General features: G+C 71.0%; 51 protein-coding genes and 8 pseudogenes (1 of these 59 running past the window's edge). 36 read left to right on the top strand and 23 right to left on the bottom strand.

Annotation, left to right across the window (positions count from 1 at the left end; all coding sequences use genetic code 11):
* From ACFYZB_RS38865 to ACFYZB_RS38840, 6 genes are all read right to left on the bottom strand, one after another.
* Window positions 1-600 carry the 5' portion of a hypothetical protein gene (locus ACFYZB_RS38865; protein WP_388766492.1) on the bottom strand. Its footprint begins 51 nt before the window's first position, so only the first 600 of its 651 coding nucleotides appear in the window; the start codon lies at window positions 598-600; the stop codon falls past the left edge of the window.
* A 218-nt stretch (window positions 601-818) separates the two neighbouring features.
* Window positions 819-1340, bottom strand: a complete 522-nt coding sequence (locus ACFYZB_RS38860) for a copper chaperone PCu(A)C (RefSeq protein WP_388766490.1) — start codon at window positions 1338-1340, stop codon at window positions 819-821.
* Window positions 1337-3592: a heavy metal translocating P-type ATPase gene (locus ACFYZB_RS38855; RefSeq protein WP_388766488.1), complete on the bottom strand. Its 2256-nt coding sequence runs from the start codon at window positions 3590-3592 to the stop codon at window positions 1337-1339. The genes ACFYZB_RS38860 and ACFYZB_RS38855 overlap by 4 nt, the downstream gene beginning before the upstream one ends.
* The gene (locus tag ACFYZB_RS38850; protein ID WP_388766486.1) at window positions 3592-3834 is read right to left on the bottom strand and encodes a hypothetical protein; all 243 of its coding nucleotides are present in this window, start codon (window positions 3832-3834) and stop codon (window positions 3592-3594) included. Before ACFYZB_RS38850 ends, ACFYZB_RS38855 begins: the two co-directional genes overlap by 1 nt.
* A gap of 203 nt (window positions 3835-4037) precedes the next feature.
* Entirely contained in the window at window positions 4038-4778 is a 741-nt protein-coding gene (locus tag ACFYZB_RS38845; RefSeq protein WP_388766484.1) for a YcnI family protein, read from the bottom strand.
* A 38-nt stretch (window positions 4779-4816) separates the two neighbouring features.
* Entirely contained in the window at window positions 4817-5416 is a 600-nt protein-coding gene (locus tag ACFYZB_RS38840; RefSeq protein ID WP_388766483.1) for a hypothetical protein, read from the bottom strand.
* 338 nt (window positions 5417-5754) lie between these two features.
* Here ACFYZB_RS38840 and ACFYZB_RS38835 point away from each other — a divergent pair, with 338 nt between their 5' ends.
* Together ACFYZB_RS38835 and ACFYZB_RS38830 are read left to right on the top strand one after the other, a co-directional pair.
* The gene (locus ACFYZB_RS38835) at window positions 5755-5964 is read left to right on the top strand and encodes a hypothetical protein (protein WP_388766481.1); all 210 of its coding nucleotides are present in this window, start codon (window positions 5755-5757) and stop codon (window positions 5962-5964) included.
* A gap of 596 nt (window positions 5965-6560) precedes the next feature.
* Entirely contained in the window at window positions 6561-7619 is a 1059-nt protein-coding gene (locus tag ACFYZB_RS38830) for a zinc-dependent alcohol dehydrogenase family protein (protein ID WP_388766480.1), read from the top strand.
* Between the two features lie 342 nt (window positions 7620-7961).
* Here ACFYZB_RS38830 and ACFYZB_RS38825 read toward each other — a convergent pair whose 3' ends face one another.
* Complete coding sequence (locus ACFYZB_RS38825; protein WP_388766479.1) at window positions 7962-8666, bottom strand: transposase; 705 nt, start codon at window positions 8664-8666, stop codon at window positions 7962-7964.
* 195 nt (window positions 8667-8861) lie between these two features.
* Between ACFYZB_RS38825 and ACFYZB_RS38820 the strand changes: the two genes are divergently transcribed.
* The 7 genes and pseudogenes from ACFYZB_RS38820 (at window position 8862) to ACFYZB_RS38790 (ending at window position 17080) form a co-directional block, all read left to right on the top strand.
* Window positions 8862-9494, top strand: coding sequence for an MBL fold metallo-hydrolase (locus ACFYZB_RS38820; RefSeq protein ID WP_388766478.1), 633 nt, complete (start codon window positions 8862-8864; stop codon window positions 9492-9494).
* Between the two features lie 83 nt (window positions 9495-9577).
* Window positions 9578-10908 (top strand): annotated as a pseudogene (locus ACFYZB_RS38815) (IS1182 family transposase); the annotation flags it as partial.
* Window positions 10909-10963: 55 nt separating this feature from the next.
* The gene (locus tag ACFYZB_RS38810) at window positions 10964-12334 is read left to right on the top strand and encodes an IS4 family transposase (RefSeq protein ID WP_388766569.1); all 1371 of its coding nucleotides are present in this window, start codon (window positions 10964-10966) and stop codon (window positions 12332-12334) included.
* Between the two features lie 13 nt (window positions 12335-12347).
* Window positions 12348-12590, top strand: a pseudogene (locus ACFYZB_RS38805) (transposase); the annotation flags it as partial.
* A gap of 372 nt (window positions 12591-12962) precedes the next feature.
* Window positions 12963-15653, top strand: a complete 2691-nt coding sequence (locus ACFYZB_RS38800; protein ID WP_388766477.1) for a SpoIIE family protein phosphatase — start codon at window positions 12963-12965, stop codon at window positions 15651-15653.
* A gap of 35 nt (window positions 15654-15688) precedes the next feature.
* Window positions 15689-16689 (top strand): annotated as a pseudogene (locus ACFYZB_RS38795) (IS3 family transposase); the annotation flags it as partial.
* Window positions 16685-17080: an Hsp20/alpha crystallin family protein gene (locus ACFYZB_RS38790; RefSeq protein WP_388766476.1), complete on the top strand. Its 396-nt coding sequence runs from the start codon at window positions 16685-16687 to the stop codon at window positions 17078-17080. The pseudogene ACFYZB_RS38795 and the gene ACFYZB_RS38790, both read left to right, overlap by 5 nt.
* 152 nt (window positions 17081-17232) lie before the next feature.
* Here ACFYZB_RS38790 and ACFYZB_RS38785 read toward each other — a convergent pair whose 3' ends face one another.
* The 5 genes from ACFYZB_RS38785 to ACFYZB_RS38765 form a co-directional block, all read right to left on the bottom strand.
* Entirely contained in the window at window positions 17233-18132 is a 900-nt protein-coding gene (locus tag ACFYZB_RS38785; RefSeq protein ID WP_388766474.1) for a YihY/virulence factor BrkB family protein, read from the bottom strand.
* 150 nt (window positions 18133-18282) lie between these two features.
* Window positions 18283-18468, bottom strand: coding sequence for a CsbD family protein (locus tag ACFYZB_RS38780; protein WP_388766473.1), 186 nt, complete (start codon window positions 18466-18468; stop codon window positions 18283-18285).
* A gap of 179 nt (window positions 18469-18647) precedes the next feature.
* The gene (locus ACFYZB_RS38775; protein WP_388766472.1) at window positions 18648-20375 is read right to left on the bottom strand and encodes a thiamine pyrophosphate-dependent enzyme; all 1728 of its coding nucleotides are present in this window, start codon (window positions 20373-20375) and stop codon (window positions 18648-18650) included.
* A 19-nt stretch (window positions 20376-20394) separates the two neighbouring features.
* Window positions 20395-21915, bottom strand: coding sequence for an FMN-binding glutamate synthase family protein (locus ACFYZB_RS38770; protein WP_388766566.1), 1521 nt, complete (start codon window positions 21913-21915; stop codon window positions 20395-20397).
* A 200-nt stretch (window positions 21916-22115) separates the two neighbouring features.
* Entirely contained in the window at window positions 22116-22664 is a 549-nt protein-coding gene (locus ACFYZB_RS38765) for a bacterioferritin (protein WP_388766470.1), read from the bottom strand.
* A 264-nt stretch (window positions 22665-22928) separates the two neighbouring features.
* Here ACFYZB_RS38765 and ACFYZB_RS38760 point away from each other — a divergent pair.
* A pseudogene (locus ACFYZB_RS38760) lies at window positions 22929-23132 on the top strand (alkyl hydroperoxide reductase); the annotation flags it as partial.
* Between the two features lie 31 nt (window positions 23133-23163).
* Here the strand turns inward: ACFYZB_RS38760 and ACFYZB_RS38755 are convergent.
* Window positions 23164-23418, bottom strand: a complete 255-nt coding sequence (locus ACFYZB_RS38755; RefSeq protein ID WP_375988175.1) for a DUF6458 family protein — start codon at window positions 23416-23418, stop codon at window positions 23164-23166.
* 67 nt (window positions 23419-23485) lie between these two features.
* Window positions 23486-23686, bottom strand: a pseudogene (locus ACFYZB_RS38750) (M18 family aminopeptidase); the annotation flags it as partial.
* Window positions 23687-24113: 427 nt separating this feature from the next.
* Between ACFYZB_RS38750 and ACFYZB_RS38745 the strand changes: the two are divergent.
* From ACFYZB_RS38745 to ACFYZB_RS38735, 3 genes and pseudogenes are all read left to right on the top strand, one after another.
* Window positions 24114-24257: a hypothetical protein gene (locus ACFYZB_RS38745; RefSeq protein ID WP_388766468.1), complete on the top strand. Its 144-nt coding sequence runs from the start codon at window positions 24114-24116 to the stop codon at window positions 24255-24257.
* 167 nt (window positions 24258-24424) lie between these two features.
* Window positions 24425-24898 (top strand): ATP-binding protein, encoded by a 474-nt coding sequence (locus ACFYZB_RS38740; RefSeq protein WP_388766466.1) that lies wholly within the window; start codon window positions 24425-24427, stop codon window positions 24896-24898.
* A gap of 232 nt (window positions 24899-25130) precedes the next feature.
* A pseudogene (locus tag ACFYZB_RS38735) lies at window positions 25131-25470 on the top strand (ATP-binding protein); the annotation flags it as partial.
* A 165-nt stretch (window positions 25471-25635) separates the two neighbouring features.
* Here ACFYZB_RS38735 and ACFYZB_RS38730 read toward each other — a convergent pair.
* From ACFYZB_RS38730 to ACFYZB_RS38715, 4 genes and pseudogenes are all read right to left on the bottom strand, one after another.
* Window positions 25636-25710, bottom strand: a pseudogene (locus tag ACFYZB_RS38730) (hydrophobic protein); the annotation flags it as partial.
* Between the two features lie 74 nt (window positions 25711-25784).
* Window positions 25785-26096, bottom strand: a complete 312-nt coding sequence (locus ACFYZB_RS38725) for a DUF3224 domain-containing protein (RefSeq protein ID WP_388766464.1) — start codon at window positions 26094-26096, stop codon at window positions 25785-25787.
* 182 nt (window positions 26097-26278) lie between these two features.
* The gene (locus ACFYZB_RS38720) at window positions 26279-27256 is read right to left on the bottom strand and encodes a JmjC domain-containing protein (RefSeq protein WP_388766462.1); all 978 of its coding nucleotides are present in this window, start codon (window positions 27254-27256) and stop codon (window positions 26279-26281) included.
* A 113-nt stretch (window positions 27257-27369) separates the two neighbouring features.
* Complete coding sequence (locus tag ACFYZB_RS38715) at window positions 27370-28416, bottom strand: hypothetical protein (RefSeq protein WP_388766460.1); 1047 nt, start codon at window positions 28414-28416, stop codon at window positions 27370-27372.
* A gap of 364 nt (window positions 28417-28780) precedes the next feature.
* Between ACFYZB_RS38715 and ACFYZB_RS38710 the strand changes: the two genes are divergently transcribed.
* Genes ACFYZB_RS38710 through ACFYZB_RS38690 form a run of 5 tightly spaced genes read left to right on the top strand, consistent with a single transcriptional unit; the run spans window position 28781 to window position 33378 of the window.
* Window positions 28781-29998 carry a M16 family metallopeptidase gene (locus ACFYZB_RS38710; RefSeq protein WP_388766458.1) on the top strand — a complete coding sequence of 406 codons (1218 nt, stop codon included), beginning with the start codon at window positions 28781-28783 and terminating at the stop codon, window positions 29996-29998.
* Window positions 29995-30783 (top strand): hypothetical protein, encoded by a 789-nt coding sequence (locus ACFYZB_RS38705; protein WP_388766457.1) that lies wholly within the window; start codon window positions 29995-29997, stop codon window positions 30781-30783. Before ACFYZB_RS38710 ends, ACFYZB_RS38705 begins: the two co-directional genes overlap by 4 nt.
* Window positions 30777-31802, top strand: coding sequence for an ABC transporter ATP-binding protein (locus tag ACFYZB_RS38700; protein ID WP_388766455.1), 1026 nt, complete (start codon window positions 30777-30779; stop codon window positions 31800-31802). The genes ACFYZB_RS38705 and ACFYZB_RS38700 overlap by 7 nt, the downstream gene beginning before the upstream one ends.
* Window positions 31802-32569: an ABC transporter permease gene (locus tag ACFYZB_RS38695; RefSeq protein ID WP_388766454.1), complete on the top strand. Its 768-nt coding sequence runs from the start codon at window positions 31802-31804 to the stop codon at window positions 32567-32569. The genes ACFYZB_RS38700 and ACFYZB_RS38695 overlap by 1 nt, the downstream gene beginning before the upstream one ends.
* 8 nt (window positions 32570-32577) lie before the next feature.
* Entirely contained in the window at window positions 32578-33378 is an 801-nt protein-coding gene (locus ACFYZB_RS38690; RefSeq protein ID WP_388766453.1) for an ABC transporter permease, read from the top strand.
* On the opposite strand, the gene ACFYZB_RS38685 is transcribed toward ACFYZB_RS38690, so the two are convergent.
* Entirely contained in the window at window positions 33372-34037 is a 666-nt protein-coding gene (locus ACFYZB_RS38685) for a hypothetical protein (RefSeq protein WP_388766452.1), read from the bottom strand. The two genes, ACFYZB_RS38690 and ACFYZB_RS38685, sit on opposite strands and share 7 nt — an antisense overlap.
* A gap of 287 nt (window positions 34038-34324) precedes the next feature.
* Here ACFYZB_RS38685 and ACFYZB_RS38680 point away from each other — a divergent pair, with 287 nt between their 5' ends.
* The 12 genes from ACFYZB_RS38680 to ACFYZB_RS38625 all read left to right on the top strand — a co-directional run bounded on the left by ACFYZB_RS38680 (window position 34325) and on the right by ACFYZB_RS38625 (window position 46655).
* Window positions 34325-35584: a nucleotide sugar dehydrogenase gene (locus ACFYZB_RS38680; protein ID WP_388766451.1), complete on the top strand. Its 1260-nt coding sequence runs from the start codon at window positions 34325-34327 to the stop codon at window positions 35582-35584.
* 192 nt (window positions 35585-35776) lie between these two features.
* Window positions 35777-35932 (top strand): hypothetical protein, encoded by a 156-nt coding sequence (locus ACFYZB_RS38675; protein ID WP_159765597.1) that lies wholly within the window; start codon window positions 35777-35779, stop codon window positions 35930-35932.
* A gap of 113 nt (window positions 35933-36045) precedes the next feature.
* Window positions 36046-37410: a protoporphyrinogen/coproporphyrinogen oxidase gene (locus ACFYZB_RS38670; RefSeq protein ID WP_388766449.1), complete on the top strand. Its 1365-nt coding sequence runs from the start codon at window positions 36046-36048 to the stop codon at window positions 37408-37410.
* Between the two features lie 26 nt (window positions 37411-37436).
* A complete protein-coding gene (locus tag ACFYZB_RS38665; RefSeq protein ID WP_388766448.1) occupies window positions 37437-38105 on the top strand; it encodes an AAA family ATPase in 669 nt (222 codons plus the stop codon).
* Window positions 38102-38986 carry a glycosyltransferase family 2 protein gene (locus tag ACFYZB_RS38660; RefSeq protein ID WP_388766447.1) on the top strand — a complete coding sequence of 295 codons (885 nt, stop codon included), beginning with the start codon at window positions 38102-38104 and terminating at the stop codon, window positions 38984-38986. Before ACFYZB_RS38665 ends, ACFYZB_RS38660 begins: the two co-directional genes overlap by 4 nt.
* Entirely contained in the window at window positions 38983-40137 is a 1155-nt protein-coding gene (locus ACFYZB_RS38655) for a hypothetical protein (protein ID WP_388766446.1), read from the top strand. Before ACFYZB_RS38660 ends, ACFYZB_RS38655 begins: the two co-directional genes overlap by 4 nt.
* Window positions 40115-41143 (top strand): phosphotransferase family protein, encoded by a 1029-nt coding sequence (locus ACFYZB_RS38650; protein WP_388766445.1) that lies wholly within the window; start codon window positions 40115-40117, stop codon window positions 41141-41143. The genes ACFYZB_RS38655 and ACFYZB_RS38650 overlap by 23 nt, the downstream gene beginning before the upstream one ends.
* A gap of 100 nt (window positions 41144-41243) precedes the next feature.
* Window positions 41244-42239, top strand: a complete 996-nt coding sequence (locus ACFYZB_RS38645; RefSeq protein ID WP_388766444.1) for an NAD-dependent epimerase/dehydratase family protein — start codon at window positions 41244-41246, stop codon at window positions 42237-42239.
* Window positions 42240-42408: 169 nt separating this feature from the next.
* Window positions 42409-43500 (top strand): radical SAM protein, encoded by a 1092-nt coding sequence (locus tag ACFYZB_RS38640; protein ID WP_388766443.1) that lies wholly within the window; start codon window positions 42409-42411, stop codon window positions 43498-43500.
* A gap of 13 nt (window positions 43501-43513) precedes the next feature.
* On the top strand, window positions 43514-44467 hold the full coding sequence (locus tag ACFYZB_RS38635; RefSeq protein WP_388766441.1) for a hypothetical protein: 954 nt from the start codon (window positions 43514-43516) through the stop codon (window positions 44465-44467).
* 29 nt (window positions 44468-44496) lie between these two features.
* A complete protein-coding gene (locus tag ACFYZB_RS38630; RefSeq protein ID WP_388766439.1) occupies window positions 44497-45477 on the top strand; it encodes an aKG-HExxH-type peptide beta-hydroxylase in 981 nt (326 codons plus the stop codon).
* Between the two features lie 44 nt (window positions 45478-45521).
* Window positions 45522-46655 (top strand): phosphotransferase, encoded by a 1134-nt coding sequence (locus ACFYZB_RS38625; protein WP_388766437.1) that lies wholly within the window; start codon window positions 45522-45524, stop codon window positions 46653-46655.
* Window positions 46656-46777: 122 nt separating this feature from the next.
* Here ACFYZB_RS38625 and ACFYZB_RS38620 read toward each other — a convergent pair whose 3' ends face one another.
* Window positions 46778-47341, bottom strand: a complete 564-nt coding sequence (locus ACFYZB_RS38620; RefSeq protein WP_388766434.1) for a histidine phosphatase family protein — start codon at window positions 47339-47341, stop codon at window positions 46778-46780.
* A 143-nt stretch (window positions 47342-47484) separates the two neighbouring features.
* Here ACFYZB_RS38620 and ACFYZB_RS38615 point away from each other — a divergent pair, with 143 nt between their 5' ends.
* The 4 genes from ACFYZB_RS38615 to ACFYZB_RS38600 are packed head-to-tail and all read left to right on the top strand — an operon-like array spanning window position 47485 to window position 51740.
* On the top strand, window positions 47485-48459 hold the full coding sequence (locus tag ACFYZB_RS38615; RefSeq protein WP_388766432.1) for a class I SAM-dependent methyltransferase: 975 nt from the start codon (window positions 47485-47487) through the stop codon (window positions 48457-48459).
* A complete protein-coding gene (locus tag ACFYZB_RS38610; RefSeq protein ID WP_388766431.1) occupies window positions 48456-50081 on the top strand; it encodes an MBL fold metallo-hydrolase in 1626 nt (541 codons plus the stop codon). The genes ACFYZB_RS38615 and ACFYZB_RS38610 overlap by 4 nt, the downstream gene beginning before the upstream one ends.
* Complete coding sequence (locus ACFYZB_RS38605) at window positions 50078-50725, top strand: 2OG-Fe(II) oxygenase (RefSeq protein ID WP_388766429.1); 648 nt, start codon at window positions 50078-50080, stop codon at window positions 50723-50725. The genes ACFYZB_RS38610 and ACFYZB_RS38605 overlap by 4 nt, the downstream gene beginning before the upstream one ends.
* A gap of 13 nt (window positions 50726-50738) precedes the next feature.
* Window positions 50739-51740, top strand: coding sequence for an aldo/keto reductase family protein (locus ACFYZB_RS38600; RefSeq protein WP_388766428.1), 1002 nt, complete (start codon window positions 50739-50741; stop codon window positions 51738-51740).
* Between the two features lie 127 nt (window positions 51741-51867).
* On the opposite strand, the gene ACFYZB_RS38595 is transcribed toward ACFYZB_RS38600, so the two are convergent.
* On the bottom strand, window positions 51868-53196 hold the full coding sequence (locus tag ACFYZB_RS38595; RefSeq protein WP_388766426.1) for a hypothetical protein: 1329 nt from the start codon (window positions 53194-53196) through the stop codon (window positions 51868-51870).
* 352 nt (window positions 53197-53548) lie between these two features.
* On the opposite strand from ACFYZB_RS38595, the gene ACFYZB_RS38590 reads away from it, so the two are divergent.
* Entirely contained in the window at window positions 53549-53734 is a 186-nt protein-coding gene (locus ACFYZB_RS38590; protein ID WP_388766425.1) for a hypothetical protein, read from the top strand.
* 85 nt (window positions 53735-53819) lie between these two features.
* Here the strand turns inward: ACFYZB_RS38590 and ACFYZB_RS38585 are convergent, their stop codons facing one another.
* Window positions 53820-55157, bottom strand: a complete 1338-nt coding sequence (locus ACFYZB_RS38585) for a helix-turn-helix domain-containing protein (RefSeq protein ID WP_388766423.1) — start codon at window positions 55155-55157, stop codon at window positions 53820-53822.
* Between the two features lie 354 nt (window positions 55158-55511).
* Here ACFYZB_RS38585 and ACFYZB_RS38580 point away from each other — a divergent pair, with 354 nt between their 5' ends.
* Complete coding sequence (locus ACFYZB_RS38580) at window positions 55512-55919, top strand: helix-turn-helix transcriptional regulator (protein ID WP_388766421.1); 408 nt, start codon at window positions 55512-55514, stop codon at window positions 55917-55919.
* 667 nt (window positions 55920-56586) lie between these two features.
* On the opposite strand, the pseudogene ACFYZB_RS38575 reads toward ACFYZB_RS38580, so the two are convergent.
* A pseudogene (locus ACFYZB_RS38575) lies at window positions 56587-56900 on the bottom strand (hypothetical protein); the annotation flags it as partial.

Genomic DNA, 56900 nt, shown 5'->3' with positions numbered 1-56900 from the left:
GAGAAGGAGGAGACGCGGCGCCCGGTCCGAGCGTCGGCGCGGCAGGCGGACGCGCGGGCGGTCCGGGGTGAGGGGCGAGGCGAACAGGAGCCTCAGCGGTGCCGCCAGCCATCCGGCCACCGCCCGCAGGATCCGGAAGGTGGCCCTCTCGCCGTAAGCCAGCCACAGCCCGCACAGCAGCGCGGCGAGCAGGTGAGCGGCGAGCATGCCGAACGACGACGAGCCGCCGCCCATGGAGTGCCCCATGTGCCCCATCTGGCTCATGTGGTCCATGTGACTCATGTCCATGTGCCCCATGTCCATGGAGCCCATGCCGCTCATGTCCACGGAGGCCGAACCTCCGGATGCCGATTGCGCGTAGGAGAACGCCTCGTGCAGCACGGCTTGGGCGGCAACCACGGCCGTCACGATCAACGGCAGGCCACGTTCACGCCCCGCCAGACACCAGCCGACGGCACCGGTCACGGCCCCGCCGGCGGCCATCGCCCACGCGGGTACGTCGCTCCCGGACATCAGGACGTGGCCCAGGGCGGCGAGCAGCACACAGGCGGCCGCGAACACCGCGGCCCGTATCGTGCGAGCACACCACCCTGCTGTCATGGCGCCTCATCCTCGCATCCGGGCTTCGGCCGTCATGCGTGGGTACGGAAATCCACCGGGCACCACACTCAATACCCAGCCTGTGATCCATACCACGACGCCACGCCGGAACTGGCGAGGGTTCCTACCCGACTTCTCCTCGGGAAGCACTTCCCGGGCGAAGGTTTTCGGCGACAGTGACCCCGTCGAGGCCGAGTTGCCCCCGGAGGGGCTGCTGATCAGGAGGCTCCGTCGGCGGAGCGGATCACCACTGCGATCGACTTGACCGGCGCGCTGCGCTCGAAGTGCAGTGTGAACGACACCAGGTCACCCTCCTGCCACCCAGTGCGCGCCCGCAGGGTCAGGTCCACGCCGTGCGGGGACATGGACAGCTCGCCACCGGCAGGGACGGTGACAGAGTTCACGTCGGCCTTGTACGCGGCCCCGCCGGCGGTGGTGCGGTGACGGCTGAGGGTGATCTCTCCGCGCGTGTCGGTGGACGTCACCTTCACCAGCCGGTCGTCCGCGCCGCCGAGGTTGGAAACGTCGAAGAACGCGGCGGTCTCCGTGTTGTCGCCGTAGGGCAGGAAGACCCGCCCGGACGTGACGGCGATCCGTGCCGGGCTGCCCGCCTTCCCGGCCCCGACCCAGGTGGTCAGGCCACCCAGGGCGAGGCTGCACGCGGCCACGGGCACGGCCGCGGCGAGCAGTGTGTCGGTCAGCCGGCGGCGCGACGGCCGCCAGGGGTTCTGCTCGGTCACCGGGTACGCCTCCGGGCGGACGAGGGCTGCCAGGCGCGCAGTCGCAGGCTGTTGCCGACGACCAGCAGCGAGCTGGCCGACATCGCGGCCGCGGCGAACATCGGGTTGAGCAGGCCGACCATGGCGAGCGGCACGGTGACGACGTTGTAGCCGAACGCCCACACGAGGTTGGCGCGGATGGTGCCGAGCGTGCGTCGGGCCAGCCGGACCGCGTCCGCGAGGGCCTCGATGTCGCCGCGCACCAGCGTCACGTCGGCCGCTCCGATGGCCACGTCGGTGCCGCTGCCCATGGCGATGCCGAGGTCGGCGCCGGCGAGGGCGGCGGCGTCGTTGACGCCGTCGCCGATGACCGCGACCCGGTATCCCTGCCCCTGCAGGTCCCGTACGAGGTCGGCCTTGCCCTCGGGGGTGCAGCGGGCGTGCACCTCGTCGACACCCAGAGCCGACGCCACGGCCTGCGCGGGCGCTTCCCGGTCACCTGTGGCGAGCACCGGGCGGACGCCGAGCCGCCGCAGGCGGTTCACGGCACGGTAGCTTCCGGGGCGTACGACGTCCCCTACCTCGATCAGGGCCTCGGCCACACCGTCGACGCGGACCAGAACGGGTGTGTGGGCGGCGGCCTCGGCCCTGGACATGGCGTCCTCGAGGACCGTGGGCAAGTCATCGTCCGGCACGAGGACTTCGACCAGGCGGCCTTCGACCCGTCCGCGCACCCCCTGCCCCGGTGTGGCGCCGAACTCGGTCACGTCCGGCGTCGCCTGTCCCTGCGCGGCCCGCCCGGCATACGCGGCGATGGCCCGGCCCAGCGGGTGCTCCGAGCCCTGCTCTACCGCGCCCGCCAGCCGCAGCACCGCCTCCTTCCCGAGCCCGCCGGGCACAGCGGTCACCCGGGCGACACTCATGTGGCCGGAGGTGAGGGTGCCGGTCTTGTCCAGCACGACCGCATCGATGTGCTGCAGCCCCTCCAGAGCCTGCGGTCCACTGACCAGAACGCCCAACTGGGCGCCCCGGCCGGTCGCGGCCATCAGCGCCGTCGGGGTCGCCAGGCCGAGTGCGCAGGGACAGGCGACGACGAGGACCGCCACGCACGCGGTGACGGCCGCCTGAGGATCGGCTCCCGCACCGAGCCAGAAGCCGAGCGCCGTGACGGCCAGCGCCAGCACGACGGGTACGAAGACACCGGCCACCGAGTCGGCCAGCCGCTGCGCCCGCGCCTTGCCCGCCTGCGCCTCGGTGACCAGGCGGGTGATCCGGGCGAGCTGGGTGTCGGTGCCGACGGCGGTGGCCCGTACGAGCAACAGGCCGCCGGCGTTGACGGCCCCGCCGACCACGGCCGAACCCGCACCCACTTCAACCGGCTCGCTCTCACCGGTGACCAGGGACAGGTCCACGGCCGAGGCGCCCTCCACGACCTCGCCGTCGGTGGCGACCCGCTCTCCGGGCCGTACGACGAAGACCTGTCCGGCACCCAACTGCTCGATCGGAACCAGCCGTTCGGTGCCGTCCTCGCGTACCGAGACCTCCTTGGCAGCGAGCTGGGCGAGCGACCTCAGCGCCGCCCCCGTCCCGCGCCGGGCACGCGCCTCCAGGAAACGGCCGGCCAGAACGAACAGCGGCACGCCCACAGCCGCTTCCAGGTAGATGTGCGCGGCGCCCTCCGAGGCCGAGGGCACGAGGGTGAACGGCATCCGCATCCCTGGCCCACCGGCACCGCCGAGAAAGAGCGCGTACACCGACCAGGAGAAAGAGGCCACCACACCCAGCGACACCAGGGTGTCCATTGTCGCCGCCGCGTGCCGCAGCCCGCGCACCGCCCGCACATGGAACGGCCAGGCTCCCCACACCGCGACGGGCGCCGCGAGCATGAAGCACATCCACTGCCAGTTCCGGAACTGAAGGCCGGACACCATCGACAGCACCAGCACCGGCAGCGCGAGCAGCGCGACGATCACCAGCCGGTCGCGCTCCTGCCGGGCGCCCTCGCCCTCGGCGTCGTCCTCGCGCTTCTGCTTCTTGGGCGGCTCGGGCAGGGCAGCCGTATAGCCCGCCTTCTCGACGGCCGCGACGAGGTCCGCAGGACTGATCTCCGCCGGATGACTCACCCGGGCCCGCCCGGTGGCCAGATTGACGGTCGCCGTAACCCCGTCCAGCTTGCCGAGCTTCTTCTCGACCCGCCTCACGCAGGCCGCGCAGGTCATGCCGCCGACGGTCAGGTCGGTCGTGACGAGGGTGCCCACGGGTTCCGCTCCCATCAGTGGCCTCCCCCGTGCATGTCGCCCATGTCGTCGACGCCTCCGCCTGCGCTGCCGTCGCCGCCCGGCCGTGCGCCGGTGCCGTGCATACCGGGGGCGACGGGTCCGGCGGCGGCACCGACGGCGTACGACGCCGCGAAGATCAGCGCCAGCAGGAGAAGGAACCCGCACAGGGCAGGCGGTGGGACCAGCTTCCGCAGTACCGCACCCGCGTCGGAGGAGGATTGCCGGGATTCGTCCATCAACCGCGTCTCCAGATCACGTCGTACGGCGCCGGTCGGATCGAGCCGTACCGCTTCAGGAGTCGGGCCGCCGGACGCCCGAGTTCCGGAGCACACCTATGACACACGTCACATAACGAACAACCGTGCTCTGGCGTCGCGCGTCGAGGAACGGGTGCCCTGCCGACGGTTTCCGGGTTCCGGCTGTCGGCAGGGCACCTGCGCTATTCGGCCCGGGATCCCGTGGAGCGGCCGCGCAGGACGGCGAACACGGCCGCTGCCAGGCCCAGCACGCCCACGACAAGCCCGGCGATGCCGAGGCCACGGGCGGTCGAGTCGCTGCTCGAAGCGGTCGACTTGGCGCTCGCGGAGCTCTTCGAGTTCGCCGGCGAGCCGGTCGAGGTGCTGCCGCTCTCGTCCGCGCCCTTGGCGGTGAGCTTGAGGACAGGAGCCGGGTTCTCCGGCTCCTGTCCGCCGGAGGGCGTCTCGATCCAGCGGACGGTCTTGCCGTCGGAGTACGTCTGGAGGGCCTTGAAGGTCAGCTGGTCGGTGTCGTCGGGCAGCTGCCCGAAGGCGACGTTGAAGTCCTCGTACTGGCCCGGCGCGATCTTGCCGCCGGTGAAGGTGATCTCGGAGACGGCGTCGGTGATGGTGCCGTCGTCCGTCTTGAGGGGCGTCTTGAGCTTGGTGTTGGTGACCTGGGCGCTCCAGCCGTCCTGCGGGTGGACCAGCACCCCGAGGACGGGGTGGTCGGTGGGCAGGAAGACCTGGACCTTGGTGGTGGAGGCCGTGTCCTCCTCGTTGGGGACACGGAAGGTCAGCACGCCGTCGGTGGCGCCCTTGGCGTAGCTGTCGGGGTGGACGGTGACGTGCGCCGAGGCCACGCCCGCGGCAGCGAGAAGTCCGGCGGCGGTCAGGGCCGTGACGGCGCCGGCGCGGCGCAGGGTGGTGCGGGTCCTGGACATGAGGTGAGGGATCTCCGTACGGAAGAAGGGATGTCGGTTCAGATCGCGTACGACAGCGCGTACGACATCCCGGGCGGCGGCCCCCGCCGGTGAACGGCGTACCTCAGCCGCACCTGCCGCACCGCCCACGGCTCACCGGCAGCCCGACGCACCAGCTCCGGCTCGGCCGGTGCGCGCCACGCCCCGCCGGCCACCTGCCACCAGGCGGCAAGCCCCGGCACGAACGCGACCGCCCACCGCAGCAGCGACCACAGTGCCGCCTCACCGCGCCGCAGCCACCAGGTCAGCAGCAGGGCCGCCCCGGCATGCGCGGCGGTGGCGTGCGGTGTCACCGCATGGGGCGCCTGGACCATCCGCATGCCGTGCATGACCATCACGGCGTGATCGGGCTCGGCGACGTGGAAGACAAGGTGCAACCCGCCCTGGGCGGCCAGGGTCCCCGCGCCGATGGCGGCCAGAGACCGCTCACGGCCACCCAGCAGACAGCCCGCGGCGAAGACCGGCACGAACCCAGCAGCCTGCACCCACACCGTCGGCGCCATGCCCGTGGCCATGGCATGCCCTCCGGCAGCGAGCAGCACGCACAGCACGGCGAACACCGCCGCGCGCACGCTCCGCACCGCCAGGGACACACTCACGGCACCTGATGCTGCCACGCGTCCAAAGGATCTCTCCCCCGGCCCAGGCACACGCATCACCGCCCACGGACTCGTACCTGGTGGACCTGCCTCCTCCTTACGAGTCGGACGCGGGTGCCGTTCAGTTCCCAGCCACCTTGGCGAAATCGAAGCATCGGTAGCACTCCAAGGAGCACGGGCGCACACCCGCCACCTCCGCGCTCCCTGCACCCGACGGGGTGGCGCGTCCGCCGCATCCACACCGGGTATCCCCGGGGCAGTCCCCCGCGGCCACCCACCGGTCCGTTCCGTCCTGACACCGGAGTGCCACAAACCCCATCCCACGGAGGTGGATCAGCATGACCGACACCAGCGGGCTGGAACCCGTCGCCACGTTCTGCGGCAACTGCAACTGCGGCTGCCCCCAGCTGTTCGTCGACCCGGCCGCCCCCACCGACCGCCGCATCATCCTGACCGACGACTTCGGCCAGCAGGTCCAGATGAGCGCCGACCAGTTCTCCTCGATCGTCGCCGACGCCAAGGCAGGCAAGCTGGACGGTATCGCCTGACCAACCACCGCAGGACACCGCGAAGGCGGCCCGCACGGGCGACTCCCTGCTCCAAGTCGCCGCACGACGCCGGGCCGCCCCACCCTCCCGACCGGCCGACTGATGGCCTAGTCGTTCAGCCACCAGCCGGACTTCATTCAGCCCGACGACCCGTTCTGGACCGCGCTCACCGCGATCGTGGCGGCTGCCGGGGGACGGCTCCCCTCCGGGCGGCAGGAGACCGGGAGATCCGCCTGATGACGGCGACGCCGACACAAGCGGCTGATGCCGAGTCCCGAATCGGCGCAGCGGGCGTTCTCTCCCTGGTCATGGTCCACCGCCGAGAACCTTCCCGGAGCTGGGCGTAGCGTGAAGTGACGGGTGCCTGTCCGGACTCGTACTGCAGCGAGCGGATCCGGGGCACGGGTCTCGGCAAACCGGTGAGCCCAGAGCCCTTGCATAATCACCTCGGGTGAGCCGGTTAAGGGTCTGGAAGAGTCCAATGCCGATCACAGCCTCGGCACCGGCCTGGGCGCCCACCCCAGCATCGCTCTGCCTGGAGCGTCCGCCAGGTTCCTCGTGGACCGGGAGACGAAAGGCCACTCATGCCTCGATCCATGCGCGCGCTCGTAGCCGTAGCGGCCGGCGAGCCCACCGATGTCCTGCGGCTGGAATCCCGGCCTGTTCCCACGCCGGACGCCGGTCAGGCGTTGATCCGTGTGAAGGCGACCCCGGTTCACGCGAGTGATCTGCACGTGCTGCGCGGCCGCTACGGCTTCTCGCCGGAATTTCCCGCTGTCGGGGGCTACATGGAGTGCGTGGGCCGCATCGCTGACCTGGGCCCGCAGACCGAGGGGCTGAAGGTCGGTGAGCGCGTCGTGGCCGCCGTGATCCCGGCCGTACCCGGGCCCCCGGTGGCAGGCACCTGGCAGGAATACCTCGTCGCCGACTCACACAGGCTGCTGCCGGTTCCCGACCAGCTGAGCGACTCCAGCGCCTGCCAGCTCGCCGTCAATCCATTGACCGCGCTGCTCCTCGTCACGCGCGAACTCGACGTGCAGCCGGACGAGTGGCTGTTGCAGACCGCCGCGGGCTCCACCGTCGGCCGGCTCGTGATCCAGCTGTCCCGGCATCTGGGGATTCGCACGATCAATGTCGTGCGCCGACGTGCTGCTGTCGAGGAGATCACAGCGCTCGGTGGAGACGAGGTCATCTGCACAGAGGACGAGGACTTGGTGCAGCGCGTCGCTGAGATCGCGGGACCGGCTGGCGTGCGGAAGGCCATCGACTGTGTCGCAGGCCCCGTCGGCGCCCAAGTGTCCCAGGCACTGGCTCCGCGTGGAGAGCTGCTGGTGTACGGCGCGCTCTCCACCCACCGACAGACCGACCCAGCGGCGCTGACTATTCCGCTCCAGGCCCGCTCGGTCATCTACGAGACCAAAACACTCCGTGGGTTCTGGCTGAACCGCTGGCTCGGCAGTGCCTCGTCGGAGGACACGCTGGACGCGCTGGCCCAGGTGCGCGGTCTCGTTGCCGATAGGGTGCTGAGCATCCCCCCGGGCCAGCCGTTCCCGCTCGAAGCCTTCGCAGAAGCCGTCGCGCTCGCCGAAGCACCCGCACACGGCACCAAGCCGCTGTTCGTCTTCGACGAAAGGCGGGACGAAGGTGACGGGTAAGAAGCCGCCCTGCTGGTGCGCTGGCGGTGCGGCCACCTCGTGCCGGCCGCCAGATGAAGCCTCTGCTGCTCAAGCGGGCCAGCCCCTGCGTCAGTGTTCTTCCGGGGAGTCATGGGCGTTCGACTTTGCAGAGGCGAAGTCTATGACCTGTTGCTCGCCAAGGGCCCCAGGCTGCATCTACCGCAGACATGTGTCATCACTGCGCCCTCGCGTCGAGTGCTCGGTGGAACAGAACCCGAGGGATACGGCGCCACCGCCAGACACTGCAGCACACCCGCTCGAAAGCCCCCGCCGGCCACGTCTGCAGGGGCTTGCCGTCGAACGCCTCTCTCACAGGCGCTGTCACAAGCCCCTATGAGCGGGGTCCTGGCGGTAACTGTCTGACCAGGTGGAAGACCTCCCGGGCCGCGTAACGTTTGAGGCATCGGACGATTTCGCGCCGGGTCTTGTGCCCTCCTTGATCCGGCGCTCGTAATAGTCCTGGGTGCGCGGGTCGACCCGCAGACGGGTGAACCCGATGCGGTGGAGCGCGGCATTTGCCTGACGGTCGCCACCACGGTTGAGGCGACGGAACTGCCGGCGTCCCGAGGAACGCTCGACAGGACTGACCTCGCACAGCGCAGCGAAGGACGCCTCACTGTCCAGGCGTTCCGGGTTGTCCCCCACCGTGATCAGCAACGTAACCGCCGTGTCCGGACCGATCCCCACCACGTCGAGCAACTGCGGGGCATGGCACTCCACGAGCCGCGCAAGACGAGCCTCCACGTCCCGGATCTCCTCGGAGAGCTGACCGATCCGGTGAGCCAGCAGACCCAGCGTGATCCGGGCGGCTTGCACCACCGACTCCGCGCCGACCTCCTCGCCACCACGCGCATGAGTGAACTGTGCGCAAGTACGGAAGGGTTCGGCATTGCCCAGTCCGGCCAATTCCTCCCGCAAGACGGGGTCCGCAGTGACGAGTACGGCCTTGAGTTGATTGATGGCCTGGGTGCGGGCTTTGACGGCCGACGCCTTCGTGAGTTTGTACATTCTCGCGATCTGCGGCACGCCGTTGTTGGCTAGGAGCGTGTCTCAGTAACCGGCAACCCGCGTGTGTCTTGTGATCATTCATGCAGGGAGATCCCGATATGCGTGATGGGACGGGCCGTTCGAGCTGGTTGTCACGCTGTGGAACAGCCTGATCTCCGACACAGCCTGATCGAACAGGACCCCGCCTTTGACCGTCCCCGCCATAGTGGGCACATGCATTTGATCAAATATGGCCACGCCTGTGTGCGCCTGGAAGCGGACGACCGGGTGCTGGTGATCGACCCGGGGACGTTCTCGGAGGCCGAAGCGCTCGACGGGGTCGACGAGGTGCTGGTGACGCACGAGCACCCCGACCACCTCGACATCGCCAAGCTCGTGGCGGCGAGTCAGAGCAACTCCGCGTTCCGGGTGTACCTGCCGTCGGCAGCGGTCGAGTCGGCCCCCGAGCTGGGCGGCGCGGCAGTCGCCGTCGACGCAGGGCAGCGGTTCACGGCGGCCGGGTTCGCCGTCGACGTCGTGGGCGGGGCACACGCCGAGATCTACGACGGCCTGCCCGGCTGCGCCAACGTCGGTTTCGTCGTCGACGGCACGGTCTACCATCCGGGCGACTCGCTGTACGTCCCGCCGTCGCCGGTGGAGACGCTGCTCGTGCCGGCTGCCGCACCCTGGCTCAAGCTCTCCGAGACGCTGGACTTCGTGCGGGCGGTGCGGCCGAAGCGGGCGTTCCCGATCCACGACGCCACGCTCAACGAGCTCGGCCAGGAGTACTTCGACGGCTGGTTGGACTTCAAGGGCGGCACCGAGTACGCGCGCATCCCGGTCGGAGAGTCCGTGACAATCCGCTAAGAGCGTGTCTCAGCAGCCGGCAGCCTGCGTGTGTCTCGTGATCATTCATGCGGGATGATCCCGGTATGCGTGATCAGGAGGGGCTGTTCGAGGCCGAGCCGGTCGAGCCAGAGCAGCCGCGGGCGCGTGCGGCAGCGGTGGGCAAGAAGTTCCGGGCGTTCGACCCGGGCCAGGTGCTGCTCCTGCCGCCGTCGCTGGACGAGTGGCTGCCCGAGGACTACCTGGCCCGGTTCGTCGCCGACCTGGTCGACGAGGCGCTCGACCTGTCCTCGTTCCTGGCCGACTACACCGAAAAGCGCGGCTACCCGCCATACGACCCCAGGCTGATGGTGCGCCTGCTGATCTACGGCTACACCACCGGGGTGCGCTCCTCCCAGGCGATCGAGCGCCGTTGCGTGGACGACGTCGCGTTCCGGTTCCTGGCTGCCGACCAGGCCCCGGACTTCCGCTCGATCGCCCGGCTCCGCCGCCGCCACCTGGACGCCCTGGCGGGCCTGTTCCTCCAGTCGCTTCACCTCGCGCAGAAGCTCGGCATGGTCAAGATGGGCCGTGTCGCTCTGGACGGCACGAAGCTGGAGGCCAACGCCTCCAAGCACAAGGCGATGAGCTACGGCCGGCTCATAGACAAGGAGGAACGGATCGAGGCTGAGATCGCCGCCCTGGAGGCCGCCACCGCCGCCCTGCTTGCCGATGCCGAGGCGACCGACGCCGCCGAGGACGCCCGGTCCGGCGTCGATGGCAAGGACACGGATCTGCCCGCCGAGCTGGACCGTCGCGAGAGCGCCTCGCGCGGTTGCAGGCCGCCCGCGCCCAGATCGAGGCCGAGGCCGCCGACAAGGCCCGCAAGCACGCCCAGGAAAAGGAACGCCGCCGCCAATAGCGCACCGGTAGCAGCGACGAGCAGGCCGTCATCGACGCCGGCGAGGAGGCCGCCGCCAAGGCCCGCCCGAAGCCGAAGAACCAGGCAAACTTCACCGATCCCGACTCGCGGATCATGAAGAACAGCAACGGCGCCTACATCCAGGCCTACAACGCCCAGGCCGTCGTCGACGAGCAGCACCAGATCATCACCGCCGCCGACGTGACGACCTGCGCCTCCGACGCGCCGAACTACACGAGCAGGCTCGACCAGTCCGCCGCCAACACCGGCACTCACCCCAAGCAGGCCCTCGTGGACGCCGGGTACTGCTCCGATGCGAACCTCGAAGCCGCCAGGGACCGCCAACTGTCCTGCGGCACCGACACGTTCATGGCCACCGGCCGACTCGGCCACGACGAGCACGTCCCGCCCGCACCCCGCGGACGCATCCCCAAGGATGCGACCCTAAAGGACAAGGCCATGAAGTTACGGGTGGGGTCGTGGCCGCAAGTGGGGTCTGATCTGGAAAGACGCCGGACGCGAGAAGCGGAGCCCCGGTAGAACTGGCTCGTCCGCCAAGACAAGTCGTTCACAAAGACCGGAGGCTCCGCTGTCCGGACAGTCTGTCATCACGCGTGAAATCGCGGTAGCCGAAGGCGTCTTCGCCCCGGGACATCTGGGCGAGTTAACCCAGGTCGTGCCCTTCGAGATGGTCGATGCGGTCCTCGCCGAGTGCGGGGCGGTGCAGCAGCGGCTGCGGAAACTGCCGGCCCGGGTGGTGGTCTACCTGCTGCTCGCGGCCACGCTGTTCGAGGAATGCGGCTACCCGGCCGTGTGGCGCAAGCTGACCGGTGCCCTTGAGGCCCTGCCACTGCCGACGGTGACCGCGACCGCACTGTGGCACGCCCGCACCAGGCTCGGCGCACGCCCGCTGCAGGCCCTGTTCGACCTGCTGCGCGGCCCGGCGAGCGCGATCCGCACCACCGGGACCCGCTCGGCCGGACTGCTGGTGGTCGCCATCGACGGCACGTACCTGGACGTCGCCGACGACGCAGACGTGCGCGCCCGGCTGGGCAAGGGAGCCAACCAGTACACCGCCGCCTCCGGCTACCCGCAGGTCCTGCTGGTCGCCCTGGTCGCCTGCGGCACCCGCGCGGTCATCGACGCGGTCTTCGGCCCCCGCAAACCCGGCGAGCCCGTCCTGGGACGCCGCCTGCTGCGCTCACTGCACCAGGACATGGTCCTACTGCTGGACCGAGGCTTTGCCACCAACGTTTTCCTCCAAGCCGTGGCCGGCACCAGTGCCGACTTTCTGGCCCGGCTCTCCGCAACGCGCAAACCGCCCGTCCTGCACCGGTTCGACGACGGCTCCTTCCTCTCCCAGATCGGCACGGTCCAGGTCCGCATCATCGAATGCGAGATCACCATCGCCACCACCGCCGGACGGCACAGCGGCGTCTACCGCCTGGCCACCACCCTGCTCGATCCCCACCGCTATCCAGCCTTCGAGCTGGTCAGGCTGTACCACGAGCGATGGGAAGTGGAGTCCGCCTACTTCGCGATCAAGAAGTCGGTGCTCGGCCGACGCGTGCTGCGGGCCCGCACCCTGCCGGGCATCGCGCAGGAAATCTACGCCCTGCTGACCGTCTACCAGTCGATAAGGATCGCCATCGCCGACGCCACCAGCACCGTCCCCGGGGCCGACCCGGACCGGGCCAGCTTCAGCATCGCTCTCCACACCGCCCGCGACCAGGTCGTCCAGGCAGCCGGCGTGATCGCCGGCACCACCATCGACCTCGTGGGCGCCATCGGCCGGGCAGTTCTCAACAACCTCATGCCCGCCCGCCGACTGCGCCTCGGTCCCCGCGCCGTGAAGCGTCCGATGTCCCGCTATGCCTACAAGAGCCTGCGCGTCGACCGACACACCTACAAGGCCACCGTCAGCATCGACATCCTGTTGACAGCACCCATCAGCCCGTAAACTTCATGGCCTTGCCCTAAAGGAGCGCTTGGCCCGCAAACTGCGGACCAAGCCCGGTCGGAAGGCCTACAGCCGCCGCAAGGCCATCGTCGAACCCGTCTTCGGCCAGATCATGACCTGCCAGAACGGCCGCCAGCTCCTCCTGCGCGGCGAGGAGGGCGCCCGAGGCGAGTGGCAACTGCTGGCCGCCTGCCACAACCTCCGCAAGATCTTCCGCCACACCGGACCCGACGCTCTCGCCGCCGCGATCGCCTGAACGACCCAGGCCGGGCCGACCGGCCCCAGCCGAGCCGGTCACCCAGCGGCAAGCCCGACCACCCGCCACCGGCACACAGGACCGGACAGACACCCGGCAACCGGCGATCACACCCACCCGGCCAGTTGCCGTTACCGACCCACGCTCCTAGGAAGGTGAAGCACGACGAGCGGGCGTCGTAGAGCCTGACGTGACGGAGGCCGAGAAGCTATGCGTGCTGGATCTCAGTGGTTCCGCAGGTTCGTAACACAAGGCGCTCAGCGGCTGTGCAATAGCCGATCACGGCAGCCAGGCCCCGGCGAACGGGTCGGTTCTCCGGCGCACGGCGCGGCTTCCTGGCCCGGATCAGGAAGCCGATCGCAAGATCAGGTCATGAGACTGCCCGAGCAAGCCGAGGAGTCGGCATCCGGCGGGAAGCCGTACGCCGGTCGTCTCGCACCCGACGCGCCGGGCGCCGGTGCGGGCGGGAAGGGGCTCAGGTCCGGCGCTCTGGGGCTGTTCTCCTCCGTGGTCATCGGCATGGCCTCCACGGCCCCGGCCTACAGCCTGGCGGCCACGCTCGGTCTCATCGTGGCGGCCGTCGGCCTCCAGGCGCCGATCGTCACGATGCTGGCCTTCGTCCCGATGCTGTTGATCGCGTACGCCTACAGGGAACTCAACGCGAGCAACGCCGACTGCGGGACCACGTTCTCCTGGGCGACGCGTGCCTTCGGCCCGCGCGTCGGCTGGATGGGCGGCTGGGGCATCATCGTCGCCGACATCATCGTCATGGCGAACCTCGCCGAAATCGCTGGTGTCTACAGTTTCCGGCTCCTGGGCTACGACACACTCGCGGAGCACCGGGTATGGACCACCCTCGTGGGGGTCCTCTGGATCGGTGTGATGACCGCGATCTGCTACGTCGGCATCGAGATCTCGGCCGCCGTCCAGTGCGCGCTCCTCCTCCTGGAGGTGGCTGTCCTGCTGCTGTTCGCCGTCACCGCCCTGGTCAAGACCTACACCGGCAACCCGGGGACGGCGTTCCACGTCTCCGCCTCCTGGTTCAATCCGTTGGACGTGTCCTCCAGCCGGGCGCTCACCGCCGGCATCCTCGCCGCCGTCTTCATCTACTGGGGTTGGGACACCGCCGTCACGGTCAACGAGGAGACCGCCGAGAGCACCCGCATCCCCGGGCGCGCCGCCGTCATCTCCACCGTGCTGCTACTGATCACCTACGCCCTGGTGGCGACCTCGGTGCAGGCGTTCGCCGGGGTCGGCTCCTCGGGGATCGGGCTGGGCAATAGGGACAACGCGGGCGACGTGTTCTCGGGGCTCGGCTCTGCCGTCTTCGGCACCCACGGCCCGGGGCTCTTCCTGGCCAAGCTGCTGATCCTCATGGTGCTGACCTCCTCGGCGGCCTCCACCCAGACCACCATCCTGCCCCTGGCCCGGACGGTCTTCTCCATGGCCGCGCACAAGGCCCTCCCCTCCCGCTTCGCCCGCGTTCACCGCAGATTCCTCACCCCCACCTGGTCGACCGTCGGAATGGGCCTGGCCTCGATCGCCTTCATGGTCCTGCTGACAGTGATCAGCCATGACTTCCTGGCCGACTCCATCGGGTCGATCGGCCTCGCGATCGCTTTCTACTACGGGCTCACCGGCTTCGCCTGCGTCTGGTACTACCGGCGCGTGCTCACCCGCGGCCGCAGGGACTTCCTGTTCAAGGGTCTGCTGCCGGGTCTGGGCGGGCTGATGATGTTCCTCCTCTTCTGCTACGCCGCCTTCGATGTCTACGCCGATCCCGGCTACGGCAAGACGTCCATCGACCTTCCGCTCATCGGACGGACGGGCGGAGTGACCGTCGTGGGCATCGGTGCCCTGCTGATCGGTGTCGTGCTGATGCTGATCGTCACCCATGAGCACACCACGGCACTCAGACTCCAGCGCAGCCTGCTGCCCGACAGGCTGCCTCCGCACACCGCCGTAGAGCTGGCGAGCCGTTACGTCCCGGCCGACAGCCGGACCGGGGTGGGCGGCGACTGGTTCGACGCGATCCCGCTCTCGGGCACGCGTGTCGGTCTGGTAGTCGGCGAGGTGCCCGGCCACGGCCTGCGCGCCGCCGCCTCCATAGGACGCCTGCGCATGGCCGTACGCGTCCTCTCCCTCCTCGATCTCACCCCGGACGAACTCCTCTTCCGCCTGGACGACATGGTCCGACAGTCCGCCCGGGAGGAGGCAGCGAAGCGTCGCGTCCCTGGCACGACCGACAGGAAGCCCACGAATGAAGCGGCCCTCGGGGTCTCGTGCCTGTTCGCGGTGTACGACCCCGTGTCCGGACGATGCACCATGGCGCGCGCCGGCCACCCGATGGCAGCGGTCCTCCGGCCCGACAACACCATCGCCACGTGTCCGGAACTACCGGCGGGCCCACCGCTGGGAGTGGGAGGTCTGCCGTACGAGAGCACGGAACTCCAGCTCCCCCCAGGCAGCCTCGTCGCCCTCTTCACCGACGGCCTCGTCCAGACCGCCGACGGCCCCGACAAGGGACTCGGCCTACTCGCCGAAACCCTCGCCCAGTGCTCCCAGCCGCTGGAAGAGCTCTGTGACCGCGCGATCGCGGCCCTCCTGCCAGGTCCGGCGAACGACGACACGACCTTACTGCTCGTCCGTACCCGGATGCTTGCCGAGGACCAGGTATCCGCCTGGGAGCTGCCTCCCGATCCCGCGATGGTCGGCGACGCACGCAACGCGTCCACGGCGCAGCTCGTCGCATGGGGCCTGGGCGATCTGGCGTTCACGACCGAACTCATCGTCAGCGAGCTGGTCACCAACGCCATCCGCTACGCCGCCGGACCGGTTCACGTCCGGCTCATCCGCGACCAGACTCTCATCTGCGAGGTGTCCGACACCGGGCACACCTCACCCCATCTGCGGCACGCCGAGACCGATGACGAAGGCGGCCGCGGCCTGTTCATCATCGCCCAGATGGCCCAGCGGTGGGGCACCCGCTACACGCCCACCGGCAAGACCATCTGGGTGGAGCAGGCCCTTCCTGAGGCTGATCCTTTGGAGTGGACACCCTGACAATGGATCTTGATGGTCCAGGGAGGGATGTCCAGGTGGGACGCAAGTCTCCGTATCCGGAGGAGTTCAGGAAGGACGCTGTTGCGCTCTACCGCGCCGCAGCCGGGAAGCGGACGTACGCGGCGGTGGCCACGGATCTCGGGATCACTGCGGAGTCGCTGCGGACGTGGGTCCGCAAGGACGACTCACAGGCCGTGCCCGAGGGCCGCGACGGCAGCGTGAGCGCGGCCGAGGAACTGGCCCGGTTGCGGGCGGAGAACGCTCGGCTGCTCAAGGCAGAGCAGGAGTGGCAGCTGGAACGCGAGATCCTGCGCCGGGCAGCGGCCTATTTCGCCCGAGAGGTGAAGTGAGCCCCCACCGCTGGGACTTCATCTCCGACAACCGCGCCAACTTCGGCGTCAAGCGGATCTGCCGGGTGCTTGGAGCGTCCCGCGCTGGCTACTACCGGCACCTGGCCACCGAGCAGGCCCGCATCGAGCGCCAGGCCGAGGAGAAGCGGACCGTGAGCGAGATCCGCGCCATCCACGCCGAACACCAGGGAGCGTATGGGGCTCCGGGCGTCCATGCTGAATTGCGTGCGAGAGGAGGCAGGATCAACCGCAAGCGCGTCACCCGGCTGATGCGCGTCAACCACATCGTCGGCCGGCACCTACGCAAGAAGAAGCGGACGACGATCGCGGACAGGACCGCGCCGCCCGCACCGGACCTGGTGATGCGCGACTTCACCGCCAACACGCTGAACACCAGGTGGTGCGGCGACATCACATACATAGCCGTCGGCACGACATGGCTCTACCTCGCCACGGTGATCGACATCTGCTCGAGAACGGTGGTGGGCTGGTCGATCGCCGACCACATGCGCACCTCCCTGGTCACCGACGCGATCGAAATGGCTGTGGCCACCCGCGGCGGCCGGGTCCACGGCGTCGTTTTCCACACCGACAGGGGCGCCCAATACAGCGCGGCCGCCTTCGCCGAGGTCTGCCGCCGGCACGGCATCCGCCGCAGCATGGGCCGGGTCGGCTCAAGCTATGACTGTCAGTCCGGTCGAACGGGTTTGGGGTACCGCCGCTCACCCGGCCGGCATGCCGATGGACGCCTGGCGCGACGGCGACACATTTTTCGTGGAGCTGGACCTGCCGGGCGTGAATCCGGAGTCGATCGACCTCGATGTCGAGCGCAACGTCCTGACCGTGAAGGCCGAACGCAAACCGACGTACGCCGGCAACACGGAAACCGTGATCACTGAGCGGCCCACGGGGACGTTCAGCCGACAGCTGTTCCTCGGCGAGACCCTCGACACCGAGCAGATCGACGCCTCCTACGAGGCCAGCGTGCTCAAGCTGCGGATCCCGGTCGCCGAGCAGGCCAAGCCCCGCAAGATCGCGATCAGCGGCGGAAGTGACCGTAAGGAACTCAGCACCTGAAACCAGAGCCAATCCCCTTCGCAGATCACTCCAGGGCCCAGGCATCTGTCTGGGCCCTTCTGCATATCGGCGCCCATGTCTGGTAGACCGCTGGGGACCACTGCCGTTGGGATCAGGCCGCTCAGGCGCCGTGGTCGTCCTGAAGGAGACGATCAGCCGGGAGGCTGTGGGGTCGGCGACGCTGAGGCGGTAATCGCTTTCGACCGATGCGGGGTGGGTTTCGCCAGCTCCACGTTGAACTGCGCGCCGATCAAGAGGGCCAGGTTGGACAGCCATAGCCAGATGAGAAAGACCACCACGCCGGCCAGTGAGCCGTACAGACGGTGGTAGGTGCTCACGTGCGAGGCGTAGAGAGTGAAGCCGAGGGAGATTGCCAGCAGAAGCACGATCGCCAGACCACCACCCGGCGCTATTTTCCGTACAGGCCGCGAAGAAGCAGGACCCGACCGATAGAGCACCAAGACCAGGGCAACCGCTACCGCGGCCAGAACGGGCCAGCGCAGCGCGTCCCACGCGGTCTGAGGCACGGTGCCCAGGTTGAACGCCCGGCGCAGGCGCCTGGCCAGGCTCCCGCTCACCAACAGCACGAGAGTCGTGGTCAGCAGCAGGCTGATCAGTACGATCGCGGTGATGACGATGTGGGGAGCGGTGCGCCACACCGGCCGGTGCGCGTCGGCGTGGTGGATCGCGTGCAGGGCCCTGCGGAAGACACTCAGATAGCTGCAGCCCGACCACAACGCCCCCACGGCACCAAAGAAGACCAGCACCCATGCGGCGGACGACTGCTGGGCCATCTGCAGAAGAGCGCTGCGCAGCAGCCCGCGGGATGTGGCCGGGACGACCCCCGCCACCCGGTCGATCACCTCGGGAGTCGCCGTGGGCATAGTCAGTCCCAGAACCGAGAGGATCACCAGCAAGACGGGGAACAGGGCGAGGACGGCGTAGTAGGTCAGAGCGGCGGCCCAGTCGGTGACGTCATCGTTCCAGATGGCCAGCGGTGTGCGGCACAGTGCCGCCCACCACCCTTGCTTTCGACCGTCAGCATCATCCATGATTGCCCGCTCCCCACAGGAATGACCAGGCACTCTCACAGCCGCCGCACCGGTCCGCTGCCGCGCGACTCCGCTGTCGAACCGTGGGCTGCGCGCGGCAGGCGGGCCGCAGCCCGATGAGCCCTGGCCCGCCTTCGTCAGGAACGCGACTCAGTCCTTGAAGAGGTCCTTCGCCGCGTCCTTGGCCTTCTCTCCCGCCTGTTTGACGTCGCCTTCGACCTGGTCGGCCTTGCCTTCCGCTTGCAGGCGCTCGTTGCCGACCGCCTTGCCGACCGCTTCCTTCGCCTTGCCCTTGATCTTGTCGCCGGCGTTGCCGGCCTTGTCCGCATTGCTCATCGAAACCGTCCTCCTAAGCCCGCGCTCGTCGCGGTCCCTGCCCCTCTACCCCCGCCGCCTCATGTGATGTCCGCTCCACGCCCGGACCACCCACGCGGCCTCCCCACCGACGACACGCCGGTGACAGAGGCGCCCCCTGCCGCGGCCCCGCACAAGCCCGCCACAGTCGTGGGACCGCGCTAGTCCCCCTGGCTGCGCAGGGTCTCCTTGAGCTTGGCGATGGCGAAGCCCCACCCCTGGGACACGGTCGGCTTCGCGGGTACCGCGATCTCCTCAGGGTTGGTGAGCACGTCGAGGAGGACGGGGCCGTCGGTGGTGAAGGCTCGGTGTACCGCGTCGTCGAGGTCGTCGGGATCGGTGACACGGATGCCGGTGATGCCCATGGACGCGGCGACGGCTGCGAAGTCAGGGTTGTCGAGTTCGGTGCCGAACTCGGGAAGGCCTGCCTGCTCCTGTTCCAGCTTGACCATCCCCAGGCGCCGGTTGTCGAAGACGACGAGTTTGACCGGGAGCCGATAGGTGCGGATGGTCATGAGGTCGCCCAGCAGCATGCTGAGTCCGCCGTCACCGCAGAAGGCCACCACCTGCCGCTCCCGGTCGAGAAGCTGCGCGCCAAGTGCCTGCGGCATGGCGTTGGCCATGGAACCGAGGTTGTAGGAGCCCAGGAGCCGTCGGGTGCCGCGCATACGGACGAAACGCGACAGCCAGACCGTGGCCATGCCGGTGTCGGAGGTGAAGACGGCGTCGTCGGCGGCGGCCCGGTCGACGGCCGCGGCCAGCGCCTCGGGGCGGATCTGGTGGTCCCTGTTGTCCAGCGCGGAGCGGACTCGCCCGACGAGGCCGCGGTCGTGCTGCGGAGCCGCGAGCCGCTGCTGGCCCTTGCGCCACTCCGCGTACTTCTCCTGGGCCCGGGCGAGGTGATCGCCGTCGTGATCGCCGCTGAGTCGGTCGAACAGGCCGCGCACCGTCGGGCCGACGTCGCCCACCAGGCCGAGGTCCACGGGGACACGGCGGCCGATGTGCTCGGCGGCCGTGTCGACCTGGATGACCTTTTTGCCGGTGGGATACCAGTCACGGTACGGAAAGTCGGTGCCCAGCAATAGCAGGGTATCGGCGTCCTCCATCGCGCCGGCGGCGGCCGGGTTACCGATCAGACCGGTCTGGCCGACCTCGTAGGGGTTGTCGTGTTCGAAGCCCTCCTTGGCCTTCAGGGTCAGGACCATGGGAGCGGCGAGCCGCTGAGCGAGCCGGAGTACGTCGTCGCGGGCCGCGCGTGCGCCCCGTCCCACAAGGAGCGTCACCTTCTCCGCCCCGTCGAGCAGCTCCGCTGCCCGTTCGAGGTCGGGTTCGTCGGGGCGGGTGCGGTGGTCGGCCAGGAAGAAGCGCGGAGCGCGATCGTCGGGCACCTCCAGGCCGCCGACATCGCCGGGGACGGTGAGGACAGCGACGCCTTGGCGTGCGACAGCGGTGCGTACCGCGATCTCGAGCAGGCCGGGGAACTGCTGCGGGGAGGTGACGGTGGCCCGGAAGGCGGCGACGTCCCGGAAGAGGAGGTCGTTGTCGACTTCTTGGAAGTAGTCGGTGCCCACCTCCGCCAGCGGTACCTGTCCGGTGATGGCGAGCACGGGCGCGTGGCTCTTGGCTGCGTCGTACAGGCCGTTGAGCAGGTGGACGGAGCCCGGGCCGACGGTGCCCATGCACACGCCGAGTCGGCCGGCCAGCTGGGACTGCGCACCGGCGGCGAACGCGGCCGCCTCCTCGTGCCGGCAGCCGACCCATTCCACCGAGCCGGCACGCCGGATGGCGTCGGTGACAGGGTTGAGCGCGTCACCAACCACGCCGAACACCTGTCGGACGCCGAGTTCGGCGAGGCTGTCGACGAGTACCTGCGCGACCGTGCGAGCCATGTGTCTCTTCCCTGGTTGGCTAGATGGTGAAGCGGTCGGGGTCGGCCACGGCCCAGTCCTCGGCCCAGCTCCGCGGCGGTTCGGCGAGCAACTGCCCCGGCTGGAGCAGGTCATACAGCCGGTCACCCGGCAGGACGGTGGTCGGGTTCACGCGCCGCCGCAGCATGTGCGGGCGCAGCTCCGCCGGATCGGTGACGCCCATGGAAGCCATGATCTGAAGGGCGCTGTGTACGGTCGCCTCCTGGAAGCGGCGCACCCGCTCGGCCTTGTCGGCGACGTCCAGGGCACGGGCCCGGCGGGGATCCTGCGTGGTCACTCCGGTCGGGCAGGTGTTGGTGTGACAGCGCTGGGCCTGGATACAGCCAAGTGCGAACATCATGGCGCGAGCGGCGTTGGTGTAGTCCGCGCCCTGGACGAGGCGCTTGACGATGTCGGCACCCGTGGCGACCTTGCCACTCGCACCGATCTTGATCCGATCCCGCAGACCGGTGCCGACCAGGGCGGCATGCACGGTGGTCAGGCCCTCGGTCAGCGGGGTACCGAGGTGGTCGGCGAACTCCAGGGGCGCCGCGCCCGTACCGCCCTCGGCCCCGTCCACCACGATGAAGTCCGGGGTGACGTCCTCGGCCAGCATCGCCTTGCACACCGCCAGGAACTGCGTCCGAGAGGTCACGCAGAGTTTGAACCCAGTGGGCTTGCCGTCGGCCAGCTCCCGGATGCGGGCGATGAACCGCACCAGTTCCCGAGGGGTGCCGAAGACGCGGTGGTACGGCGGCGAGATCACCGTCTGTCCCTGCGGCACCTCGCGGACGCGGGCGATCTCGGCGTTGACCTTGCCGCCGGGCAGGACCCCGCCGATGCCCGGCTTGGCGCCCTGCGAAAGCTTCAGCGACACGCACTTGACCAGAGGGTGGGCGGCCTTGTCCGCGAACTCCCCCTCGGAGAAGCCGCCGTCTTTGGTCCGGCAGCCGAAGTACCCCGTCCCGATCTCCCAGATCAGGTCCCCGCCCGGCCTCAGGTGGTAGGAGGACAGGCCGCCCTCGCCGGTGTCGTGGGCGAACCCGCCGCGTGCGGCGCCCTCGTTCAACGCCAGGATCGCGCGGGTGGACAAGGCGCCGAAGCTCATGGCCGACACGTTCAGCAGCGCCATGTCATACGGGCGGGTGCAGCCCGGACCGCCGACCCGCACTTTCGGGGGACGATCGGCGACCGGCCTCGGTGCCATCGACGGAACCAGGTATTCGTACCCGACGGCGTCCACATCGCGTTCGGTGCCGAAGGGCTCTTCCGCGTCCGTTCCCTTGGCCCGCTCGTAGACGATGGAGCGCACGTCGCGGTCGTAGGGCCTGCCGTCGAAGTTGCGCTCGATGAAGTACTGCTGCAGTTCCGGCCGTACGGCTTCGAGCAGAAACCGCATGTGTCCCAGGATCGGGTAGTTACGGAGGATGGAGTGCCGGCGCTGCAGCAGATCGCTCACGCCGACCGCCGTCAGTGCCAGCAACACCGCGGCCGGCACCCAGCACCACCCGCTGATGAGCAGCGCGAGAACCACGAAAGCGATGGCGCAGCAAGCGACCACCGCGAAGAACAGCAACCGGGCCAAGCCCGAAACCAACGCTCGCACTCTTCAATCTCCTTCGCGGCCCACACCGCACATCCTGGGAACACGCCGCATCGTCAACGACGCGGATCTGGAACCCCGGCGGACCCGATGCCACCGACGAGCCGAGAGGATGAACGTCAGACGTTCTTGCCGCGCGGGGGAATCCGCTCCAGCAGACCACGCAGGTCGTCGGCGTGCTCTTCCTCCTGGGCGAGCAGCTCCTCGAACACCCGCCTGGTCGTCGGGTCATCGTTCCCGAGCCACTGCACGATCTCCGTGTAGGAGGCCACGGCGACGCGCTCGGCCACCAGGTCCTCCTTGAGTATCTCGACCAGGTCCGTACTGGCGTCGTACTCGGCGTGCGAGCGCCTGGTGAGTGTGTCGGGGTCGAAGTCCGGCTGCCCACCGAGCTGGACGATGCGCTCCGCGAGCTTGTCCGCGTGCTCCTGTTCCTCCCTTGCGTGCTCCAGGAATTCCGCGGCCAGCGGCTCCGAGTACAGACCGGACGCGGTGTAGTAGTGCCGCTTGTACCGCAACGTGCACACGATCTCCGTGGCCAGCGCTTCATTCAGCACCTTCAGGACACGTTCGCGATCCGCGCCGTACGCGTCGGTCACCGGTCCCTTGTCGATCTCCTGGCGGGCACGCTTCCTGATGGTTTCGATGTCAGTGAGGAACTCAGCCACGACAGACGAACCTCCTTTCCCAACGCACGCCGGACACGGCCCGGCATGACTACTGATGTGGTTCGCCGCTTACCCTCTCCGCAGCCATGTACTACTCCCGTACCCAGTAGCCATGCTCCGTGATCTGCCTGGCAGAGCGTGCGATCGCCGCTCCAGGGCCGAAGTTCCCGAGACCTGTGCCTGGGTGTGCGGATACAACACCGAGTTGCCCTGACCGGCTGCGACCTGCTCCAGCTGGTCGCATGGCTCCGCACACGTGGCAGGCTGAGCCGTGAGCTGGAGCTGAACCCCGGCCGTCGCGGAGGGCGTCCTGCATGTCTCGGCCATGGCCACGAGCTCCGACGGTGAACCTGCCAACGAGTACCCCGCCTGCCACGTCCTCCAGCAGGATTGGGGCGTCCCGGTCCGTCTGTCAGAGGGCCGGGGGACCGCCTGCCGCTCGTCCTGGCCGGGATGGACGAGCAGTAGGCGGGCGCACGCGTCGGCTCTGGCGCCCTCCTCAAACGCCGTAACCGTCGACGTAGCCGTCGCCACGGTGGTGATGGTGGTGCGGTTCCTCCTCGACCACCGGCGTTGGCGGGACAACGACCCTGCGGCGCCGGGCGATTCCGCTGAACGTCGCGACGCCGATCAGGCCCACGGCCATCAGGATCACGCCGACGACGTCGAGGTTGACGCCGTGCATGTGCCAGTCGGTCGCGAATGTGAGGATGGCTCCCACCGCTATGAGGATGATGCATCCGCCGAGCCCCATAAGGCCTCGCCTCCCCTTCCGGTGCCGGAATCTCCGACACCGGCTCGGTTACCCGGCGAGGTCCCGGCTAGCCCTCCAGAAAGGCCGTCAGGGCGTTCGCCAGCAGGAACGGGGCGTCGGCGCCGCGCAGCTCGCGCATGCTGTGCATGGAGAGGATCGCCACGCCGATGTCGACCGTGCGGATGCCGTGGCGAGCCGCAGTGATTGGGCCGATCGTCGTGCCGCACGGCATGGAGTTACTCGAGACGAACGGCTGGAAGGGGACGCCCGTGGCTGTCAATCGCTTTGTCGTGGCATCCCCGCGGAGCTGGTCTCGCCTTTCAGGTAGCGCGGGGACCTTCGTCGTCTGGCGGCTCTGGTCTACACGGCCGGCCTGTTGTGCAGTGTTGGGGCACCTGGCGACGTGGACACGGCCGTCATCGCCGCCCGAGCAGCGCAACCACACGACACCGAGTAGGGCAGCACGCCGAGGCCCAGCTCACGCCCATGACCAACTCTCAGCGCCAACCCCAGATCATGGCGCTCCCCGGGGCCGAGGTCCTCGGTCAGCGCCGCCCGCAAGGGCAAGCACGGCGGCCGGCCGCCCGTCATCACCGACGACATGCTCCACGCCGCCCTGCGCCGCCGTGCCAACGGTGAGACGGTCGAGCAGATCCAGCCCGCCCACCGGCAAGCGCAAGGGACAGAACCCGAGCTTGTCGAGCATCTACCGGGCGCTTGCCGAGCAGGAGAAGCGGCAGGCGTACCCGAAAGCCGCCGAGCAGGCCCACGTCGACTTTGCCGCCCTCCAGGCGGTCGACAGCATTCCCGGCCAAATAGCGGGGAGCGTGAGGGCATGATCCACGGCATTCACCGCGCGAAGGGCGCCTCTTGGGGTTCTGCCTGGCGAGGATGATGACACCGAGACCCGTGCAGACGGCCCCGCCCCCTCCTGTGCGACCCGTGTACGCCTGATGTGAAGGTTCGGGGGTAGACAAGTTTGGATACGGGGGAAAGGGCGGGCAGCATGGAACAGACAGCAGACGGCGAGCACAAGTCCTCGCGGCTCGGAGACGTCCTATCGGTGTCCGGGGCGTTCGAGGGCAGCGAAGACATCGCCGTCGCCCGTGACCTGGCCCGCAGTTTCCTCACCGATGTGCAGGCTTTGCACGGGTTGCCAGTGTCCGGGCGCGCGATGGGCATGGCGCAGCTCGTGGTCAGCGAGCTGGTGACCAACGCCCGCAAGTACGCACCCGGCCCCTGCCTGCTGACCCTGGAAATCAACGGCGGCGCGGTCGAAGTGACCGTATGGGACAGCAACCCGACCCCGCCCGCGATCCTGGCGCCCGATCCGACCCGGATCGGCCAGCACGGGCTTGAGATCGTGATGGCCGTCGGCCAGAGCTTCGCCATCCACCGCGAACCGGTGGGCAAACGGATCACCACGGCAATCGTGCTGGCCGACGATCCCGGCGGAGACCCCGCCGGCCGCCAGCCGTGACGGCGTGAGACCCGGCGGACCTGCACGCGAACCCGGTCGTGCACCGGCAGCTGACTGCAGCACACGCGGCGGCACAATCGTCGCTGCAGCTCCTGGTGCGGTCTCTCGTCACACCCCTTAACGGCTCCGTCGCCTCCAGGGCCAAAGGTAACCGCGGTGGCGTGGCACTCTTGGACCTGCTGTGTGCCGGGCAGACGGGGCAGGGATCCGTGAGTCGGCTGAAGGAGAAACGATGGCGCAGGACTCATCCCTGAGGGCTGTCGGGTGGGCTCGCTCGTTGCCGCTCAGTACTGGAGTGAGGGAGGCCAGGGACTGGACGCGTACCCACATGAACGCGCTCGGATGGGAGCGGAGAGCAGCTCATCCTCACCTGGGACGAGCAGTGCCTGCACGTGACGGTGCATGACGCCTCACCGCAACTGCCCGAGCAGCGCCACTCGGATGACGCCGCCCTCGGGGGACGCGGGCTGCTCCTGGTCGACGCCCTCGCCGACGACTGGCAGGTCCGCCGTTGCCCCCGCGGCAAAGACGTCACCGCATGCTTCCAACCGCCCGCACAAGCGAAGGCGACACAAGTGGGGGCGGGGCGGGGCCCGCCCCGCCCCCCCCCCGGGGGGGGCGGGGGGGGCCCCCCCCCCGGCCCCCCGCCCCCCCCCCCCCCCCCCCCGCGCCCCCCCCGGGGGGGGGGGCGGGCGCGCCCCCCCCCCCCCCCCACGAAGGGGTGAGTACGGGTCAGCTCACCACCGGTACCAGCGACCGCGGCCGCCACCCGCGCTCGTGGAGCGCATGACGAAGCCGAGCAGCCATAGCACCGATCGCCGACAGAGGGTCGTTGACGAGTATGTCAACGACCCCCTGATGGTCCAGACGGCGAGGCGGGCATGTGTCAGCCGAGCGTGTACCCCAAAACGTAGGAGTGGCAGCCGTCCTCGGACTGGATGATCTCGAAGGCACCCGTGATCCCCGCGAGGTCACCGGAGCCCGTTCCCTGAACCGCGCGGATCGCGATCTGCTCACCATGGCTACCGGGCGGGCTGTGCTGGAGGACGAAGGAGCCCTTGCGCCCGTTGAGTTCGCCCGTGAACCGCTCCACGGCGACATAGGCGGCGGGACTGCCCTCGATATCGGCCACTGACAGCATGTTGACGGTGCTGGCGCCGGCCAGGCCGACTGGACGAACATCGCCGCCACCGACCACTACCGGTCACGAACCGACCACGCCCTCCAACTACTCGATCTTGAAGCCTGAGAACCCATCGACCCTGCTCCTCGACCCTGCCGACATCGCTCAGCTCCAGCACCGCGACGAGCACGAGCGCGCGGCATCGGCTCGGGTCCCTGGATGACTCGGCGACTCGGCCGGCGGGCAGGCGAAGCCGGTCAGGGTGTGCCGGTGAGCTGTCGGTGCCCGGTCGGGGACTCGGTGTCCGGTGATGCCGGCCAGTGAGCCGCCAGTTCCGTGAAGGAGGCGGTGTCGGGCGCCGGCGACATGGTGGCCCGGCCGTGTGCCCTGGCCCGGTTCAGCAGGTCCGCTGCGGTCAGAGCGGCCAGGCGTTCGGCGGTGTGGGCGAGCAGCCGAGTCGCGGTGGAGACCAACCCCTCCTCGCCCAACGGGCGCTCGGCCAGAGCCAGTTCCTCGGTGAGGAGGGACCACAGTGTATCGGCCAGATCGTCGGAGCCGACCTCACGGACGGTCAGGGAGAGGTGAGCGGAGAGTCCTTGGTCTCCGGCGGCCAGGTGGGCGAAGCCGCGCGGGACGTACAGGACGTCGCCGGGGCGCAGGGTGGTCCGCAGGATCTCGGCCGGCCAGGGTCCGTCCTGGTCGGTGACCCGGCCCGCGTGCCAGTTCCCGTCCGTCGGGCCCTCGTGAATGTGCCAGGCCTTGCTGCCGGCTACCTGGACGACCAAGACGTCGGCGTCGTCACGGTGCAGGGGCAGCCCCTGGCGGCCCGCCGGGGTGACGAAGAAGAACGCCTCGACCTGCCGGCCGAGTTCCGTCGCGAGGGACGCGAGCAGGGTCCGGGTGGGGGCATGCCACTGGTCGACGCAGCGCAGGAGCAGGGTGGCGCCCTTGTCCAGGAGTTCCCGGATTCTGCAGGCGTCGGCGAATCCGGCCGGTGTGCTGCGGGCGACGGCCCGGGTGGTGGTGAATTTCCTCGCGGGCAGTTTGTCGCCGTCCCACATCTCCACGTACGGCTCCCGGAAGAATCCCGTGGACAGCGCGGCATCCAGATCCGCCAGGGTGAAAGAGCTGTGGCCGCCGCCGTCCGGGTGGAAGACGCCCGGGCGCTTGTTCCAGTAAGTGGTGAGGAATTCAGCGGGATTTCCCACCCATTGGGCGAGCGTCGGCGCGTGCATGGGCGTCGTCCCTTCTTCGGGGAAGCTCTCTCCACTTCGGAAAGGCTCTTGTCATCGGTGATGTGCTCGGCCTCTCCGATTCGCTCGGCCTCGGCCGTGTGCGTCGCGCACGGTCAGTCGGGCAGGACGGCCCCGGGATAGCGGTCCAGTGCCGCCAGTGCCAGTTCGACGGGCACGGAGAGCGTGTCGACCATCAGGTATCCGCCCACCGGACAGCGGACGACCGTCATGTCGGCGTCCTGCTCGACGACCACGGTGGGACTGCTCAGCGCGGGGCCGAGGGAGAAGCCGTAGTGCAGTACTGCCGCGGTGTCGTCGTCGGGGCCGGCCGCGGCGGCCCGTCGTGCCAGCTCCCGTTCGGCGGCGGCGCGCAGGTCCCGCGCCAGCGCGTGTGAGGTCCCGGTCGCCAGGCCGGGTACGGCGTTCACCCTGACGAGCGCCTCCCGCACCTCCGGCGCCAGCATCCAGTGTTCGGCGGCATGGTGCAGATCCGTCACGTCCCGCTCCGTCATCGCGTCGACCAGGACCGCGACGTCGACCACGTCCCGCCCCCGCAGTGGCTGCTGGAACAACTCCTCGGCGATGAGCAGCAGACTGGCCACCGTCGGGTTGGCGGGCCACTCCGTGCGCAGGGGAACCGTCGTGGAGTTCCCGACGAAGGGCGCCGAGAGGAACTCCGCCGCGTACACGTGGTCAAGGTCCGACTCCGGGGAAGGCCAGTTCAGGGCCACGGCCCAGTGGCGGCAGCCGTCGCTCTCCAGCATGCTCACCCGGGCCTCGTCCACCGGCCGCGCACGGGCCACGGCGGCCACAGCCGCCCACAGTTCGCCCTCGTCGGGCATCAGCAGGTCCACGTCCCGGCTGGTGCGCAGCACGCCCGGCGGATAGTAACCCTGGAGCGCCGCTCCCTTGAGGACGTCAGCGCGGCCCGCCTTCCGTACGAGTTCGATGAGGCGCTCGTGCTCGTCGCGTCGTGCGCGCTCCACGTCGAGCAGCGCCGTGCCGAGCGCTCCCATCCGGTGGCCCTCGGCCGCGGCGAGCGAGCACACGGTGCCGCCGAGGCGGTGGTCCCGTCGCGTGGCCCGCTCCAGGACCAGGCCCAGCCGGATGTCCGGGGCGAGGCCCATGACCTCCCGCACGGTCCTCAGCGACAGTTCCACGATGCACCTCCAGGGACAGAATTCCGAGCAGCGTAGCCTGGCGGACGACCGTCGGAGCCGAGATATGCGCATTCCGGAAAACACGAGTTCAGGGCCGCTTCACGAGTTTCCGGCGGGTGCGGGGACGGCGGGGTGCGGATTACGGAAGCAGCCGTTGCCCGGCCGATCCGGTCCCGCCTACAGTCCTTTTCGTTCGATCAACTCCCAACGAAGGAGCATCACATGATGAAGCACGCTTCCATCCTGCGCCCGCGTCTCGACAAGGTGAAGCCGCAGAGCCGCTGAATCACCACCTGAAGTGGAATGCCGCCACCTTCGGGGGGCGGCATTCGCTTATACGGACCAGTGAGGGAGAGTGCTTTACTTGTACGAATTCCGGAACCTCGACGGGCCGCTTCCGGTCATGGCAGTCATCGACGAACGGCTGAGCACGACCACGGTCTGTCTGGCCTCGAAGTACGGTTCACGGGACGATCCGGCGCGGGAGTGCGGTCTCGCTCATGTGCTGGAACACGTGCTGATGTCCGCGCCGGTGGGGTCGGTGCCGTCGTTCAGCGAGTACGTCGAGCGGCTGGGCGGACACGCCAACGCGGAGACCGGCCTGGACCGCATGCTGTTCTACGCGCAGGTGCACGCGGACGACGCCGAGGAGATCACCGGACTACTGCAGCAGGCGGTGCTACGGCCCCGGTGGAACGAGAGGACGCTGCCCCGGGAGAAGGCTGCGGTCTTCCAGGAGCTGGCGGCGGCCGCCGCGGACCCGAGCGACGTGGTGCAGGACGCCTTCCTGGAGCACATGTTCCCCGGCCACCCGCTGGGCCGTCCCGTGGGCGGCACCCGGGAGACCGTTGAGGCCTTCGACGTCACCGCGATGGCGGCGGGACACCACGACCGGCTGCTGGCCGCCCCGCTGTCGCTGATCGTGGTCGGACCGTCGGTCCCCGTGACGGCGGACCCGCTGGTGGCGGGTGTCCCGGCGGAGGCGCTGGCGCGGGTGGGCACGGCCGAGCGCGACCTGTCCGCGCTGCCCGCGCCCGGGCCCGACGGGTCGGTGCCGTGGCCGGACGAGTTCGCCTGGGTCTGCGCGGGCGCGCGCTCGGTCGGCAACCATGATCCGCGCCGTCCGCACTTCAACGTCCTGGCCCAGCTGCTCGGTTCGAGCCCCTCGTCGGTGCTGTACCGTCGGCTGCGCGGAGAGGCGGGTCTCGCGTACGCGTTCCAGTCGTGGAACCGCGGCTACGGGGAGACGGGCGCGTGGCGGGTCCTGGTCGGCGTCGATTCCGGCAACGGCGACGCGGCGCTCGCCGTGATCCGGGGGGTGCTGGAGGAGATCGCGGCGGACGGCCCGAAGCCGGACGACCTGGAATCCGCCCGGCGCCAGGCGCAGATGCGGATCCACACCTCCGTCGACACTCCGCTGGAGTGTGCGCGTTTCCTCGCGCTGCGCAGCGGCGGCCCCGCCGACTGGTCGCCTGCAGCCGAGGTGGCGAACCTCGCCGCGGTCGGCCCCGAGGAGCTCCGTGCGGCCGCCGCACACGTGCTCAGCGGCTGGCGGGCCGTGGTCCGACCGGAGGCACGGTGACGGCCGCCCAGGAGTACCTCGGTCGGGCCGCGGCGGCCGGGCTCCTGCGCGAGGCGGGCGGGTTCGGCTTCGTCGCCGACCGCTGCGACGACCCGTTCACGGGGCGCCGGCAGGTGCTGGTCGAGTACTGCGACCCGCGGCTGCCCGCCTCCCCCGACGCGCTGGCGGCCCTGCGCCGCACCCTGCGCGCCGGTGGCGAGGAGGCCGACGCGGTGCTGCTGCGCGTCGTCGGCAATGTGCGGCTGCCCGCCCCGTGGCGGCCGCGGTTGACGTACGTACGGCACGACCGCACGCCCCGCCCGTCGGGATCCGGCATCCCGTCCCCTGACGGACTCACCGTGCGGCCGGCGACCCCCGCCGACGATCCGCGCGTACGTCACTGGCTCGCGCAGGCGTTCCGGAACGCCTACCCGGGGCAAGAGGTCGACCCCAGTCACCCCGGTGTCGCCGACGTCGTGGACGCGCCGGACCGGCTGTCCTTCATCGCCGAGTTCCACGGCGAGCCGGTCGGGCACGCGACCGTACTCGTCCGTGAGCAGGACAGCGTCACGGGCGAGGAGTTCGCCGAGCTGGTGGACACGCTGGTGGACGACGCGGGCGTCCGGCGGGCCGCCGTGGCCGCGCTGGTGGCCGCTGCCGTACGGGCCACCGAGGGGCGTCCGCTGTGCGGCCATGTCGTGCACCCCTACGAGCCCGAAGCGGCGCGCGGCGCGGACGGTGTGCTGCGCGCCCTCGTGGCGGGCGACTGGTCGGTCGACCACTGTTTCTGGGAGAGCCCGTGGTGAACATCGAGGAGCACGGCCCGGCGCGCCGGGGGGCGTCGGAGCGCGCCGTGGACGGGGGCGCGGCGGCGGACGCCATCGTCGTCGACGACGTCGGGCGCACCTTTGCCGACCGGCGTGGCCGGGCGGCCGGTGGGGTGACCGCGCTGAGCGGGATCAGCCTGCGGGTGGCGCCCGGCGAGGTGCACGGCCTGCTCGGCCCGAACGGCGCGGGCAAGACGACGCTGTGCAAGATCCTGACGACGACCCTGGAGCCGACGACGGGTTCGGCGCGTGTGCTCGGCCTGGACGTGACCCGGCAGTCGCGGGCCGTGCGGCGGTCGATCGGCCTGGTCTTCGGCGGCGACCGGGGACTGTACGGACGGCTCAGCGCCCGCGAGAACCTGTGGTTCTGGGGGGCCATGTACGGGCTGCGGCGCTCCGAACTGCGTTCCCGGGCGGAGCTGTTGCTGGAGCGGGTGGGGCTGCTGGACCGGGCCGACGTGCGGGTCGACACGTTTTCGCGCGGGATGAAACAGCGGCTGCACCTGGCGCGCGGTCTGGTCGGGGACCCTCGCGTGCTGATCCTCGACGAACCCACGATGGGCATGGACCCGGTGGCCGCGCTGGACTTCCGGGCGCTCGTCGCGGAGCTGCGGGAGGAGGGGCGCACGGTCCTGCTGACCACGCACGACATGGCGGAGGCGGCGGCCGTCTGCGACCGGGTGTCGCTGATCGACCGGGGCCGGCTGATCATGACGGAGGACACGGACGCCGTCGGCCGGCTGCTCTCCGGCTACGAGCGGGTGGTCGCCCACGGTGTGTCCGCCGGTCTGGCACTGCGGGTAGAGGCACTGGCGGGCGTCGTCGCCGTGCGGCACGAGGCGGACCGGCTGGAGGCCGAGACGGAGCAGCCGTCCGCCACCGCCTCGGTCCTCGCCGTCCTCGCGGGGGCGGGGGTCCACCGGGTCAGCACGGCACGGCCGGACCTGGCCGAGGTGTACCTGCACCTGGTGGGCCGGCGAGGCATGGCGGTGACCTGATGTCCCTCTTCCTGGCCGCCCTGCGCTTCCAGTTGCGCCTCGCGCCGCGCTCCCCCGGCACCTTGCAGGTGTGGGCCACGGCGCCGCTGTTCACGGCGGTGTTCCTGTCGATCGCCGAGCACGCGCACCGCACCGATCTCACGTCGTTCTCCATCGTCGCCCCGACGCTCATGGGTCAGTGGGCGCTGGCCCTCGGCATCGCGGGCGAACTCATCACGGAGGAGCGCAGCCAGGGCACCCTGGAGGCGGTGATCGCGACCCCGTGCAGACTCTCGGTGGTCGTCGTCGGCCGGATCCTCGCTGTCAGCCTGCTCGGCGTCACCGCCATGGCGGAGGCGTGGCTGGTCGCGGGGCTCGGCTTCGGCCGCTGGATCGCCGTACCGCACCCCGGCGTGCTGGCCGCCGCGCTGCTGGCGAACGCGGCCGCCATGGCCGGGACCGCGAGCATCCTGTCGTCCCTGTTCGTCCTGATGCCGTCGGCGCGGATCGTGCAGAACACGCTCAACTATCCGCTGTATCTGCTCAGCGGCGTCCTGGTGCCGCTGTCGACGCTGCCAGCCTGGCTCAGGCCGCTGGGCCGCGCCGTGTTCCTGAGCTGGAGCGCCGACCTGTTCCGGGCCGCCCTGGACGGGGCGGCGGTCTCCCGGCCGGTGACGCGGATCGCCGTCGTCGCCCTCCTCGGGCTGTCCGGATACCTCATCGGGGCGCTCCTGCTGGCCCGCGTACTGCGCCGGGTCCGCAGGCTCGGCACCCTCACGCACACCTAAGGGCAGACGTGTACCCATCCGCGTTCCATCTCGTGCGCTACGGCTTCCTCAACGCCGTGGCCGACTTCAAGGCCACCTACACCTGGCGCAGTTGGTCGTTCGGCTGGCTCGGCCGGATGCTCGCCCAGGTGCTGTTCTTCACCGGGCTCGGCCGGGTTCTGGACCAGCCTGGTGCCGTGCGCTACCTGGCGCTCGGCAACGCGCTGATGACCTGTGTCGTGGACACCATGGCCGTGGTGGCGACGACGAGCGGGGAGCGACGGGCCGGCACGCTGTCGCTGCTGGTGGCGAGCCCGGCGGACCCGATGTGGGTGTTCGCCGGGCGCAGTCTGCACTGGCCCGTCAGCGGGTTCGCCACAGCATCGGTAGCCCTGTTCGGCCTCGGCCCGTTCTTCGGGGTCACCTGGACCACGGGGCAGGTTCCGCCGGTCCTGCTGCTGATCGCGCTCACCGCGCTGGGCACCTACTGCGTCGGGCTGTTCCTGGCCGTGCTGGTGCTCAACGTGCCGCGGTTGCGCAACGTGGTGTCCAACTGCGCCTATCTGGCGATGATGGCGTTCTGCGGAGTTCAGGTGCCGGTGGACTTCTGGCCCCGGGGGGTCGGGGCGGTGGTCCAGGCGGTGCCCCTGACCCATACGCTGCGGGCGCTGCGGGCGGTGAGCGACAACCGTCCGGCGGCCGAGGTGTTCGGCCCGGTGGCGCCGGCGGTGCTGGCGGCCGGCTGCTGGCTGGTCGCGGCGGGCGTCACCTTCCGCTGGCTGGTCGCGGTGCCCGCCCGGCGAGCGGGCACCCTGGACCTGTCCTACTGACGACCGCCCGTGACCGCGCAGCCGCACGGCTCGTCCGCCGCCGGCCGCTGCGCGAGCAGGGCGGCAGCGAGCGCCTCGGTGGCCGTGCCGAGCGCCGCGAAGTAGGCATCGTCGCCGGCGCCCGCAGCAGGTTCCAGCCCCAGGTCGAGCACGGGATGGGAACGCCCGCTACGTCCGCAGTTCAGGTCGCACGTGCTGAGCGTGATCCGGACCGGCGCCGGGACGTCCGGGGCGGCCGCACGCACACCGCGGCACAGGGCTGCCGCCGCCCGCGCGAACTCCTCCGGGGAGCGCGGCAGCACGCCGACGCGGCGCCGGCCGGGCGCGAGGGACAGGGAGCGGTAGGCGTGGCCCTCGCAGCTGTCGTACGTGGTGAGCCGCCAGGCGCCCGCGGTGAGTGCGTCCACCAGGGGCCAGACACCGTCCTCGATGGCGGCGCGCCACTGGGGATGCCCGGGGTCGACGTCGTCCGCCTCGTGGATGCCCGGGAGTCCGACCGTGTTGATGTTGCCGTCCGCGCTCCTGAGCAGCCGGGCGGAGCGGCGGGGCGCGCCGGGCGCGTTCCAGCGGCCGAGGAACTCGTCGACGTCGGGCATGACGTTCGGGAACCGGGGGCGGTGCGTGAGCGTGCGGCAGCCCCCGCCCGCTGCCGTCGTCATCCCCTCTTCGAGGCCTGTCACAATTCCCTCCCAGTTTATGGTCCACGGATTCAGGATGCTGTCCGGCGATCCTAACGAGAAAGACCACGAAACGGTCCGGCGCTTCTCACGGAAGGCCGGAGAATGCGCATTCACGCAGAGCCCCCACACGGTCGCCGCCCTCTTCCGTTCGCATTTCCGCAATTCCTTGGCCGCGAGCCGGGCGTCTCCGTCATCCTGCTGGAACGTGCCGCCGTCCACGGCGGATCACAGAATCCTCTTCCGCCGTACTGGAAGGAGTCGGGGCCGTGGCTGAAAAGTACGACCTGGCCGTCGTCGGACTCGGTTACGCCGGGCTTCCGCTGGTCGTCGCGGCTGCCCGCAACGGCATGCGGGTCGCCGGCTTCGACGTCGACGCCGGCCGCGTCGCCGCCCTGGCCGGCGGGACCAGCTACGTGGACGACATCTCCGACCAGGAGATCGCCGAGGCGCTGGCCTCGGGGTTCACCCCGTCGTCGGATCCGGAGGTCATCGCATCGGCGGGTGCCGTCACCATCTGCGTGCCGACGCCTCTGCGGGACTCCGTGCCCAACCTGAGCGCGATCCTGGACGCCGCGCGCCTGGTGGCGCCCCGCCTGCGCCGGGGGGCGCTGGTGGTGCTGGAGTCGACCACCTACCCGGGGACCACCACCGACGTCGTGCTACCCCTCCTCGCGCAGGGCTCGCGGACGGTCGGTGAGGACTTCCTGCTGGCCTTCTCCCCCGAGCGGATCGATCCCGGCAACCCGGCGTTCGGGCTGCACAACACCCCGAAGGTCGTCGGAGGCGTCACGGCCCGCTGCACCGAGGCCGCCACCGCGCTGTACGAGCGCATGGTGCAGAAGGTGGTGACGGTGAGCACGCCGGCGGCGGCGGAACTCACCAAGCTGCTGGAGAACACCTACCGGCAGGTCAACATCGCGCTCGTCAACGAGCTCGCCGTGTACTGCGACGGACTCGGCGTGGACGTGTGGGAGGTGGTGGCCGCCGCGGCCACCAAGCCCTTCGGCTTCCAGCCGTTCCGGCCGGGTCCGGGGGTGGGCGGTCACTGCATCCCGGTGGACCCCGGCTACCTGGCCTTCAGCGGCCGGGCCTCGGGGCATCCGCTACGGCTGCCGGAGCTGGCGCAGGAGGTGAACGACCGGATGCCGGCGTACGTCGTCGACCGTATCGTCCGGCTCCTCAACGACCGGCGGCGCAGCGTCCGCGGCACCCGTGTGCTGCTGCTCGGGGCGACCTACAAACCGGACATCGCCGACGGCCGCGGCTCACCGGCGGTGCCCGTGGCCGAACTCCTGCTGGACCGGGGCGCCCTCGTGCGCTTCCACGACCCCTATCTGCGCACCCTGCGGCTGCACGGGCGGAGCGTCGCCGGGGCCGAGTCGCTGGACGAGGCGGTGGCCGAAGCCGACCTCGTCGTCCTGCTGCAAGCGCACCTGGACTACGACCTGGCCGCCCTCGCGGACACCGCGCCCCTGCTGTTCGACACCACCGGCCGCACCGTCGGCGCGCGCGTGGCGCATCTCTGACGCGGCCGCACGACCACCCGGCCGGCATCCTGCCGAAAAGGACGCCGGCCGGGCCGTCGGCATTCCCGGAATACAGCGATGCGAATATCGGAAATCATCGCTCCTGCAATTCATTGATCCGGCCGCCCGGGCGCTGCTAATTTCATTCCAGGGAATCAACGGATTCCTCGACGCAAAAGAAAGAGGTACATCATGTCCGAGAAGAACGAGATCTCCTTCGACGCGTTCGTCGACGCCGTCAAGTCGTACGACCTGGAGTCCGTCAGCGCCAAGGACACCGCCCACTCGTCGGCGGTCTCGGTGAAGCCCTGGGAGCACGTCACCGAGCAGACCTCGGACGCCGTCTGATCTGCTGCGCCAGACCGGCGGGCGGCTGTCCGCAGCCGTCCGCCGTGACCCCCGCGCCCGCCGCGCGCCAGCGGCCCGGCGCCCGTCCCCGCCAGCACTGCGAGGTGGCTCACATGCTCGACCCGTCCCCGTGGGCGGACCCTGCGGACCGCGAAGTGGAGACCGAGGTGCTGATCCTCGGCGGCGGACTGGCCGGACTGGCCGCCGGATCCGTGCTCGGCGACCGCGCGGTCGTGGTGGAGGGCGCGGACCGGCCCGGTGGCCTGGTGCGCACCGAACGCATCGGGAACTACTGGTTCGACCACGTCATCCATCTGCTCTACTTCAGCCATCCCGACGTCGAGGCCCGCGTCCGCGCGCTGCTCGGTGACGTCCTGCGCCCGTGCCCCCCGGACGCCCGGGTCGAGACGGCCCGGGGCACCACCCGCTTCCCCGTCCAGCTGAACCTGCACGGCCTGCCCGCCGAGGTGCGCGCCGCGTGCCTGGCGGACCTGCGGGCCGCGCACGCGCGGAGCACGCCACCCGGCGACTACGAGGAACTGCTGCTGAGCGCCTTCGGCCGCACCCTGTGCGAACTGTTCTTCTTCCCGTACAACCGCAAGCTGTGGCGGCGTCCGCTCGGCACACTGTCGGCGTCCGGCTTCCACTGGAACCTGACCCGGCCCAGCGTCGCGGAGATCGAGCGCGGCGCGAACTCGCCACGCCCGGCGGACGGTTACAACGCGCGGGGCTGGTACCCGCGGCCCGCACGCGGCCGCCGGCGCGGCATGGAGGTGCTCTCCCAGGCGCTGGCCAGCCGGATCCCGGACCTGCGGCTGCGGCACACCGTCACCGCCGTCGATCCCGAGTCCCGTACGGTGCGCACCCGTTCACCCGAGGGCGTCACCGACTTCCGCTACACGCACGACTGCGTCTCCACGCTCCCCCTGCCCGCCACCGTCGAGCTGTGCCACCGGGCGCCCGAGGCGCTCGTCGGGCGCTGCCGTGCGCTGCCCCGAAACCGCGTACGGTCGGTGGCCCTCGCCGTCCAGGGTCCGCGCCCGCGCGACACCGGGCACTGGCGGTACTACACGCGTGAGGACGTGCCGTTCACCCGCCTCGTCTTCATGACGGAGTTCGACCCGGACATGGCACCCGAAGACGGCTGGGGCGTGCTCGCCGAGGTGCTCGAACCGTCCGAGGGGCCGCGCGCGGCCGACGACGCGCTGGTGGCCGACGTACTGCGCGGGGTCGGGACGGTCGGACTGCTCGGCCCCGGCAGCCGGGTCGTCGGGTCCCGGGTGTTCACGAGCGACCCCGGCTACGTCGTCTTCACCGACGAGGCCCGGAAGACCGCCGACGAGGCCACCCGCTACCTCGCCTCCCTCGGCATCACCCCGCTCGGCCGCTACGGCACCTGGACCTACTCCTCCATGTCCCAGGTCATGGAGGAGGCCTTCAACTGGGCGGCGCGGCGTTCGGCCCCGGCGACGACATGACCCGGACAGCAGACAGGGAGATCCCCTTGCCCAGCACCACGAACCACGGATTCCTCGCGCTGGAGGGCGTCGACGGATCCGGGAAGACGACGACCGCACGGCTCATCGCCGAACACGTACGTGCGCAGGGACGGCCCCTGTCCCGCATCGGCCAGCACTCGTGGCTCGATCCGCAGGCGGCGCGCGTCATCATCGACGTCCGCGAGGACCGGCCGCACCGGCACAGCCACCGGCGGATCACCGAGGCCTACTTCCGCGACAAGCAGTTGCAGGCCGGCGCGATCGGTGACCTGCTGCGTGACCGCACCGTGCTGTCGGACCGCTACATCTTCAGCGACGCGGCCTACCTGGAGGTCCTCTACGGCATCCCCGCCCGCGAGACGCTGGACCGCCACCACGCGCACGGCACACTGCTGCCCGACCTGATCGTCTACCTCGACGTTCCCGTCGCACTGGCCACGGACCGCGTCGTCGCCCGCGGCAAGAGCATGCGGCACTACGAGAACAGCTACACCCTCGACAAGGTCAGCACGGTGTACCGTGCGCTGCTCCTCGACGACCCGCCGCCCTACCTCCCGCCGGTGCACGTGTTCCGCAACACCACCGGTGCGCACGAGGACAGCCGGATGCGCGCCCTGTTCCGTGCCGTGGACGCCGTGGCCGCGCTCGGACGCGACATGCTGGAGACCTCGTGAGCCGCCTGGACGTCGTCATCCCGTGCCACAACGGCGCGCACTGCGTGGGCCGGCAGCTCGCGGCGCTCGGCCGGCAGCGCACCGACGCCGACTGGGGTCTGGTGATCGTCGACGACGGCTCGACCGACGCCCTCGCGGCCGCCGTCGACGACCACCGTCGCCACCTGCCACCGGACACCCGAATCGTGACCCGCCCCGTGCGCGGGGGCACCGGGGCCGCCCGCAACACGGGCGCGCGCGCGGCCCGCGGCGACCGTCTGCTGTTCCTGGACGCCGACGACGAGATCGCCGACGACCACATCGCGGCGATGGCGGCGGCCCTCGACCGGGCCGAACTGGCCACGGCCGGCATCGACTACCGGCGGCTCAACCCGCCCGAGGTGCTGCGCCGCACACCGCCCGACCAGCTCCCCGACATCCTGACCGCGAGCCTGTTCAAACCGCACGTGTTGGGCGGGCTGATGGGGATCTCCCGAGGTCTGTTCGAGGAACTGGACGGCTTCGACGAGCGGTTGCCCGCGCTCGCCGACGTCGACCTGTCCTGGCGGGCGCAGTTGGCGGGCCGCACCATCGGCGTGGCGGACACCGTCGTGTCGGTCGGCATCCGTGCCACGCACCGCGGCAGGTTCCGCCGGGGCCGGTTCCAGGGGCACGACATCGTGGCCCTGCGCCGGAAGTTCGCCGCGCACGGCACCGACCCCGTGACCTGGCGCGGCCACCTGGCGGACTGGCTGCACCTGCCGGTCACGGCCGCACGCGCGGGAGCCCCGGCCGCCCTGTCCGCCCTGGTGTGGGAACTCGGCTGGCAGACGGGCGTCCTGGACGCCCTCAGGTCCGAGCTGCGCATCCCGTCCCCCCTCACCGCGCCGGAGACGTCATGATCACCCTGTCCCGGGGGCTGAACCCGCACGAGACCGCCTGGGCGGAGCCGGTCGTCCCGGACCGGCCCCCGTTCACCCTCCTGCACGGCAGCCCCTCGTACATCAACGTGCTCGACGCGCTCGGCGCCCAGGAAGCGGTCCGGGCCCTGCGCAACCGGACCGGCGTGGCCGCCTGCGCCTCGTTCAAGCACACCTCCCCCGCGGGCATCGCGCTCGGCGGCCCCTTCGCGCCGGGGGACGAGGACTTCCACGACCGGGGGCTGCTGCCGTACGACGCCCTCGGCCGGGCCGTCGTACGGGCCCGGAACACCTCGCCCAAGTGCTCCTACGGGGACTTCGTCGCGGTGTCGGAGCCGGTCATTGCGGCACAGGTGCCGCTGTTCGCGAACGCCATCGGCGTGATCGCCCCGGACTTCACCCCCGAGGCGCTCGCGGAACTCTCCCGCTTCCACCACGGCCGGTTCATCCTGCTGCGCGCCCACGGGACCGAGGAGCGGGCCGGGCGCAGCGTGAGCGCGCGGGAGTCCGTCGAGACGGCGGGGCTCCGGCTGACGCGCTCGGCCGCACCGCTGCAGGGGTTCGCGGGCGGGACGCGCTCGGAGTGCGGCACACCCGGCAGCGCGGACGACCTGGCCGTCGCCGTCGAGGCCGTCCGACACGCCCAGTCGAACGCCATGGCCTTCGTCGTGGACGGCGCCACGATCGGCATCGGCATGGGGCAGCAGAACCGCCTGGACTGCACCCGCCTGGCCGCGGCCCGCGCCCGGACCTGGCAGCGCCGGCGGCATCCGGACGTCCTGGGCCTCGGGTTCCGGGCGGGCGTGGGGCCCGCGGAACGCGCGGTGTGGCGGGCGCGGCTCGCCGAGGGCGACCTGACCCCCTCGGTCCGCGACGAGTTCGCCGGGGTGCTGGCGGACCCTCGGGACGCCGACCGGGAACCGGACTGGAACGCGACGCCACCGCTGTCCGGGGTGACCCTGGCGGCCGACAACCACTTCCCGTTCGTCGAGGTTGTCGAGATCGCGGCCCGCCTGGGGGTCGGCCAGCTGGTCACGCCCGCCGGCTCGACCGCGGCGGACGCGCTGCGGGACGCCTGTGACGCCCATGGCATGAGCTGGATCGTGACCGGTGAGCGCTTCTTCCGGCACTGACACCGGCCCCCTCGCACGGCCCTGGCGGCTGCCCGACTGGCGCCGGCGCGCCGTGGCCGTCATCGACGCCCGGCTGGCCGCGGCGGGCCTGCGGCGCACCGGGCCCGTCGAAGATGTCAAGCGCTGGGAGCTGTCGGCCGTGCTGCGCTGCCCGACCAGCGGAGGCGCGGTGTTCTACAAGCAGTCGCTGCCGTCCCTGGCACACGAGGGCCGGGTGCTGGCCCTGCTGGCCGACCGCCACCCCGGTCTGGTGCCCGAGGTCCTCGCACCCGGGCCGCCGCGCGAGGGCTGGTGCACCCGGGAGGTCCCTCTGCGGCCGGGCACGGAACTACCCGACGACGAACGGGGCCGGGCCCTGGCCGTCCTCGGCACGGTGCAGCGCGACTGGCTGGGCCGAACCGCCGAACTCACCGTCGCCGGCTGCTGGGTGCGCACTCCGCGGGCGCTGGCCGGCCTGGTGGCGTTGGGGGGGCGCAGCGATCTGTTCGGGCCGGACTCGGGGCTGCCGGACGCGCTGAGCGCACCGGAGTCCGCCCGGCTGGCCGCGGCCTGCGCCCGGCTGCCCGAGCTGTGCGCGGCACTGGTCGCGGCGCCGCCCGGCGAGAGCCTCGTCCACGGCGACCTGCACCCGGGCAACTGGGGCGTGACCCCCGCGACCGGCCGGACCGTGTTCCTGGACTGGGCGGAGGCCTCCGTCGGCCACCCGTTCCTGGACGTCGCGGCGGCTCTCAGAAGCTGTCCGGACGCCGGGGTCCGAGCCCGGGCCCTCGACCGGTACTTCGCGAGCTGGTCGCCGCTGATGTCGGCCGCCGAGTGCCGGGAGGTGTGGCGGCTCGCCGAACCGGTCGCCGCGTTCAACCAGCTGGTCACCTACACGCACTTCATCGACACGGCGGAACCGCACGAGCGGCCGGGCTGGGCGCCACGGCTGCTGGGGTGGGCGCGGGGACTGCTGCGGACCACGGACACGGCCGGGCGGAGCCGAGGGCACGCCTGCCTCCCTTGAATACGCCCCGCGCGCCCCCGCCCATGCGCCCTTCCGCCGACCCGGCCCCCGCCCGCCCCGTGGCGGCCGTCCCCGCTTCCCGCACGAAGGAGACACCGACATGTGGTCCACCCCCTCGACACCCGTCCTCGTCACCGGCGGTGCCGGCTTCATCGGCAGCCGCCTCGTCCGTTCCCTGGCCGCGTCGGGCCACCCTGTCCGGGTCCTGGACGACCTCACGACGGGCCGGCCCGAGTCCGTCGAGGCGGTCCCGGGGGCCACCCTGGTTCGCGGCAGTGTGCTGGACGCGGACGCGGTGGCCGAGGCCGCGCGCGGGACGGGGCTGGTGCTGCACCTCGCGGGCGTCGTAGGCATGCGTCTCGCGGCACAACAGGCCGGACTCGCCTACGCCGTGGGCCACCAGGGGACGGCGAACGTCCTGGCGCACACCGGGGACACGCCCGTCGTACTCGTGTCCAGTTCCGCCGTCTACGGGCTCAGCGACAGCACCGCGGAGCTGCGCGAGGAGACGACCGTGGACCGGGCCGTCCCGCTGGCGTACGACGGCGGCGCCCCGGGCTACTCCACCGGCAAGTGGGAGATGGAACGGCTGGGGCGCGCGGCCGCCCGGCACCGGCCCGTGCTCACGGTGCGGCCCTTCAACGTCGTCGGCCCCGGCCAACTGGGGCGCTACGGCATGGTGCTGCCGACCTTCTTCCGGCAGGCCGAGTCCGGGGAGCCGCTGACCGTGCACGGCGACGGCAGCCAGCGCCGCTGCTTCACCGACATCGACCAGTTCACCCGCCGCCTGCTCGACCTCACGGCCACCGAGGCCGCGTGGCGGCCCGGCGCCAACGTGTTCAACATCGGCTCCCGCACCGAGACGACCATCGCCGGCCTGGCCCGCCTGGTCCTCGACGCCACCGGCAGCACGGCGGGCTTCGTCCACGTGCCGTACGAGTCGGTCTTCCCCGGCCGCACCGACGTGACCGGCCGTGTGCCCTGCCTGGACCGGCTGACCGCGGCCGTCGGCGAGACCGACTGGCTGTCCGCCGCGGCACTGGTGCGCAAGACGGCACAGGCACGGCGGGCCCACGTGCTCACCGCCGCCCGGTGACGGGTTCGCCGCGTGCGGGTTCACGCAAGAAGAACGGCATTTCGTTGACGCGTTTCCGCGGCCACGAGAACCTTTTCCCAGACATTCAGCACGGAGGAGCTGCACCATGAAACTTCAGCTGCCGGCTCCCGGGGAAACCATATTGGCGATGCTCAAACTCCCCGGAGAAATGTGCAATATCAACTGCCATTACTGCTACGAGCGGCGCAAACCGTACCCCAACGCCCTCATGCTGAAGCCGGAGGTGCTACGCAAGTTCCTCGCCCTGTGCGGCGGGCGGCCACTGGCGGTCGAACTGCACGGTGGTGAGCCGCTGCTCGTCGGCCGCCGCAAGATGGCCGACCTGTTCGGCGAACTGCGGCGCTACGAGGGTCCGGTGACGGTCTCGATGCAGACCAACGGGATCCTCCTGAACGAGGCGTGGCTCGATTTCTTCGACCGTGAATGGTCAGACATCGAGATCGGCATCAGCCTGGACGGGGACGAGCAGGGCAACGCGCACCGCGTCGACTTCCGGGACCGCCCCACCTACCGCAAGGTCACCAAGGCGCTCGACGTGATGGCGGCCCGGGGCCGCAACGTCGGCGTCATCGTCGTCGTCACCCGCCGCATCCTCGGCCGGGCCACGGACGTGCTGGACTCGCTGAGCAAGTTCGAGGCCGTGAAGGTCGTCAAGCTCTCCGGGTGCCTCGACTTCAACGTGAAGACCAAGGACTACCGGACACCGAACCGCCGGTCGCTTCAGATCCTCAACCCCGACGGAGTCGGCATGCCCGGATGGGCGACGACGCCCGACGAGTACGCCGACTTCCTGATCGAGGCGTTCGAGCACTGGTCGGCGACCCGCTCCTACGGCGCGTACGTGCTGGAGCCGTTCTTCAGCATCATCCGGTCGCTGTCCGGACTGCCCACGAGCTACACGAGCTTCAGCGACCGCAAGGAACCCTTCGTCGTGACGCTCTACCCCGACGGGCGCATCGGCAGCTCGGACGAACTGAGCATGCCCGGCGCGCTGCTGGGTTCCGTCGACACGGCGACCGGGATGGACGAGCTGCTCACCCTGGACAGCAACCCGGGACTGCGCCGCGACCTGTCCGCGCTGCTCGACAAGTGCGCGGGCTGCTCGCACGAGGCCTCGTGCCGCGGCGGCGCCCTTCCCGACCGGCTCCGCTTCGAGGGGACCGGGTTCGAGGAGGAGTACTGCGACTACCGGCGCAAGGTCATCGACCACGTGGCCGCGGCCCTCCCGGCAGCGGCCTGAAAGGGAAACCGCAATGTTCCTCCTCCCCGTCATCGACGACGACGAGACACAGAACCGCTACTGGAACGCCTCGCTCGACGGCCGGGCCATCCACTCGTTCCTGCTGTGGGTCGAGCCGCACAGCACCGCCCGGGCCCGCCGTGCCGCCGAGGCGGCCGCTGCCGGGGCGCCGGACCCCACGGAGGTGCCCGACGCGCTCACCCGCGCCCTCGCCGGCCTCGCCGACGACCCGGACATCGCCGTCGACCCCGCCGAGGTGAGCACCTCCCTGCTTCCGCTGCGGGCCGGTCCGCGTCTCGCCGTCCTCCACGGCCTGCGCGAGGACGGCGGCCGGCTGCGGCTGGCCCCGGCCGCCGCGCGGGACCGGGCGGCGGTCGGCGACGCCGTGCGGGTGCTGGACGGCGTCGGCCTGCGGTACGTCGTCGACCTCGCCGTGGGCGCGGTGGTCCTCGGCGACGCGGTGCCGGCCGACGTGTGCGACGTGGCCCGGCTCTCCCCGGGCGAGTCCGACGCGCTGTCCCGCGCCGAGGCGCTGCTGCGCGAGGGCGCCAGGTCCTGGATGGACCAGTGGCTGCGCACCGAGGAGGCCGTCGGCGCCCGCAGCGGTCCGCTGTCCGGGACCGACCGTGCCTGGCTGACCGGTGTCTTCGCCGACTCCCTCGCCTTCCAGCTGTACGACCGGCTCGCCGCCCGCCGGTCCGAGGACACCCCGGAGCCCGTCGCGCGCCGCCGGCGGGAGATCCTCCACGGGCTTCGCGCGCTGCGTGCCGGACTGCCGGGCCGGGTCGGCGAGACGGTCGGCATGGGCATCGTCGCCGAGCTGATCGGCACCACCTACCCCTGCTGGAACCGGCGGCAGTTCGCCGTCAAGTCCCCCTTCGACTACATCCGCGAGATCCGGCCGTTGACGGACGCCGAGAAGGCGGAACACCTCGACCGGTGGGCCGCCCCGAGCGCCGTACGCTGACCGCCGCCCCGAAAGGACCGGAGACCATCATGACCGAAGCCGATACCATCGAGGCGGCCGCGTCCGTCACGTCGTTCCAGGCCGATCTGACCGCGCGGCTGGTGGAACACCGTGCCGAGCGGGCGCGCACGCTGCTGGCCAGCCTGCGCAGTCTCGTGCCGGGCACGCAGCTCGATGGCCCGGACGGGGCGCCGGACGCCTTCGACAACGCCGTCCTCCACCACGCCTTCCAGCAGGCGCGCCTCGCCGCGCGGACCCGCGACGCGGACCGGGCCCGGCGGGCCGTGCGCCTGTGGCAGACCCGGGCGGCGCTGCGGGCCGAGGCCGTGCAGACGGCCGTCGGTCCGGTCATGGTGCTGCGCGCGACGGACTGCGACGCCGTAGACGACGACCGCCTCGGCAGCAGGATGTACTTGCTCGGCAGGTCGCCCGAGCAGGACGCGGCGGAGCGGGCGCGCATCGCACGGACCCTGAACGAGGCCGTCGACGCCGCACTCGCTGTCGGCGGCGAGGTGCTGCGCTCCTCCACCGCCGTCGTCATCTGGACCGAGGCTGTACCGCTCGGGGCGACCTGCCGCAGCTACACGTTCGACTTCCTGCCCGGCACCGTCGTCCTGAACTGGACCGACGAACCGCTGCGCCTGGGCGAGACCCTCGTGCACGAGGCCACGCACTCCTGGCTGAACGAGTCCTTCGACGCCGAGGGCGTGTCCTTCGCCGACGACGGCCCCCGCTTCCACTCCCCGTGGAAGAACGAGGACCGTCCGGTGTTCGGGATCGTGCACGCGGCCCTCGCCTTCGCGAACGTCATCCAGTACCTCTCGCGCATCCAGCCGGCGCGGGACGACGACTCGCAGCTCGCCGCCGTGCTGCGGCGGCGCCTTGAGGTGGAATTGGAGTCGCTGGAGGTCGGCCACGCGTCGGCCCTCACCTGCTTCGACCAGGTACCCAGCGAACCGCTGCGCACGTACCTGCGGGCCGCCGTCGCCGACGCGCGGCGCGCGGGCTGACGGCGGCACCGGTGCCGGGTCCACCCTACCGTCGCCTGGGCCCGTTGCCCGTCCTCACCGCCGAGGACCTGCGCGAGCCCGTACGAACGCTGCTGACCGATCCCACGGCCGAGGTGAGCGGCTGGACGGGTGAGCCGATCGGTTACGAGAGCTGGAGCAGGGCAAGCGACGGGCTGTACGTGGTGCGGGGCACGGCCTCGTGCGACGGCGGCGACCGCGCGTGGGAGATGGTGCTGAAGCAGGTACGGCACCGCCCCTGGCGGCCCGGCCCGCGGGATCTGGCCCGTCAGATCGACGACGGCGGCGACGGGCCGGCGGACTGGGCCTACTGGCGGCGCGAGGCGCTGGTGCTGGGCTCGCTGCTCCCGTATGCCGTCGCCGGCCGGTTCGCCGCCGTCCGCTGTCTGGGGCTCGTGCCGCTGCCCGGTGACCGGCTCCGGCTCTGGCTGGAGCGGGCCGGCGGAACGCCCGGCGAGGCCTGGACGGCCCTTGAATTGCTCGACACCGCCGAGTACCTCGGCGGATTCCACGCCCGCTCGCTGCGGCAGCCGCCGCCGTCCCGGGAGTGGTGGTGCAGGCCGTTCCTGGAACAGGCCGCGCTGCGCGAGCGGTTCGCTCTGATCGACCGGGTCGCCGACGCGGAGACGAGTGCGGATCCGGCGCTGCGCGGCCTGTTCCGGCCGGGGACCGCCACGGCGTTGCGGTCGTTGGCACGCCGGCACGCCGAGGCCGTCCGGACGATGCGGTCCCTGCCTGCCGGGCTGGTGCACCGGGATCTGACGCCGCGCAACCTGTTCCGGACGGCGCGGAGCACGGTAGCGATCGACTGGGGCCAGGCGGGGCTGGGGCCGGCCGGCGAGGACCTGGCCACCCTCGTCCTGTCGTCGGCGGCGGCCGCAGATCTGGACCCCGCCGCCACGCTCGCCCTCGGGTGCGCGGCCGCCGCGCGCCACGCCACGGGGATGGCGGAACAAGGGGGCCCGTGCGACCCGGAGGACGTGGCCCTCGCCTACCGCCTCGTGGCCGCCTACCACTTCGGACTGCCCGTGGTGCGGATCGCCGACCGGCTGCTCGCGCGGGACGCCGCGTCCCGTGCCGAGGCGGCCGACGATCCCGTTACGCGGCGGCGGGTGGCCGTGATGACGGCCCTGATGGAACAGGCGCAGCGGGACCTGTGAGTACGGCGGCCCGATGAGGGCGGGCTCGCCGGCCGAAGCCCTCCGCACGCCGGGCAGAGACCTTCCGCACGTCGGACGCAAGTCCTCCGGCTGCTGGGCGAGAGCCCTCCGGCTTGCGGCCGTCAGGCCGGGCCCGACGGCCGCATGCCGGTCATGGTGAGCCGACCGCGCTCCAGGCGCAGCCGGTACCAGCTCCCCCGGCCCACGATCCGCGGCAGTGCGCAGCCGTGGGCCGCCGACAGGTGCGCCAGCGTGGCGGGGATGGCGTCGCCGTGCGAACAGGCCACCGCGTGGCCGCCGTCGTGACGGGCGGCGATCTCCACCAGCGCGCCAAGGGCCCGGCCGGCCGCCCACGCGCCGCCCAGCGACGGGCCGATGGGAGCGAAGACCCCTTCGGTCCAGGCCGACGGCTCGGCGAACCCGCGCGCCTCCCGCAGCCGGTCGTCGGCCACCACGGGGACCCCGGCGACGGCGGCCAGCGGGGCGACGGATTGCCGGCAGCGCAGTGAAGGGCTGCTGTAGACGGCGTCGACCCCCTCGTCGAACACCTCGCCGAGGACTTCCGCCTGCCGCGTTCCCTCAGCACTCAGCGGACGCAGATCGTCGTCCCCGCTCCACTCCGCACGCGGCGACGAGGCACAGTGCGGAACCAGATCCAACACAATGGTGCATGAATTCGCGAACATAGCGCGCATCATGCCCGGGCCGGTCGACGGAGTCCAAGAATTAGCGGGTATCCGCAAAAAAGTTGACCACGCGGATCCCGCCACGGAACCTGAAGCTCAAATGGAGTGCAGGGCGGGCACGTTCCGCAGGCTACGGAGTCGGTATGGAATTGGTCGACACAGCGGCGCACCACGGTGTGCGGGAAATAGCCCGGGAATTCCTTGAGCACGGCGCTCCGTTCCTCTGGCCGGAGCTGCCCGACCTCACCGGCCTGCCGCCGGACCGCATCGCCGCACTGCCTCCCCTGCCGTACGGCGACCCGGCGTTCAGCGCCCGGCTGCTTCGGGAGCAGACCGACACCACGACGACGGACTCCTCCCGCCCCCCGGCAGCGGTGGAGCAACAACTCGCCTGGTTGTGCACCACGTTGCCGGGATGGCGAGCCGGCCGCGTGCACCATCCGCTGTGCGGTCCCGGCAACTACGCGGCCGCGCTGGGCGGTCACGGTCTGACCGCGTACGTCGGCGTCGACGCGGGCCCCGCGGTGGTCGAACACGCCCGCCGTCGCTTCGCCGGGCAGGACCACATCCGGTTCGTGCTCGGCGACGCGACGGAGACCGCCGCCCCGCCGGAGGAGCCCGCCTGCGACACGCTGCTGCTCACCTACGACGCCGCCAACTTCTTCGCGCCGCATGCCCTTCGGGCGCTTCTCGGCTCTCTGGTGCGGGGGCTGCGCCCGGGCGGCACCGCCGTCCTCGACCTGCGACTCGCCGAGGACGGCACCGCGGGGTTCGACGAAGGACGGCGCGTGCACCGGCGCCGGACCGGCTCGGTGTTCCGGGACGGCCCGCACCTGCTGCTCAGCGAGGGGTTCACCGCCGCGGACGGCGCCCTGCTCGGTCACCGCATCGTCGCGGTGGACGACGGCCCCGGCGGCCGACCGCCCGAGGTCTTCCACTCCGTGCTGCACGTCCCGACCGCCGCGCAGCTCACCGCCGCTCTCACGGCCGCCGGACTCGAGGTGTGCGTGCGAGGACGCCCCTTCGCCGGCTCCGACGACCCCAATCTCGCGCGGCACCTCGTCGCGGCGCGCAAGCAGCGCACCACCCACCGCACCCTTCCGTGGAGGCAGCCATGAAGATCACGTTTCTCGGGCACGCCGGTGCCCTCGTGGAGGCCGACGGCGTGAAGCTCGTCTGCGATCCGTGGTTCTCCGAGGGCGGGGCCTTCCTGTCGGGATGGCACCAGCTGCCCGACAACAGCTCCTGCGCTCCACTCGTGCACGAGGCGACCCATGTGTACGTGTCGCACGACCACCAGGACCACTTCGACTCCGACGTGCTCAACGCGCTCGACCCGTCGGTCACGCTGCTGATGCCCGACTACCCCCTGCCGACCTGGAAGCGGCTGATCCGCACGCTGCGCGGCCCGGCCCCCGTCCTGCTCGGCGACCAGGAGGTCTTCCGAGCCGGCCCGCTCCGACTGCGCCTGATCCACTCCCCCACGCCCAGGCACCAGGACTCGGCCCTCGTCATCGAGGACACCGTCACCGGCCAGGTCGTCGTCAACCTGAACGACTGCCAGGTGGACCGCGACCAGTTGCGGACCATCCGCCGGCTCCATCCACGCATCGACGTCGTGCTGGCCCAGTTCTCCGGCGCCACCTGGTTCCCGTTCGCCTACTCCTTCCCCGCCGCGGAACAGACGGAGGCGGCCCAGCGCAAGAGAGTCAACTCCATGCGCCGGTGGACCCGTTACATGCAGGCCCTGGCCCCGCGCAGCGCGGTCGCGTTCGCCGGGCCGCCGGCCCTGCTCGACCCGGAGCTGGCCCCGCACTTCTTCGCGGAGTCCTCGGTGTTCACCACGCCGCCCGAACTGCTCGCATGGCTGCGCCACGAGCACCCGGACCTGGCGGAGCGCACCGTGGCACCGCTGCCGGGCGACGAACTCGACGTGGCCACGGGCCGGTTGACCGCCGACCCGAGGATCCGGCAGGAGTTCGACTGGGAGAACAACCTCGCGCCCTACATCGCGGACTACGCCCGCAGACGGGCCCCCGCCATCGCCGCGGTGGTCGCCAAGCACCCGGAACCGCGGCACGGCCTCTACGACGGCTTCGCCGCCCAATTCAAGGCGCTGTTCGCGGCCGGGGAGAGCCTGTGCCGGGCCGTCGACGCCGTCGCCGCCTTCGACGTGCGCGGCGCCGGGGGCGGCTTCTGGCTCGTCGACTTCCGCTCTCTTGAGGTGCGCGAGGGCACCGGGCCGGAGACCGACGCGCACGACTACCGCTTCACCCTGTCGTCGCGGTACCTGCCGGAGATCCTGGAGGGCGGGACGAGCTGGGAGGAGTTCTTCTTCTCGTTCCGCTTCAGCGCCTGGCGTCCCGCCATCGGCGCGTACAACGAGGAACTCATGTCGGTGCTGCGGTGCAGCGATCCCGACGACCTCGCCGAATACCTGCGGCGGACGGCACAGGGCGGCGAGCGCCCGGCCGGCACGTTCATGCTGGAGACGCCGAGGGGGACGTACCGGGTGTCCGACACCTGTCCCCACCTGGCCGCGCGGCTCGGCCCGCAGGACTACGACCCGGAACTGGACGCGGTGGTCTGCCCTCAGCACGGCTGGCGCTTCGCCCTGCCGGACGGCGCCTGCGCCAACGGCCGGGCACAACTCGGCGTCTCGCCGGCCGGCCTGGCGGCGGATCCGGACACCCCGACGGACGCCCCGCTGCGTCCCCGAGAAAGGCAGGAACGCCAGTGATCGACTACGCGGCCATGGAACGGCAGCTGAACGCGGCGCACGAGCCCTGCTTCCGCGCCGACCCCTTCCCGCACTACGTGTGGGACGGCATCCTTCCCGCCGACACCCTGCGCGCCGCCGCCGACGCCTTCCCGGACACCGCCGTGATGACGGCGAAGCCGGGCATTCCCCGCTGGCACTCCCAGGACCGGCAGCTGGCCGGGCCGGCCCTGCGGGACCTGTGCGAGGCCCTGCTCGGCGACGACCTCGCCGCCTTCCTCGGCAAGGTGACGGGCGTGGCAGGGCTGCGTACGGAACCGGACGGGGACTGGGGCAGCTACCGGCTCGCCGGCCATGGCGCCGTCCATCACGCGCACGTCGGCTCCAACCGGCACCCGGAGACCGGGCGGCTGCGCCGGTACTCGCTGTTCACCTACCTCACCGAGGGCTGGCGACCGGAGGACGGCGGCTGGCTCGAACTGGGCGAACCGGTCGACGGCGAGTCCCCGGCCCGGATCATGCCCTCCTTCAACCGTAGCGTCCTCATCGAGACGACGGCCCGGTCGCTGCACGGCGTGTCCGCGCTGCGGGCCCCGGCACCGGTCCTGCGCAGGACCGTGACCGTGCACTTCTGGACCGATCCGGCGGCGGACGGCGCGGCGTGAGCGGGGATGCGAGGTGAGGCACCGCCGGCTGGGCCAAAGCGGCCTGCACGTCAGCGAGTTGGTGTACGGGAACTGGATCACCCACGGCGGCCAGATCGACGAGGACCGCGCCCGCGCGTGCGTCAGGGCGGCGCTGGACTGCGGTGTGACCAGTTTCGACACGGCCGACGGTTACGCGTTCGGCATGGGCGAGGAGATCCTCGGCCGCGCGCTGGCGGGCGAGCGCCGGTCCGGGGTCGAGATCTTCACCAAGGTGTACTGGCCGGTCGGCCCCGGGCCGAACGAGCGCGGGCTGTCCCGCAAGCACATCATGGAGACGATCGACGTCTCGCTGCGACGGCTCGGCACCGACCACGTCGACCTCTACCAGGCCCACCGCTTCGACCACGGGTCCCCGCTGGAGGAGACCATGACGGCCTTCGCCGACGTGGTCCGCGCAGGCAAGGCCCTCTATATCGGGGTGTCGGAGTGGCGGGCGGAGGAGATCCGCGCCGCGCAGGGCCTCGCCCGCGAGCTGCGGGTGCCGCTGGTGTCCAACCAGGCACGCTATTCGGCCCTGCACCGTGTGATCGAGGCCGAGGTGATCCCCGTCTGCCGGGAGCTGGGTCTCGGTCAGCTCGCCTTCTCCCCGCTGGCGCAGGGTGTCCTCACCGGGAAGTACCTGCCCGGCCGGCCGCCGCCGCCCGCGTCGCGCGCGACCGACACCAAGGGGTTCGGGGGACACTTCATCGAGAAGGTGCTGCGCGAGGACATCCTCGGCCGCGTGCACCGACTGCTGCCGCTGGCGGAGGAGGCGGGGATGCCCCTGCCGGTCCTGGCCCTGGCCTGGGTCCTGCGTGAGCCGAACGTGGCGGGCGCGGTGATCGGGGCCAGCAGGCCCGAGCAGATCACCGCCAACGCCGCGGCGTGCGACATCGTCCTCGACGAGGATCTCAAGGCCGCGGTGGACGCCGTCCTGGCACCGGTGGCGCTGACCGACCCGGCCCTCACGAGCAGTCCGGCCGCCGTGTCCTGAACGGCCACCGTCCCGGCTCTTCGGTGCCTCCGGCCGCCTCCCGCGGCCGGGGGCACCGCCGACACCGGGAGGGTCCCTGCGGCCGCGCCTGGCCGGGGGCCGCCGGATCGCAGCCCCCGGCCAGGCGTCATGTCCGGAGACCGGGTGCCGGCCCGGCCAATGCGGCCCTCGCGGGCCGCGCGCTCCCCACGGGTTCCCGGCGGTGACGTGCCTCGTCCGGGATATCCGCGAGTGCCAGGTGCACGAGCGACGGCTCCATGCCCGCCTCGCGGCACCAGCGCAGCGACAGCGCGAGCGGCACACCCCGTTCCGACCACAGCCGCGTCAGCTGCCGCGCGGCCTCACCCGGCCGGTCCGAGAGGGCGCCGGGTCGCAGCAGCAGGTTGCGTCCGCGCACCAGCACCCTCAGGAAGGCGTCCCGCTCTTCGGCCATGTGCACCCAGGAGCGCGCCGACAGCTCGGGGAAGCCGAGGGGCGCACGGTAGGCGAACTCCGCGGTGGCAATGACCGAGGTCAGTAAAGCGGGCGGGAGGCCGTGCACCGCCAGTTCGGTACCGATCAGACGGATCAGCCGGCGCAGAACGTACGGACCACCGCGAGGCCCGGGTGCCATTCCCTCGCCGAGCAGCAGGGAGACGGCGCTGGACACGTCCGCGAGGAAGACGGGGCTCGGGCCCGCCGCTCCGCCGGCCACGGCCAGCAGTTCGGCGATGCCCGCGGTCAGCCGGCCGAGCAGGGGCGGCACCGTGGTTCTCCGGCCGCCCGGCACCGGCGATCCACCGGGGACGACGGGTTGCGTCAGCGCGTGTTCGGAGACGATCACCTCGAACAGCGGCCGGCGCAGGGGCGTCACGCGGCCCGCCGTCCGTCGACGCTCGGCGAACTGGATGTGCGCGACCGAGAGATGGCATCCGCAGGGGCACTGCCCGTCGCAGTGCGCGAACACGACGCCCCGAGACCGGCGGCGCACCGTGAGGCACGGCCCAAGCTCGGGCTCCATGCGCACCGGCGCGTCCGGCAGTCGGGTACCGCGCACGATACTCCCGGGCCGGACGCCGAGTCTGCGCAGGGCGGCCGTCACGGGCGGTCCGTCCTGTGGCTCCGCCCGGAGCAGGAACGTCAGTTCACCGGGTGGGGTGCCGGCCTCCCGCAGTGCGTCCAGGACATCGCCCAGCGTCTCCTGGTAGGGGCGCCTGCCGGTCCAGACGGCTCCGACGGCGCGCTGGACGCTCGGCGGAGAGGCGGGGGGCAGGTGGGCCAGCCGACTGGTGTTCAGCACCCATTGCAGGACCACGGCACCGCCGGGTTCGGGCCGCGGATGACCGGTCAGGAACCTGCGCCAGGCCGGATCCGCCACCGAGGTGAAGAGGGTGGCGCCGTCGTCCCCCGCGAGCAGGGGCCCAGGTGGGAGTCGGCGGTAACCGAGCCGTACCAGACGTTCCGCGAACGTCGACACGGCCCGGGACGCCCCAGCCGCTCCCCCCTGCGGCACGCTCTCTCGCACACACACCACTCCCCGTTTCAGTTCACAAAGGCGAACCTTGACTAGCTGTCACAAAATCCTAGTCATAGCTCGGCAGAGCTGCATCCCCTCTTGTCGACGTAGCCATTATGCGAGGTCTATTACTGTTTACGCCCATCCCCATATGGCCTTAAAACTTACCAAAAGGGTGCGACACGCCTTTCTCGTCTCACTTAATTCCGGTGTTGACCATCGAGTCATGCCGTGCCAGCATCTGGACCCAAGGCAGTCAAATAAGTCACAACACGAGTCACTTATCACTGCCAGTAGGAAGTGAGGACTAAAGATGAATCGCTTAAGACGCCTGTCGGCAGCCGTCGCACTCCTGCTGTGTTTCGCCACCCCGGTGGCGTCCGCCGCACACGGCGGGCAGTCGGCCAAGCCCGGATCGCCGGCCGGGACCACCACCGGGATCGCCGCGCCCGCACCCGACGGGTTCCCGATCGACAAGGACATCCCGCTCTGCTGCTGACAGCGTGTCCTCAACGCGTGAAGGCGGCAGAGGCGTTCCTTCCTCTGCCGCCTTCATGGCTGTCACATTCCCTTCCGCGCCGTTCCTACGTGCGCGACGTCAGCTTCTGGCCCGTCAGGAAGGTCTCCCGGTGCCCCATGCACCGCATGCTCTGCCGGTACGCCCACACCGCGCGCTCGTCCTCACCGCAGAGCCTCAGGATCTCGGCCAACTCGGCCCAGGCGAACGCCGCCTGGCGGTTGGCCTCCGACGCCTCCAGCATCAGGGCACCCCGCTCGTAGGCGTCCTGGGCGGCCTCCCGGTCCCCGAGCGCCAACCGGGCCGCGGCCAGCACCAGATGGTTGCGGGCGCTCTGCAACCGGTGGTCGGGGCCGAGCAGTTCCAAGGCCCGTTCGGCGTGACCGATCGCGGCCTCGGCGTTCCCGAGGCGCAGTTCGACCTGCGCCAGGGCGGAGAGGCAGTAGGCGACGTCCACGCTGCTGCCGACCTCGCGCAGACTCGTGAGACTCTGGTCGAGCACGTCACGGGCGGCCTCCGGCTGCGCCGTCTCCGACTGGAGGAGCAGCATGGCGTAGGCGTTCCGCAGCCGCGCCAGAGCTCGCTGGTCCTCGCCCTCCGCGTAGATGGCCAACGCCTTCTCGATCAGCGTGAGGGCGTCCGCGGTGTTGCCGTTGCGGTACATGACCACGCTGGCGTTCCAGTACGCGGCGCCGAGCGCCCGGGAGTCCGTGACCGTCCCTGCCTGTTCGATCGCCTGGGTGGCGAGGTACGCCGCCCGGTGCATGTCGCCGCGCTCCATGTACACACCCACCAGAGTGGAGAGCAGCTCGATGCCGATGACGGTCGGCCCGAGCTGGAGCTTCTCCAACTCGGTCAGGGTGGCCTCCGCCACCTCGATGGCGTGGGACAGGTCGCCCAGCTCCCGATAGCACCGGCACAGCGCGATCACGGTGGGGAGACGCGGCACCAGGTCGGGACGGTCCAGGGAGGCCGCGTGCAGGGATTCGAACCGGGCGACCGCTTCCTCCAGCCGGCCACCGTGCTCCAGCGACCGGGCTATGCCGCACTCCGCCTTGTACCAGACCTCGGGCCGGTCTGCGAGGCTCACCTTCTCCTGAAGCGTGCGGTACGCCTCGAGCGAAGCCTCCGGGTCCCCGTTGTTCAGGGCCATCTCGGCGTAGTTCAGCTCTACCTGGAACTCGTTGACCGAGATCTCCGCGGGGACGCCGGTCAGGTCGGATGGGTCGCAGCCCAGCCGCCTGGCCAGTTGTGCGAGCACGTCAGCCGACGGCGCCCGCTTGCCCGCCTCCAGCAGCGAAATATAGCTGGCGGACAGGTCGTCGCCGGCGAGATTGGCCTGGGACATTCCGGCCGCCCGACGCAGGCGTCGGATGCGTGCACCGACTTCCCCCGAGATCTTCACACCTGCTCCTCGGCCACATTGACGGGCATTACCAATCAGTCAAGTTTAGCGCAAACCGCTGGCCGCCGGGGAACCAATCCGTTTGAGCCAGAACTCAGCCCGCGACCACCCCTCCCGGTCCCATCGCCGACCGCCGTCACCATCGTCTTCCCAGGTGAACGCCATCACCATGAGCCGTCCCCGAGTATCCGAGCCGATTATTGACAGCAGTCAGTCCTCCGGTCACCTTCTCAGTCAGCTTCCGCCCCCCGAAACGGCGACCAAAACGACGGGACGCACGCTTCCGGGCGCCCCGCCCGCGCGGGTGCGCCCCGCCGCCGCACCACAACCGACCACACCGACCAAGGGAGCCCCGTGCGTAGCTCAACGAACCCCACACCTGTGCGCCGCAGCAGCCTCCGGATACCCGGCGGCGAACAGCGGGCCGTCCCGCTACGGCCGACCGTGGAGGAGAGGCTCGGCGCCGTCATGCCCCTCGACGAGCGCCAGCGCAAGCTGGTGGCACTGCTGCTCGCCGGGCACACGGACGCGAGCGCGGCCGGCCGGCTCGGCGTCAGCCCCCGCACGGTGACGAACATCCTCCGCTCGCTCATGGACAGACTGGGGGTCGACAACCGCTTCCAGTTGGGGGTGGCCCTCGGCAGCCGGATGCGCGTACCCGACCGCCCGAACCACCCGCCCCGGCCCGTCCCGAGACCGAGCGAGCCGATGCCCGAGTTCGACGTCTCGATGCCGTCGGCCCGCCGCGAGGCCGGTGCGTAGGCCGCACGGCGGCAGGTGGCCCGGAGAGCCGACCGGGCGCCGATAACGATGTCGCGCGCTTTGGCCCGCACCCCGTGCCGTCGGCGACACGATCGGAGCCGCAACGTGGCCGGATCATCCCGAAACCACCGACCGGGCCTGCGTGTGGTTCGACGGGGACCGTGCGAACCGACGCCGCGCTCGCGCCGGCGCCACACGAGACCCCCGGTTGCCCCTCGTCGAGCATCTCGGGCGTCAGGTCGCCGCGCCGAACACGCGGACGGTGGCAATAGCGGCCGAACTCCAGCGGCGGCTGGTCAACCTCGAACTCCACCAAGACCTCAGGCCTGACCGGCAGGAAACGCACCGGATCCGCACCGGGCAGCCCGGCCACCGTGCCCGGCAGCTCGCGCATCTCTTCGCCGACCGCGTGCAAGAGCGGCGCCACGGCCAGGCGGACCTGTTGAGCGAGCGGCAGACTCACGCCAACCGCCCGCATCTGGCCGCCCGTTGGCCCGCCCAGCACGAGGGCCTGCGCCGCCGGTGCCCTGCCGGTCACCGCGATGATCACGGCCTCGATGGAGTGGCCCTCGCCCCACTTCGCCCAGCCCGAGGCCAAGCCGGCAGCGTACGGAACGTCGGTCCGCTTGCCCACCAGGCCCTCCACACCCGCAAACGCTCCCACCCACTAGAGGGCTTGCCCGCGATCCTCGGTGGCAGGAACCGCGCGCAGAGTGGCCGGGGCGGCCTCGAGCAGGCGCAGAAGCTCGGTGCGGCGCTCGGTATATGGGCGAGGCCGCCAGTCGGTGTTGCCGACGGCGAGGACGTCGAAAAGGGCGACGTGGACGGTGAAGTCGGCGCCGCGTCTGGGGCCGCGACGGCCGGCCTGGCTCTGCAGCCGGTCCTGAGCTTGGCGTTTAACCTCGCAGGTCACCCGACCTGCTGATCTGCGGTTCTTGCCGGGACAGCGGAGGCGGCCGTTCTCCACGCTTCGAGATGTCG

Origin of the sequence: Streptomyces sp. NPDC001852 (assembly GCF_042891825.1) — a bacterium.
Lineage (GTDB): Bacteria > Actinomycetota > Actinomycetes > Streptomycetales > Streptomycetaceae > Streptomyces.
Note: the sequence above shows the minus strand (reverse complement) of the source record. Positions and strands in the feature narration are given on the sequence as shown.

Bases quoted from the DNA above. Each gene is read 5' to 3' on its own strand.
- ACFYZB_RS38855 (WP_388766488.1), bottom strand. From the start codon at position 3,592: ATGGGAGCGGAACCCGTGGGCACCCTCGTCACGACCGACCTGACCGTC.
- ACFYZB_RS38850 (WP_388766486.1), bottom strand. From the start codon at position 3,834: ATGGACGAATCCCGGCAATCCTCCTCCGACGCGGGTGCGGTACTGCGG.
- ACFYZB_RS38845 (WP_388766484.1), bottom strand. From the start codon at position 4,778: ATGTCCAGGACCCGCACCACCCTGCGCCGCGCCGGCGCCGTCACGGCC.
- ACFYZB_RS38835 (WP_388766481.1), top strand. From the start codon at position 5,755: ATGACCGACACCAGCGGGCTGGAACCCGTCGCCACGTTCTGCGGCAAC.
- ACFYZB_RS38830 (WP_388766480.1), top strand. From the start codon at position 6,561: ATGCGCGCGCTCGTAGCCGTAGCGGCCGGCGAGCCCACCGATGTCCTG.
- ACFYZB_RS38820 (WP_388766478.1), top strand. From the start codon at position 8,862: ATGCATTTGATCAAATATGGCCACGCCTGTGTGCGCCTGGAAGCGGAC.
- ACFYZB_RS38800 (WP_388766477.1), top strand. From the start codon at position 12,963: ATGAGACTGCCCGAGCAAGCCGAGGAGTCGGCATCCGGCGGGAAGCCG.
- ACFYZB_RS38790 (WP_388766476.1), top strand. From the start codon at position 16,685: ATGACTGTCAGTCCGGTCGAACGGGTTTGGGGTACCGCCGCTCACCCG.
- ACFYZB_RS38785 (WP_388766474.1), bottom strand. From the start codon at position 18,132: ATGGATGATGCTGACGGTCGAAAGCAAGGGTGGTGGGCGGCACTGTGC.
- ACFYZB_RS38780 (WP_388766473.1), bottom strand. From the start codon at position 18,468: ATGAGCAATGCGGACAAGGCCGGCAACGCCGGCGACAAGATCAAGGGC.
- ACFYZB_RS38775 (WP_388766472.1), bottom strand. From the start codon at position 20,375: ATGGCTCGCACGGTCGCGCAGGTACTCGTCGACAGCCTCGCCGAACTC.
- ACFYZB_RS38755 (WP_375988175.1), bottom strand. From the start codon at position 23,418: ATGGGGCTCGGCGGATGCATCATCCTCATAGCGGTGGGAGCCATCCTC.
- ACFYZB_RS38740 (WP_388766466.1), top strand. From the start codon at position 24,425: ATGGAACAGACAGCAGACGGCGAGCACAAGTCCTCGCGGCTCGGAGAC.
- ACFYZB_RS38720 (WP_388766462.1), bottom strand. From the start codon at position 27,256: ATGCACGCGCCGACGCTCGCCCAATGGGTGGGAAATCCCGCTGAATTC.
- ACFYZB_RS38695 (WP_388766454.1), top strand. From the start codon at position 31,802: ATGTCCCTCTTCCTGGCCGCCCTGCGCTTCCAGTTGCGCCTCGCGCCG.
- ACFYZB_RS38685 (WP_388766452.1), bottom strand. From the start codon at position 34,037: ATGACGACGGCAGCGGGCGGGGGCTGCCGCACGCTCACGCACCGCCCC.
- ACFYZB_RS38675 (WP_159765597.1), top strand. From the start codon at position 35,777: ATGTCCGAGAAGAACGAGATCTCCTTCGACGCGTTCGTCGACGCCGTC.
- ACFYZB_RS38670 (WP_388766449.1), top strand. From the start codon at position 36,046: ATGCTCGACCCGTCCCCGTGGGCGGACCCTGCGGACCGCGAAGTGGAG.
- ACFYZB_RS38655 (WP_388766446.1), top strand. From the start codon at position 38,983: ATGATCACCCTGTCCCGGGGGCTGAACCCGCACGAGACCGCCTGGGCG.
- ACFYZB_RS38645 (WP_388766444.1), top strand. From the start codon at position 41,244: ATGTGGTCCACCCCCTCGACACCCGTCCTCGTCACCGGCGGTGCCGGC.
- ACFYZB_RS38640 (WP_388766443.1), top strand. From the start codon at position 42,409: ATGTGCAATATCAACTGCCATTACTGCTACGAGCGGCGCAAACCGTAC.
- ACFYZB_RS38635 (WP_388766441.1), top strand. From the start codon at position 43,514: ATGTTCCTCCTCCCCGTCATCGACGACGACGAGACACAGAACCGCTAC.
- ACFYZB_RS38630 (WP_388766439.1), top strand. From the start codon at position 44,497: ATGACCGAAGCCGATACCATCGAGGCGGCCGCGTCCGTCACGTCGTTC.
- ACFYZB_RS38620 (WP_388766434.1), bottom strand. From the start codon at position 47,341: ATGTTCGCGAATTCATGCACCATTGTGTTGGATCTGGTTCCGCACTGT.
- ACFYZB_RS38615 (WP_388766432.1), top strand. From the start codon at position 47,485: ATGGAATTGGTCGACACAGCGGCGCACCACGGTGTGCGGGAAATAGCC.
- ACFYZB_RS38610 (WP_388766431.1), top strand. From the start codon at position 48,456: ATGAAGATCACGTTTCTCGGGCACGCCGGTGCCCTCGTGGAGGCCGAC.
- ACFYZB_RS38590 (WP_388766425.1), top strand. From the start codon at position 53,549: ATGAATCGCTTAAGACGCCTGTCGGCAGCCGTCGCACTCCTGCTGTGT.